This is a genomic window from Lentzea tibetensis, from assembly GCF_007845675.1.
Lineage (GTDB): Bacteria > Actinomycetota > Actinomycetes > Mycobacteriales > Pseudonocardiaceae > Lentzea > Lentzea tibetensis.
This window is the reverse complement of record NZ_VOBR01000005.1, coordinates 229665-286572: the sequence shown is the minus strand read 5'-3', so window position 1 is coordinate 286572 and position 56908 is coordinate 229665. Positions and strand designations below refer to the sequence as shown.

The window sequence follows — 56908 nt, the reverse complement described above, 5'->3', positions numbered from 1 at the left end:
CCGGGCGTGCAGAGGCGCGACGGTTTCCTGCTTGCGCTCGGCGGTGCGGCGGCGACCGCGGCCGTGCTCACCGCGCCGATCCTGCTCGTCCCGCTGTTCGCCGTGTGCGCGCTGCGCTGGCCGTACCTCGCCGTGGCCGCGGTCGGGGCGCAGGTGCTGCTGGCCCGGAGGCTGCCGTCGGACGTCGCGGACGCGCTGACCGTGGAGCAACGGGCGGTGCTGCTGGTGACGGCCGTCGTCGTCGCGCTGGTCGCGTTGCCGCGCAAGGAGATCCGGCCGTTCGCGGTGCTCGCGCTCGTGCTCGCCGCGCAGTGCGCGTGGCTCGGCCAGTCCGGTGACGTGCTGCTGCCCGCGCTGGCCGTGCTGTCGGCGGTGCTGCTCGCCGGACTGCTCGACGCGGTGCACCGGCCGCTGCTGCTCGCGAACGCGATCGTGCTCGCCGTGGTGGTCGCGGTCGCCGGAACGCTGCTCGTGCCGCGCACCGGCCGCTGGCACGACGAGGCGCGCCTCGCCGCGTGGATCACCGCCAACACGACCCCGACCTCGATCCTCACTGCCCCACCGGGGTTGTGGTCGGAGCTGCTGCACGCGGGTCTTGCCCCGGCCCGCGTGCATCGGGCCGGCCCGGCCACCTTCGACGTGGTGGCCGGTGCCGGTGCCGGTGCCGGTGCCGTCGTCGCCCGGTTCGGCGACTACACCGTCCAGTACCGCGACCGGCCGTCCACAGAGGACTCTTTCGTGCGTGCGGACGCCGGGCGCCAGCTCGCCGCCAACCCCAGGCTGCTGGTGTCCGACGAGGTCGGGCGGGCGCTGCGCGACGGCGAGGTCGACCTGCGCGCGATGACGCTGCTCGCCGGGCTGAGCAGCACGCACGAGCTGGTCGTCGCGGACGTCCGCGCCACCGAGGCCGAACGCGGGCTGGGCACGCCGCGCCGCGAGGTCGTGCTGTCCGCTGTGGATGGTCGTGGCGTCGACTACCCGCAGTCCGAGCAGGTCCTGCTCACCTGGCTGAAGGCGCAACAGGCGCCGTACGCCCCGGCGAGCACCCGGATCACTCCGCAGGGAGCGGTCATCACCTGGCTAGTGCAGGAGGGATCATGAGAAATCTCGCTGTCGCCGCTGTGGCCGCGGTCGTCGCCTCGTTGGTGTGGGTGGTACCCGCCGCCGCGGCGACCGGCACCTACCTGAGGCTCGCGCACCTCTCACCGGACACCCCGCAGGTCGACGTCACGGTCAGCTCGTTCGAGCACCCGGAGGCGCCGCTGCGGATTCCCGGTGTGGGCTACGGGGCCCTGTCCGACTACCAGCGCGTCCAGCCCGGCACGTACACGATCGCGATGCGGCCGGCCGGTGCCGACCCGAGCAGTCCGCCGGTCATCTCGGCGACGCTGCCCGCGGCCGACGGCAAGGCCTACACCGTCGCCGGGCTCGGCAAGTTCGCCGCGCTCTCGTTGAAGGTGCTCGACGACGACATCACGCTGCCGCCGTCCGGCCAGGCGAGGATGCGCGTCGTCAACGCGGCACCGGTCACCGGTGACCTGAAGATCGTCCGCGGTGACGCGCCGGTCATCGAGAACGCCGCGTTCGGGTCGGCCACGCCGTACGCGCTCGTACCGGGCGGCACGACCGGGCTCAAGGTGACGCCGAAGACCGGTGCGTCGCTGGACCTGCCGGTGACCGTCGAAGCCGGTGGCGTGTACAGCGTTCTGGTGCTGGAGCACGAGGGCAAGCTGTCGACCGTGGTCCGCACGGACGCCAAGGGTGCCGAGGTCGTCCCGGTCGGCGGCCAGCAGACCGGCGTCGGCGGCATGGGCGTGCCGTGGCAGCCGTTCGCGCTGGGCCTGCTGATCATGGCTGCGTTCTTGGTGCTGCCCAAGAAGGATCGTGCGAACCGAAGGGTCGCATGATCCGTGGACTGCTGAGCGCACTGCTGCCGCTGGTGCTGCTCGCCGGCGACGCGACCGCCATGACGCGTCCGGACGAACCGAAACCGCTGTGGGAGCCGGTGGAGGTGCCGTCCGGGCCGCCGTCGTGGGGGCCGGTCGCCGTGCAGCCGGTCGCGCCACCCCTCGTGGACGGGGCGGTGCCGCGACCGGTCGGTGTGCGCGTGCCGTCGATCGGGGTGGCGAGCCCGCTGGTGGACCTCGCCGTCGACGGCACGGGCGCACTGGTGCCGCCGCAGCGGTTCGACGTGGCCGGGTGGTACGCGGCCGGGCCGGCACCGGGAGGGCGTGGGCCGGCGATGCTGGCCGGGCACGTCGACTCCCGCGCCGGGCCCGGCGTCTTCTACCGGTTGCACGAGCTGCGTCCCGGTGACGAGGTCTTCGTGTCCCGTGTGGACGGAAGCGAGCTGCGGTTCGTCGTCAGCAAGACTTACTCCACGGCCAAGACGACGTTTCCCACCGACCTCGTGTACGCGCCGACGCCCGTGTCCGAGCTGCGGCTCGTCACGTGCGGCGGCGCGTTCGACTCCGCGTCGCGCAACTACTACGACAACGTGATCGTCGAGGCCGTTCTAGAGGTCCCTTAGCGCGGGGCCCGTGTAGTCCGCGAGCAGCGGGCGGGGGATCGGGCCCTTGATGCGCACGCCGGACTGCTGTTCCTCCCACGCGTGCGCCAGGATCCCGACCGACCGGGACAGCACGAACAGCCCCCGGCCCAGCTCGGCGGGGAAGCCCAGCGACGCGTAGATCAACGCGGTCGCGCCGTCGATGTTCATCGGCACCGGGTCGAGCTGGCGCTCGATCTCCATGGCCACCTTCAGGTACCGGTCGGTGATCACGCCCTTCGCCACGGCGTCCTCGACGAGCCCGACCAGCGGGTCGCGGCGCGGGTCGCGCGGGTGGAACCGGTGCCCGAAGCCGGGCAGATACCTGTGCCAGCGGCGGTACTCCGCGACAGCATCGGCGAGCGGGAGGTCGCAGTCGGCGATGTCGGTGTACATCCCCATGGCCTGCTGACCGGCGCCGCCGTGCACGTCGCCGAGCAGGTTCACGCCGGTGGCGACGGCGTTGTTGAGCCCGACCCCGCACGTCGCGGCCATCCGCGCGGCCGCGATCGACGGTGCTTGCGGGCCGTGGTCGACCGCCGCGACGAGTGCCGCTTCGAGCAACGCGGCCTCGTCCGGCGTGGGGAGCTCTCCGCGCAGCAGCAACCAGATCGTCTGCGGGAACGACGCGGACCCGATCAGCTGCTCGATCGGGTAGCCGCGCAACGCGATCTCACCCGGTCTGATCCGCACCAGCGCGGTCTGCCACCACCCCGTCACGGTCTTCTCGTCCATCACAGCACCTCCGCGTTGTGCTCACCCAGCAGCGGCGGCGGCGACTTCGGCACCGACGGCCTGCCGTTGACCCTGATCCCGTTGCCCAGCACGCGGATCGTGCGTTCCGGCGCACCGGGGAACGGCAGCTCGTGCACCAGGTCGCGCGCGGCGAGCTGGTCGAGTCCGAGCGCCTGCGGCACGGTCAGCACCCGCGCGGCCGGGACGCCCGCCTCGGACAGCGTCGTCTCCCAGTCGGCTGCGGAACGGCCGGCCAGCCCGGTTTCCAGCTCGTCGCGCAGCGCCTCGCGGTGCACCTTGCGGTCCTCGCGCAGCGCGAACCTCGGGTCGGCGACCAGCTCGGGGCGGTCCACCAGGCGGCACAGCGTCTCGAACTGCTCCTGCTTGTTGGCCGCGATGTTCAGCTCGCCCTCGAGCGTCCGGAACGTGCCGGACGGCGCGGCGGTCGCGTTCTCGTTGCCCAGCGGTGTCGGCTCCTGGCCCGCGATCAGGTAGTTCGACACGGCCCAGCCCAGCGCGGTGATCGCGGTCTCGAGCATGGACACGTCCAGGTAGGAGCCCTCGCCGGTGCGTTCGCGCTGGACGAGCGCGGCGCAGACCGCGAACGCCGCGGCGAGCCCGCCCATGGTGTCCGCGATCGGGTAGCCGGCCCGCAACGGCGCGGCCTCCGACGTGCCGGTCACGCTCATCATCCCGGCGAGACCCTGGATGACCTGGTCGTACGCCGGCCGGTCGCGCATCGGCCCGGTCTGGCCGAACCCGGAGATCGCGCAGTAGACGAGGCCGGGGTTGATCTCCCGCAACGTCTCCCAGGAGAAGCCGAGCCTGCTGAGCACGCCGGGGCGGAAATTCTCCAGCACCACGTCTGCGGTCGCCACCAGCCGCTGGAAGGCCTCCTTGCCCTCGGCGGACTTGAGATCCACCTCGACGGACCGCTTGCCGCCGTTCTGCGCGAGGAACGACGCGCCGAGCAGGCGGGTGTTCAGCTCGGGGTCGGCACCGAGCTGACGTGCGAGATCACCGGTGCCCGGCACCTCGATCTTCACGACGTCGGCGCCGAACAGCGCCAGCTGGTAGCTCGCGAACGGCCCGGCCAGGACGTTCGTCAGATCCAGCACGCGAATCCCGTCGAGGAGCATGCGGCCGCCTTTCCTGTGAGCCTTGCCACCGCCGAATGGGGGACATATAGTCCCGTGAAACCGCCTGGCGGTTTGAACGTACCACTAGACGGACCGAAAGGAAGACGTGCAATGAGGCCGTCCTTCAGAGCAGGACTCGCTGCCGCCGCAGTTGTGACCGCGTCCGCCTGCGGTCAGTTCACCGACACCGCAGGCGGCGGTGGACCCGCGTTCCCGACGCGGAACCTCGAGATCATGGCTCCGGCGGCGGCCGGTGGCGGGTGGGACCTCACGGCTCGCACGATGCAGTCGACGTTGCGCGACGAAAAGCTGTTCGAGAAGTCCATCGAGGTCAGCAACGTCGTGGGCGCGGGTGGCGCGACCGGACTGCAGCAGCTGCTCAGCAAGGGCAAGGGCGACCCGCACCAGTGGATGGTCACCGGGCTGGTCATGATCGGTGCCGCGGAGCGCGCCAAGAACGGCAGCGACCTCACCCAGGCCACGCCCATCGCGACGCTCACCGCCGAGGCCGAGGCCATCGTCGTGCGCTCGGACTCCAAGTACCAGAACATCAAGCAGCTGGTCGACGACTTCAAGGCCAACCCGGCGTCGGTGAAGTGGGGCGGCGGTTCGGCAGGCGGCAGTGACCACCTGGTGGTCGGGGTGCTCGCCAAGGCGGCCGGTGCGGACGTCAAGAAGATCCAGTACGTCGGCTACTCCGGTGGCGGCGAGGCGAAGGCGGGCATCCTGTCCGGCGACGTGACCGCCGGTGTCTCGGGTGTCAGCGAGTTCAAGGCGAACATCGAGGCGGGCCAGATGCGACTGCTGGCGGTGACCAGTCCGAAGGGCACGGCGGGCGCGCCGTCGCTGAAGGAGTCCGGCTACGACGCGGAGCTGATGAACTGGCGCGCCATCGTTGCGGGTCCCGGACTGAACGACGCCGACCGCACCACGGTCATCGGGATGATCGACAAGATGCACGGCTCGGCCAAGTGGAAGGAAGCGCTGGCCAAGCAGGGCTGGGAGGACTTCTACAAGAAGGACACCGAGGCGCGGAACTTCATCGCCAACGAGACGATGCGGATCTCCGAGCTCATCAAGGAGCTGGGGCTGTCGTGACCGCTCCCGCCACCACGGCGTCGACGCGCGGCGAGCTCGCCTTCGGGCTTGTGCTCGTCGCGCTGGGCGTCGTCGCATTGACCCAGGTGCGGGCGATCGCGGGCAACGAGGGCTGGGCGGTGAGCGGGCCCCGGTTCGTGCCGCTTCTCGTGTGCGCCGCCTGGGTTCTGCTCTCCGTCGTCTACGTGGTGCAGGTGTTCAGGCGGCTCGGCGGATCCGGTGAGTTCGACCGGACCGCCGCGCTGCTGATGGCCACGCTGATCGGCTACGCGTACGTCGTCATCCCGCTCGGCTACGTGCTGTCGACCGCGGTGTCGTTCGTGCTGACCGCGCGAATCCTGGGCAGCCGCAAGGTGGTGCGCGACGTCGTCGCCGGCGTGGTGATGGCGCTGGTCGTGTACTTCGCCTTCACCGAGCTGCTGTCCATCCGACTGCCACGAGGGGTGCTGCCGCTGTGATGGACCTGATCGAGGGCTTCGCCACCGTGCTGCAGCCGCTCAACCTGCTGTTCGCCGCGCTGGGCGTGACGATCGGGACGCTCGTCGGCGTCCTGCCCGGTATCGGGCCCGCGTTGACGATCGCGCTGCTGCTGCCGATCACGTTCAACTTCGACGACCCGACCGGCGCGTTCATCATGTTCGCCGGCATCTACTACGGCGCAATGTACGGCGGCTCCACGACGTCGATTCTCCTGAACACACCAGGAGAGTCGGCGTCCGTGGCCACCGCGATCGAGGGCCATCAGATGGCTCGCAACGGACGTGCCCGTGCCGCTTTGGCCACGGCCGCAATAGGTTCGTTCGTCGCGGGCGTGATCTCGACCGTGCTGCTGGCGTTCGTGGCCGCGCCGATCGGCGCGCTGGCCGTGAAGTTCCAGGCCGCGGACTACTTCGCGCTGGCCGTGCTGGCCATGGTGTCGGTGACCGCGTTGCTCGGCGCGTCGCTCGTGCGCGGGCTGATCTCGTTGGTGCTGGGCCTCTTCCTCGGCCTGGTCGGCCTCGACCAGGTGACCGGCCAGGTGCGGTTCACGTTCGGCGCGCCGGTGCTGACCGAGGGCATCGGCATCACCATCGTGATCGTCGGGCTGTTCGCCATCGGCGAGGTGCTGCACTGCGCCTCGCGGGTGCGTTCGGGCGAGGACACCATCGCACCGCTGGAGAAGGCTTCCCTGCGCACCGGCTACCTGTCGCGGTCCGACTGGGCGCGGTCGTGGCGGCCGTGGTTGCGCGGCGCGGCGATCGGTTTCCCGTTCGGCGCGCTGCCCGCCGGTGGCGCCGAGGTGCCGACCTTCCTGTCGTACACATACGAGAAGCGGCGCGCGGAACGCGCCGGCCGTGAGGACTTCGGCCACGGCGCGATCGAAGGCGTCGCCGGTCCGGAGGCCGCGAACAACGCGTCGTTCTCCGGCGTGCTGGTGCCGCTGCTGACGCTCGGCCTGCCGACGTCGGCGACCGCGGCCGTGATGCTGGCGGCGTTCCAGATCTTCAACCTCCAGCCGGGCCCGCAGCTGTTCCAGACGTCCAGCTCGCTGGTGTGGGCGCTGATCGCGTCGCTGTTCGTCGGCAACGTCCTGCTGCTCGTGCTGAACCTGCCGCTGATCCAGATCTGGGTGAAGGTACTGCTGGTGCCGCGCCCGCTGCTCTACGGCGGCATTCTCGTGCTGGCCACGCTGGGCGTGTACTCGTTGTCCGGCAACGTGTTGCAGGTGTTCCTCGCGTACGGCATCGGCGTGCTCGGCTACTTCATGCGGCGCTACGACTTCCCGATCGCGCCGGTCATCCTCGGCGTCATCCTCGGCCCGATGATGGAGACCCAGCTGCGCCGCGCGCTCGTCGTCTCGGACGGCAGCTTCACCGCCATCGTGACGCGCCCGCTGACGCTGGCGATCCTCCTGCTGGCCGTGGTCGCGCTGGTCCTCCCGTACGCACCCGGTGTGCTCGCACGGGTGCGCGGACGGCGGATCGAGACGCGGAAACTGGTGTTCAGCGACGAGGACTAGGTGCGCGCCTGGCGAGCGCGCACCTCGCCGATCAACACCAGCGCTGGTAGTCGAGGTCGTTGCAGGCGATGACGCGGATGCCGTTGCCGTGGCTGTCGTCCAGACACTCGGCCATGCGCTGGTGCTCCACGCGGCTCGACGGCCGCCTGTCGTGACGCTGGGGAGCCAAGGGCTCGTTGGCACTCCTTTGACCTTGACCGAATAGTCGACCCGACCACGCATGTCGCCTATTGATGCAGGACCGGACGCCAAGCACCCCTTGTGTGCGGGCGAACGCGCGCAGTAGCGTCCGGACCCATGGGGATTCGGTTGACATCGTTGTCGGTGCTCCTCGCACTGGTCGCGGGGTGCACCGGCGGCCCGAGTGGGGTGCCCGGCTCGACGTCGACCGCCGACCAGCTGCTGGCCAAGGCGCCGGTCGCGGGCGAGTTGCCCGCCGGATCCACCATGGACAAGATCAGGAAACGCGGCGAGCTGCTGGTCGGCGGCTCGCTGGACGCGCCGCTGCTCTCGCAGCAGAACCCGGCCACCGGTGAGGTGTCGGGTTTCGACGCGGAGCTGAGCAAGCTCCTGGCGAAGTACATCATCGGGCAGCCGAGGACGAAGCTCGTGACGGCGACGTCCGAGACGCGGGAACCGTTGCTGTCCAACGGAACCGTGGACGTGATCTTCCAGACGTACACGATCACGCCGAAGCGCGCCGAGCAGGTGGCGTTCGCCGGGCCGTACTACGAGTCCGGGCAGTCGATCGCGGTCGTCAAGGGCCACGAGGAGATCAAGAAACCCGAGGACCTCGCGGGCAAGACGGTGATCGCCGGTGCGAACACGCCGTCGATCGCCGCGATCCAGAAGGTCGCGCCGACCGCGAAGATCGTCGAGTTCGGCTCGGACCCCGAATGCCTCGCGGCGCTCAAGCAGGGGCGTGGCGACGCGTACGTGCAGGACCAGGCGTTGCTGATCGCGGACGCGAGCCTCGACCCCGAGCTCCAGCTCGTCGGTGAGCCGTTCACCACCGACCCGTACGGCGTCGGGCTCGAGCACGACGACGCCGAGTTCAAGACGTTCGTCAACGACTGGTTGCGCGAGATCCAGCGGTCCGGCCTGTGGCACGAGGCGTGGCGCGGCTCGATCGGCACCGTGGTCAAGGGCGAGGCGCCGGTGCCTCCAGCGATCGGTTCCGCAGAGGGCTCGTGAGCCTGCTCGCGGAAGGTTTTCTCAGCACGGTGGCGCTCACGTTGCTGTCGTTCGCGGGAGCGTTCTCACTCGGGGTGTGCGTCGTCGTGCTCCGCGTCGTGCCGGTGCCGGTGCTGCGAGCTGTCGGCACCGCGTACGTCGAGACGTTCCAGAACGTGCCGCTGCTGGTGTGGCTGGTGCTGTTCGTCTTCGGCCTCCCGGAGGCCGGGATCACCTTCCCGCTCTTCTGGACGGCCGCGCTGGTGATCTCGCTGTACGAGGCGGCGTACGTCGCCGAGGCGCTGCGGTCCGGCGTGAACTCGGTGGCGCGCGGTCAGGGCGAGGCGGCGCGGGCGCTCGGGCTCACCACGGCCCAGTCGCTGCGGCACGTCGTGGTGCCGCAGGCGCTGCGCCGGGTCGTGCAGCCGGTGGCGAACATCGCGATCGCGTTGACGATGGCGACCTCGCTCGCGGGCGCGGTCGGCGTCGTGGAACTGACGCGCGCGGCGAACCGGATCAACCTCGACCTCGCGCAGCCCGTGCTCGTGTTCGCCGGCGCGGGGCTGTGCTACCTCGGGCTGGCGGCGGGCATCGGCGCGCTGGCCGGTCTGGTGGAACGGAGGGTCGCGCACTGATGTTCGACCCGCCAGGCCCGCGCGCCCGCAGGCGCACCCGCGTCGTCACCGCGGTGTCCCTTGTGGTCGTCGGCGCGCTGGTCGCGCTGGCCGTCCGGCAGTTCGCGGACAACGGCCAGCTGAACCCGGACCGGTGGCGGCCGTACCTGACCTGGCCGATGTGGCGCTACCTGCTGATCGGCCTGCGGGCGACGGTGCTGGCCGCGGTGGCGACCGGCGTGCTCGCGATGGCGGGCGGGTTGCTGCTCGCGGTGACCCGCAGCCGGATCGCGCGGGCGTACGTCGAGGTCATGCGCACGGTCCCGGTGCTGCTGATCATCTACGTGATGCTGTTCGTGCTGCCGTCGTACGGGCTCGACCTGCCGCTGTTCTGGAAGCTCGTGGTGCCGCTGGCGCTGTCGCACGCGGCGTTGTACGCGGGGATCTTCCGCGCCGGTGTCGCGGCGGTCGACCGCGGGCAACGCGAGGCGGGCCTGTCGCTGGGCATGACCGAACGCCAGGCGCTGCGCGCGGTCGTGCTGCCGCAGGCGGTCCGCAACATGGCGCCGTCACTCGTCAGCCAGACCGTCGGCCTGCTCAAGGACACCGCGCTCGGCTACGTCGTGAGCTACACCGAGCTGCTGCACAGCGGCCGGGTGCTGGCGAACTACAACCACCTGCTCATCCAGACCTACATCGTCATCGCCGTCGTCTACCTCGCGGTGAACCTCGCGCTGTCCCAGCTGTCCCGGTACCTGGAGGTCTCCCTTGCACGAACTGCTCGCTGAGGTCACCCGGTCCGGGTTCGTGGAGAGCCTGCACCACGGCAGCGTCGTCGGCATCGCGCCGAACGGCTCGGTCGCCGTGCACCGCGGCCGGGTCGACGACCTGGTGCTGCCGCGGTCGTCGATGAAACCGTTCCAGGCACTGGCATGTCTCGACGCGGGCGCGGCGCTGCACGGACCGGCGCTCGCGATCGCGGCCGGCAGCCACACCGGTGAGCAGCGGCACGTCGACGTCGTGCGCGAGATCCTGGGCGACCTCCCGGCGACCGCGTTGCGGTGCCCCGAGTCGTGGCCGGAGGACGAGCCGACGCGCGCGCGGCTGTCCGTGCCGTCGCGGATCAGGATGAACTGCTCGGGCAAGCACGCGGCGATGCTCGCGGCGTGCGTCGCGCGCGGCTGGCCGACCGAGAGCTACCTCGACTTCTCCCACCCGCTGCAGAAGAGCGTGCGGCACGGCCTGGAGGAGATGGCCGAGGAGCAGTCGGGGCACATGGCGGTCGACGGGTGCGGCACCCCGCTGTTCGCGCTCTCACTCGTCGGCCTGGCGCGCGCGGTGCGGGCGCTGGTGGTGACGCCGGTGGCGCAGGCGATGCGCCTGCACCCGGAGTTCGTCGGCGGCACCGGCCACGTGAACACCGAGGTGATGAGGCTGCTGCCGGGCGTCGTGGCCAAGGGCGGCGCGGAGGGCGTGCTGGTGCTGGGCACCGTGCTCGGGCACGCGGTGGCGGTGAAGGTGATCGACGGCAGCCCCCGCGCGACGACGGCGATCGGGCTGACCGCGTTGTCCGCCATGGGTTTCGACGTGTCGGACGCGGCCGAGCTGCTGAGCGTCCCGGTGACCGGGGGCGGCCGGGTCGTCGGCGAGGTGCGCGTCAGGTGGTGAGCGCGGCAGGGGAGACGCCCAGCTGCGCGAAGATCGTGGCCATGTCGCCGTAGACGCGTTCGCAGACGAGGCGGTCCTTCTCGAACAGGAAGAAGGCCGTCATCCGCACCTTGAACGCGCGCCCGGTCGGCTCCTCGCCGAGCAGGCTGCCGCGGTGCGTGCCCTCGAGCTCGAACTCGACGATGACCGCGTCGTCGGCGTGGTGCAGCTCGATCAGCTTGTTGCGCTGGTCCGGGAAGGCCTTGCGGGTGCGTTCGTAGTAGGCGCCGACCTCTTCCGCGCCGTCGAACACCTGGCCGGTCGCGACGAGCTCGTAGCGCGGGTGGTGGAACGTCCCCAGCGTCGTGTCGAACTCGTGGTCGTTCTCCGAGTCCATGTGCTCCAGGACGATCGCCTCACGCAGCGCACGCAGCGCCTTGGATTCGGTCATGCCGGCAAATCCTCCCCGGAAAAATCCAGCTACGTACGCTGTACGTCGCAGCGAAGCTACTCCACCACGTATCGTTTGCGCCAGTGTCCGAACTTCGTGAACCGTTGACCCGCGCGCGCATCGTGGATGCCGCGGTGCGGCTGATCGAGCACGAGGGCGTTGGCGCCGTTTCGATGCGTCGCGTGGCGGCCGAGCTCGGCGCGGGCACGATGTCGCTCTACAACCACGTGCCCAGCAAGATCGCGCTGCTCGACTACGCGGCCGAGCAGATCATGGCGGACATCGAGCCGTACACCGTCGAGACCGACGACTGGCGCGACCACATGAGAGCGCACGCACGTGCGGTGCGCGACCACGCGCGCAAGCACCCCAGGGCGTTCGTGCTCCTCGCCACCCGCAGGATGAGCGGTGACGTCGGGCTTCGGCCGATCGAGGTGGCGCTGATGAACCTCGAACGCGCCGGGTTCAAAGGCGAGGTCGCGGTGCGGGTGGTCCGGGCGATGGTGTCGTACCTGCTGGGTACGCTCACACGGGAGATGGCGACGACGCCGGAGCTCGGCGGGGTCGCGCTCTCGCCGTACCAGCCGATCGACCCCGAGGCGTTCCCGCGCTCGTCGGCGGTGCTCGACGAACTGGGCCGGTACGACCACGACATGGAGTTCGAGTTCGGGCTGGAACTGATGATCAAGGCGCTGGAGCAGTACTCGGAGGGATGAGACTCGTGCGTTTGGACGAGGACAACCACTCCGTTCGGTAGGACCGTGGGGGCCATGAACCTCCTGCGGGTGCTGCTCGTCGACGACCACCAGATGCTCACCGAGGCGTTGTCGGCGAAGCTCTCCACCGCGCCGGACCTGTGGGTCGTCGGGTGCCGCACGACCGACGACCAGCACCTCGCGGACACCGTCCACCGCTTGCGCCCCAACGTCATCACGATCGAGATCGAGCAGTACGGCCTCGCGATCGCGGACGTGGTCGGCGCGCTGAAGGAGGCGTCGCCCACCACGCGGATGGTGGTGCTCACCGCCAGCCACGACCACCTCCAGGCCGTCGAGGCGGCCCGCGCGGGCGCGGACGGGTGGGTGCACAAGTCCAGCTCGACCGAGCACCTCGTCGACGTGCTGCGCGGTGTGTGCCGCGGCCAGGCCAGCTTTCCGCCCGAGCACCTCGGTGCGGTGCTGAGGGAGCTGCGCGAGGACGTGCGTCGGGTGCGCGACGGCGGCGGCCCGCTCGACGCGTTGAGCGCGCGGGAACGCGAGGTGCTCCAGGCGATGGTCGACGGCCTGCGCGGCGACGAGATCGCGGGGCAGCTCAAGGTGTCCGCGAACACCGTGCGCACCCACACCCACAGCATCTTCACGAAGCTCGACGTGCACAGCAGGCTGGAGGCCGTGTCCGTCGCGCGTGCTGCGGGTGTACGACCGCACGCCCATGCCGACGGCGTAGCACCGCTCACCCCGCGGCGTGATCCGGTGACCGGGACCGGTGCTTAATGTCGATGCGTGGACGTGGAGTCGGTCGCCATCCTGGGCATGGGGTACGTCGGGCTGCCGACCGCGCTCGGGTTGTACGCGAACGGTGTGCGGACGATCGGCATCGACATCAGCGCGCGCAGGCTCGCCGCGATCAGGGACGGTTCGGCGGACCTGCTCGACGACGACCGCCTCCGGTTGATCGAGGCGTTGGGGGACAAGAACTTCCTGCTGACGGCAGACACCTCCCTCGTGAGCGGCGCCGGCGCGGTGATCGTGTGCGTGCCGACGCCGCTCGACCGCTACCTGACGCCGGACCTGGATCCGTTGCGCGCGGCCTGCGCGTCCGTCGTCGAGCACGTCGTGCCCGGCCAGGTGCTGGTGCTCACGTCGACGAGCTTCGTCGGCACGACCCGCGAGCTGCTGGTGGAACCGTTGCTGCGCCGGGGTTTGGTGCCTGGACGCGACGTGTACGTGGCGTTCAGCCCGGAGCGCATCGACCCCGGACGCCCAGATCACCTGCAGCAGCGCACACCGCGCGTCGTCGGTGGCGTGACACCGGAGTGCACCGCGCGGGCGCGCGACGTGCTGCGGCTCATCACACCGATCGTGCACCCGGTGAGCTCGGCGGAGGCGAGCGAGCTGACCAAGCTGTACGAGAACTCGTTCCGCGCCGTGACCCTGGCGCTGGCCAACGAGTTCGCCGAGATCAGCCGCTGCTTCGGGCTCGACCCGATCGAGGTGACGCACGCGGCGGGCACCAAGCCGTACGGGTTCCTCGTGTCGTATCCGGGGCCCGGCGTCGGCGGGCACTGCATCCCGTGCGACCCGCACTACCTGTTGTGGCAGCTCCGAAGATCGCGGAGGGCCGCACCGATCGTCGAGGAGGCGATGCGCTCGATCGCCCAGCGCCCGCGCCAGGTCGCCGAGCACGCGGTGGAGACGCTGTCGTCCGCGGGCCGCGGCATGACCGGCGCGCGGGTGCTGGTGGTCGGGGTCAGCTACAAGCCGGGCGTGCAGGACCTCCGCGAGTCGTCCGCGCTGGAGCTGATCGGCGAGCTCGGCGCCCGCGGCGCGCTGGTGTCGTTCCACGACCCGCTGGTCCCGACGCTCGAGCTGCCGGGCGGCCGCGTGCTGGAGAGCGTGCGGGACCCGCGCGGTGTGGACTGGGACCTCGCGGTCATCCACACGATCCACCCCGGTTTCGACTACCAGTGGGCGCACGAGTGCCCGGTCGTGCTCGACGCCACCTACCGATTCGCGAGGCCACGCCATGAAGATCCTGGTCACCGGCGGCGCCGGGTTCATCGGCTCCCACCTGACCGAGCGCCTGCTGGCTGACGGGCACGAGGTCACGGTCCTCGACCTCATGACGACCGGCAGAGCCGAGAACCTGGCGCCCGTCGCCGACCACCCCGCTCTCTCGGTCATCAAGGGATCGGTCACCAACTCGTCCACTGTGGACCGTTGCGTCTCGTCGGTGGACGCGGTGTACCACCTCGCCGCCGCGGTCGGCCTGTTCACGATCCTCGACAAGACGCTGCTCTCGTTGCGCACCAACATCCGCGGCACGGAGAACGTCGTCGACGCCGCGTACCGGTACGGCACGCGCTTGCTGGTCGCGTCGACGTCCGAGGTGTACGGCAAGAACACCAAGGTCGGGCTGACCGAGGACGACGACCGGATCATCGGGTCGCCGCTGGTCAGCCGCTGGTCGTACGCCGAGGCGAAGGCCGTCGACGAGACGCTGACGCACATCTACGCGCGCGAGCTCGGGCTGCGCGCGGTGATCGTGCGGCTGTTCAACACCGTGGGGCCGCGGCAGAGCGGGCGGTACGGCATGGTCGTGCCGCGGTTCGTCGGGCAGGCGCTCGCCGGTGAGCCGCTGACCGTGTACGGGACGGGGCAGCAGATCCGCTGCTTCTGCCACGTCGCCGACGTGGTGCCCGCGCTGATCGCGTTGCTGGAGGACGACACCGCCACCGCGCAGGTGTTCAACGTCGGCAGCTCCGAGCAGGTGACCATCTCGGACCTGGCGAAGCGGATCATCGCGACGACCGGGTCGCGCAGCGAGATCACCTACGTCCCGTACGGGGAGGCGTACGGCGAGGGGTACGAGGACATGCTGCGGCGGGTGCCGGACTGCTCGCGCGCCGAGCAGCAGATCGGGTTCCGGCCGCGGCGCACGCTCGACGACATCATCGCGTCGGTCGTCGAGGACGTCACAGCACAACCCCTTGGCGCGTGACGACCTTCTTCCACGGGCCGTCCGGAACGGCCTGCTCCGCGACGAACCGCCAGTCCACCTCGTCGGTTTCCCCGTCGAGCTCGGCGAACCCGAGGCAGCCGTTCAGCGCGGGGGAGACGTCCATGCCCGCCCCGTTGAACTCCTTGTTGGCCGGCCGCCGGTCGTCGCGCCCGAACACGTACTCGGCGTCGTCGTACTGGCCGGGCCCGGCGTCCTCGATCTGCCCGTAACAGGTGCGGTCACCCTTGCGCAGCTGCACCCAGCGGTTCTTGAGGTAGGAGAAGCCCTGGTCGGTCTCCTTCCCCTTGAACTCGGCCGCCCACGGCACGACGTTCGCCCGCCGGGCGAACGCGCCGGGGTCGTTGAGGTCGTCGAACGGCAGGTCGAGGTAGAACGGGTTGTGCCGGGGCGTCATGGCGGTGGGGAAGTAGTCGTTCGCTGCCGTGCGCGGCTCGGTCCGGCACTCGTCGCCGTCCTGGATCCCGTCGCAGCCGCCGTAGTTCTCCATCCAGCGCGCGTCGTACGTCGACAGCACCTGGCTGCCGTCGTCGGCCGACGGGTCGAACACCTCGCCGACCCAGAACGTCGTCGCGACGATCCCGGTGTGCCAGGGGAGGTCCGGCGCGGGCACCGGTGTGCACGCGGCCAGCAGGAGGAGGACGAGCAGCGCTCTCATGACGCCCGCGCCCGCGGCCCGGAACCCGTCAGCGTCCACCCGTAGTCGTCGGTGGTGAGCGAGCCGACGGAGATCAGGGCGACGCCGAAGCTCAGCCCCGTCGAGTCCCTCGGCAGGGCAGGCGTCATCCACCGCGCCTCGCTCCACTCCAGCGACGGGCCGACCGGCGGACTGCTCGTCCAGTACACCCAGCCGCCCGTCGCGAGCCTGCGGTACACCGCGAACTGGGTGAAGCCGGTCGACTTGAACCACGCGCTGACCCGGTAGGCACGACCGGGCGTCGCGGACGGAGCGCACGTGCCGAGGTCGAAGTCCGGCAGGATCTTCGCGTCGCCGTTGCGGTGCGAGATGACGTCGAGTCGTTGCGCCCACTGCCCGGTGTGCGCGTCGTTCGTCCGCGTGCGGGTCACCTTGTTCTCGCCCCACCCGGCGGTGGACCAGCAGATCGGCAGCCCGTTGGCGTCCGGCGGCCCGTCCTCGAGGCCGGGGTTGACCAGCGCGGTGCGCGCCGCCGGTGGCACCGCGACGACCGGCCGGACCGGCCCGCCCATCACCTCGTGCACCGTGCGCACCTGCACGCGGCGCGCGACCAGCCACGCCGCGAACGCGTCCATGATCGCCGGGCTGAGCGAGAGGTCCGCGCAGCCGTCGCAGATCTGGTGCAGCACGATCGGCACCCACCCGCTGCTCGCGTTCAGCACCAGCGACTGGAGGTCGGCGAGCGTCCAGTCGCGGGTGACGAGGTCCGGTGCGCGCACGTCGTACGGGTTCTCCGGCGGGATGGTCTCGGCGGTGGAGCAGTCCAGGCAGTCGCGCGGTCCGCGCAGGTCACCGAGCGACCGGGCGCTGGTGTAGCCGCACTCGGCGGCGAAGCGCTGGACGTCGGGGTTGTACGCGGTGAACGGGTAGGCGAACGAGGTGACCTGGTGGCCCCACTCGGTGAGGGTCGCGCGGTCCGCGCAGATCTGCCGCCGCGCCTCGTCCGGGGCGATCTTGGTGAGATCCGGGTGGGAGACGGTGTGCCCGCCGATCTCGTGCCCGGCCGCCTTCAGCTCGTCGAGCTGGGCGCGCGTCAGGTGGGCTGCCGTGCCGACCGATCCGGAGATCACGTAGAAGGTGCCGTGCAGGCCGTACTTGCTCAGGATCCGCGCACCTGCCATCTGGTCGGCCGTGCTGTCGTCGATCGTGAACGTGACGACGGGGCCCGCCTGCTGTGCGGTGGCGGGGAGCGCTGCGATTACTCCGATGGTGAGAACAATCGCGAAGAGTGATTTCATTGAGGATCACTCGCATTTCGCGGGACTGAAATCCACGGTAGATCGAATTTGTCCGTCACGGCTCGTGTTCGCGGGTGAGAGCGCATACGTCATTCGTGGGGTCGGGCATGCATTGTGCCCCGATGCAGGTCATTGGCCTCTGGTTTTGCGCGGTCGCGCCGCTGAGGATGATCACTGCGCAACGGAATCCGTGATCAGGTCGATGGTATTTGAGAACGGACGGAGGTCCGAATGCGAAGTGCCCTGCGCGATGTGCTGCACGATCTCGGCCACGATCTCGCCACGCTTTCCTGCCTCGTCGAAGCGCTGCGCGGTGACCCGATGCTGCCCGCACAGGCGCGTCGCCGGGTCGAGCTGATCGACGAGGAGATGGTCCGGCTGCGCGACCACGTCCGGCACGCGGTGATGCGGTCGGGGGAGCCGGTGTCGCTGTCGGTGCGCGACGTCGCCGAGCGCATCGTGGTGCTCTCGGACGAAGCTGCCGAGACGTCCGTCGTGCTGCGGCCGGGCGCGCAGGCGTGGCTGCGGGTCGACGAGTCGGTGCTGTGGCGGATCCTGCGCAACGTCGTGGACAACGCGGTGCGTGCGGCAGGTTCGTCCGGCCGGGTCGAGGTCGACGTCACCTCCGTGGACGGTCAGATCGCCATCGAGGTGTCCGATGACGGGCTTGGTTTCGGCAACGGCTCACCGGGGTGGGCGACGCGCGGTCTGAACATCGTGACCGGCCTGGTCGCGGCGTGCGGGGGGAGTTTCGACGTGCGGGCCCGGCTGCCGCGCGGAACGTGTGTCCGCATCGTCTTCCAGGGGGAACCGTGATCAACCTCGTGCTCGCCGACGACCACGCCGTCTTCGTCGACGCGCTGAAGACCGTGCTGACCCAGCACGGGTTCGAGGTGGCCGCGGTCGCCGGGTCGGTGGCCGCACTGGTGCAACGCGTGCAGGCCGTGCGGCCGGACGTGTGCGTGGTCGACCGGCACTTCACCGACGGCGACGCCGTCGACCACATCGCGGGCGTGGTCGCCGGGGGCACCAAGGTCGTGGTGCTGACCGCGGACGGCGATGGTGACGCGGTCGTGCGCGCGCTGGACTCCGGTGCCGCGGGGTACGTGCACAAGTCGCGCGGGGTGGCCGCGCTCGCGGCCGCGATCCGGCGCGTGGCGTCGGGCGAGGTGGTCGTGGACCTGCCCGCGTGGCGCGGGCCGAAGCGTTCCGCTGCCGCCGCCGACGCGTACCGGCTCGCCGGGTACCTGACGCGGCGCGAGCGGGAGTGCCTGGAGATGCTGGTGGAAGGGCTCGGGACCACCGCGATGGCCCGCCGGCTCGGGGTGTCCGCGACGACCGTGCGCACGCACGTCCAGTCGTTGCTCACCAAGCTCGGGGTCCACTCACGCCTGGAGGCCGCGTCGCTGGCAGTGCGACACGGCCTCCTGGACCCCGGTCAGTTCGACCGGAGCGGCTGACCCCTACTTGCAGGTGATCTTCAGGTCACCCCAGTTGGCGTGGTCGTAGGACTTGCCGTTGCCGCCGTCGGTGATGATCAGGCGGACGACCGTCGCGCCGGTGACGTCGGCGGTGAGCTGCTTCGCCGCGTCCTGGCCGGTGACCGGGCCGCTGTCGTAGGCCTTCTTGTTGTCGCCCCACACCTCGTAGGTCACGAGGCTCAGCGGGTTGACCTTGTTGTCCTGGATGCCGATGGTCGCGGTGACCTGGGTGCAGTCGCCGCCCGCGTAGTACTCGATGTGCGCGGGGGCGTGCGTGCCGAGGCCCTTCGTGAACTTCTGGCCGCGGATCGAGATCGTCCCGCCGTCACGGGCGCCTGCCTCGCCGTTGGTCGTGTCGATCTCGACGGGGCCGTGGCCGTTGCTGGCGCGCAGCCAGCTGTGGTCACTGAGGAACTTCACGCCCACGGGCGCCGCTCCGGGCACGACCGCCTCGGTCTGGTAGCTCGTGCTGACCGGCGTCGTGCTGCTCGGCGAGGTGTAGGTGAACGTCGCGCCCACCGGGAACCTGCCGGGCTTCGCGGTCGCCGGGACCAGCACCTCCCACGTGGTCTGGAACTGCTTCTCACCGGAGAGGATCAGCTTCGTGGGCGACGACTTCGGCGTGACCGTCCAGCCGTCCGGCACGGTCAGCTTCGCCTGCGTGTGGAAGATCGGCAGGCGTCCGGTGTTGCTGACGGTCGTCGTGTAGGTGACCGGCTTGCCGGGCGTCACGAGCGGCATCGCGCCGGGGTAGAGCACGGCCGCGTCGGCACCGGCGGTGACGGCGGGCGGGTAGCTGTACCAGTCGTTGCTCGCGCTGACGCGGAACATCGCGCTGCCGTGCGGCGGGAGCGCCGCGCTGATCGAGCCGGCGGAGTGCGTCGTGGTCTTCGCCCACAGGTCGCGGACCGTGTACGCGAACGACTTCGGCAGCCCGATCTCCTCGGCGGTGGTGCTGATCTGCGCGCCGCTGTCGTTCTCGTTGAACAGCAGGACGGCCTTGTCGCCGTTCGTCAGCGGCTTCACGAAGACGTACATGCCGCCCTCGGTGCGGATCGCCTTGCCCTGCACGCCGAGCTTGTCCTGGTCGACCGCGATGACGTCCTTGTTGCCCAGGATCTCGAACATCTCGGGCTTGACCTTGCGCAGGTCCGCGCCGATGAGCAGTGGTGCGGCCATGATCGCCCAGAGCCCGAAGTGGCTCTTGTACTCGACGTCCGTCATGCCGCCGTTGCCGACCTCGAGCATGTCCGGGTCGTTCCAGTGGCCGGGGCCCGCGTACTCGGCGAGCACCATGTTGCGCTTGGCGATCGACACCATGCTGTTCCAGTTGTCACCGATGTCGCCGGTGGTGCGCCACAGGTGGCCGACGTCCTTCGCCCACTCCCACGGCTTGTTCTGGCCCCACTCGCACAGAGAGAACACGATGGGCCGTCCCGTGGCCTTCAGCGCGTCGCGCATCTTCGTGTAGCGCATCTTGGCGTCGACGCCCTGGTTGTTGCAGTTGTCGTACTTGAGGTAGTCGATGCCCCAGCTGGCGAACAGCTTCGCGTCCTGCTCCTCGTGCCCGAGCCCGCCGGGGAAACCGCCGTCCTTGTTGCAGGTCTTGGTTCCGGCGCTCGTGTAGATGCCGAACTTGAGGCCCTTGCCGTGCACGTAGTCCGCGACGGCCTTGATGCCGTTGGGGAAGCGCACCGGGTGCGGCACCAGGTTGCCGTCGGCGGCGCGTTCCGGCAGCGCCCAGCAGTCGTCGATGTTGACGTACTGGTAGCCCGCGTCCTTCAGGCCCTTGTCGACGAAGATGTCGGCGATGCCCTTGACCATGGCCTCGTTGAAGTCCGCACGGCAGTGCGTCGAGTTCCAGTTGTTGAAGCCCATCGGGGGCGTCAGCGCCAGGCCGTCGTCGATCTGGGCCGTGGGCTGCGCGGTGGCCTGCGGTGCGGTGATGAGTCCGGCGCCGAGAACGGTCGCGATGAGGGCTGTGCGCCACTTCGATCTGCGTTGATCCACGTGCACGCGCTCCTTGGCAAGGGGACGGTCAGGAGTGGCGGCGGCGGGATCGCGCTCAAGATGCAACAAGGTTGAACACGACCGGACACATCAAAACGTTTTCATCGTTGTCACGTCAAGAGGCGGAGCTGTCTTGAATCGACAGCTCCGCCCTGCTTGTCCGTTGTTTGATCCTGTTGGATCTACGGGCGCATCGCGTACGCGCCCGACAGGCCCTTCACCTGCTCCCACACGTGGTCGAAGCGCTCCTGGTCGGAGTGCGGCTTGCGGACCTGGCCCAGCGCCCACTGCTGCTGCTTCTCGGTCGAGCTCGTCTTGCCGTGCAGCGCGACCGCGTAGCCGCTGAAGTCGCGGACGAGGAAGTCGAAGATCTGGTCGAGGAGCTTCGGGTCGGTGCCCGTGATCTTCGCCTGCTCCAGCACCAGCTGGCCGTACACGACGAGCGTGAACAGGTGGCCGAGGTTGAGCAGGAAGTCGAGGTCCTGCTGCTGCTTCTCGTCCGGCGCCGCGGTGGTCAGCAGCGTCTTGATCGCGTTCGCCTGCTCGTGGAACAGCTGGACGTTCGGGATGTGCGCGTGCTCGGCGTAGACCGGTTCCCAGTCGTGGAACTGGATCTTGCCGAGACCGCGCGCGGGACCCTGCTTGAAGAAGAAGTCGTCGTTCGTGGCGTCGTGCCTGCTCGGGACCTCGTCGTACTGCTTCGGGTTGAACAGGTAGTTCGGCATGAACTTCAGCACCAGCGCGAGGTTGACGTGCACCGTGCCCTCGAGCTTGGGCAGCGCGCGGATGTCCGCGGTGGCGCGGGTGAAGTACGTGTCCTTCTCGAAGCCCTTGGCCGCGATGACGTCCCACAGCAGGTCGATGACCTGCTCGCCCTCGCTCGTCACCTTCATCTTCGTGATGGGGTTGAAGAGGAGGTAGCGGCGGTCGGTGTCGTTGGCGCTGCGGAAGTAGTCGACGCTCCGGTCCGCGAAGAGCTTCATCGCGGTCAGGCGCGCGTACGCGTCGACGAAGTTCTGCTTGACGTGCGGGAAGTCCGTGACCGGGCTGCCGTACAGGATCCGGTTGTGCGCGTGCGTGATCGCCTCGTAGAAGCTGTGCTCGCAGATGCCGATGCTCGCCGTGCACAGGTTGAACTTGCCGACGTTCACCGTGTTCAGCGCGGCGGAGAACGCCTCGGCGCCGGTGTGCAGGATGTCCGCTTCGCTGACCGGGTAGTCCTCGAGGCGGAACTCGCTGACGAACATCTGCGAGTCCACGACGTTCTTGATGAGCTTGAAGTTGTCGCTCTGGCTGTCGACCGCGAAGAACACGTACCCGTCGGTGCCGTCGATGTCCGTGCGGCGGCCGAAGACGCTGACCATGCCCGCGACGTTGCCGTTGCCGATGTAGTACTTGCCGCCGTTGGCCTTGTACCCGTCCTCGGTGGGCGTGAGCAGCATGTCCGTCGAGTAGACGTCCGCGCCGTGCTCCTTCTCGGACAGGCCGAACGCGAACACCGCGCCGCTGTCGAGCAGGTTGGCCGCCTTCTGGCGGGCTTCGGCGTTGGCGCTCATCCAGATCGGGCCGAGGCCGAGGACCGTGACCTGCCAGGCGTACCAGTACTGCAGCCCGTAGAACCCGAGCACCTCGCTGAACGCCGCGTTGCGGGCGCCGTCCCAGCGCTTGTTCGCGTCCTGGCCTGCCTCTGACTGCGGGGTGCAGAAGGTGGCGAAGAGCTTCTCGCGCTTCACGAAGTCCAGGAACTCGCTGTACCAGACCTTGTCCTGGGCGTCCGCGATCAGCTGGCGCTTGCCGCGGTTCTCGAACCAGTCGATGGTCGCGCGCAGCAGCCTCTGGGTCTCGGCGTCCAGGTGCTCGGGCTGGTAGCTGTTGGGGTCGAACAGCACTGGGGACCTCCTCGTCTCGTTTCGGAGGCTACCAGTGAGTAACTTGCGGCACCACGTGGTGTTTCCACAGTGCATAGCGGCGCATTCGACGAGGTCCCGGCCTCGCGACCAGAAATTGTCAGACCCCCGGCGTAGCGTGCTCCACATCACAAACCAGGAGGCGAGATGGCTTCGAAAGTCCTCCTCGCGATCGGCACCCGCAAAGGGCTGTGGGTGGCGACCAGCGACGACCGCTCGACGTGGCAGCTCGACGGACCGCACCACGCGATGACCGGCGTGTACGCGGTCGGCATCGACACGCGCGGCCCAGCGCCACGCCTGCTGGCGGGCGTGACGAGCGAACACTTCGGGCCGTCGGTGGCGACGTCCGACGACCTCGGCGCCACCTGGGACGAACCGGACCACGCGCCCATCTCGTTCCCGGAAGAGGGCGCGCTGGAACGGGTGTGGCAGCTCCAGCCCGGCCCGGCGTCGCAGCCGGGCGTGGTGTGGGCGGGCACCCAGCCGTCCGCCCTGTTCAAGTCCACCGACGGCGGCAGCACCTACGCGCTGGTCGAGGGACTGTGGAAGCACCCGCACCGCGAGGAGTGGGGCGCGGGCTTCGGCGGCCAGGCGATTCACTCGATCGTGCCCGACCCCGCCGACCCCGACCGGATGACCGTGGCGATGTCGACCGGCGGCGTCTACCGCACGTCGGACGGCGGCAGCTCCTGGCAGGCGAGCAACACCGGCATCAAGGCGTACTTCCTGCCGGACCCGTACCCGGAGTTCGGCCAGTGCGTGCACAAGATCGCGCAGCACCCCGCCGAGCCGTCCCGCTTCTACGCGCAGAACCACCACGGCGTGTACCGCAGCGACGACGGCGGCGAGACGTGGAAGTCGATCGCGGACGGCCTGCCGACGGACTTCGGTTTCGCGATGGTCGTGCACCCGCGCCAGCCGGACACGATCTACAACTTCCCGATCAAGGCCGACGGCATGCGCTTCCCGCCGGAGGGCAAGTGCCGCGTGTACCGCAGCCGCGACGCGGGCAACACCTGGGAGTGCCTCGGCGACGGCCTGCCGGACGGCTTCTGGACGGCCGTCATGCGCGACGCGATGTGCGTGGATGACGCCGACCCGGCCGGCATCTACTTCGGCTCGCGCTCCGGCGCCGTCTACGGCAGCTCGGACGAGGGCGACCACTGGCACCTGGTCGCCGAGAACCTGCCGGACGTGCTGTCGATCAGGGCCGCGGTGATCGCGACGTGAAGGTGTCCGTACTGGTGCCCGGCGTCCTGCGCTCGGCAGTGGGCGGCGCCTCTCGTCTCGACGTGGACGTCGCCGACCCAGCCACCCTCGGCGCGGTGCTCGACTCGCTGGCCGAGCGCTACCCGGCACTCGACCGCAAACTCCGCGACGAACGCGCCACCCTGCGCCGCTACGTCAACATCTACGTGGACGGCGAGGAATGTCGCCGCCTCGACGGCCCGGCGACGGCCGTCACCCCAGGCGCGGAAATCCAGATCATCCCGTCCGTAGCGGGAGGCTGACCCTGGCCCCTTCCTCCAACAACTGAATCGCGCAGAGCCGCGCGTGTGGACGGCCTGGCAACGGCTGTCATGCCAGGCGCGGAGATCCAGCTCATCCTGTCGGTGGCATGGGCTGAGCCTGGACGCTTCCTCGGCAGCTGAGTCGCGCAGACCGCGAGCCACGTGTCTGGCCAGCCCGGCGACGGCCGTCACCTCAGGCGATCCGGCTTCCGGACGAGCTGCTCGCGCCACTGCTTCGTCAGCGTGGACGCGCCGTCGGAGTGCTCGGATCGTGCTGTCCGCAGCTCGCTTCGGGACCATCCGTGCGTGGACCAGGCACTACCTGGCGACTCTGTACTCGGAGCGCCAGGGCGGGCGACCTAGCGGCTGGGCGATCGCCGTTGGTGCGGAGCTGCGAAACACGGTGCATGTCTGATCTCGTGCGCACCTCCCGGCGGTTGCGTTCCTACCTAGCTGCACACCGGCCACATCGGATGCCCGCTCCTGCGCCTACTGACGAGCCGTGGCCTTCGTGCGCCGAGCACGAATCGGTGCCGCGCAGCTGTATTTGTGCGTGACTTCCCCGGTGCTGCTGGTCCCGGACGGCGCGGACGTGCTGCAGGTCCCGTCCTGCCCCACCGAACGTGCACCGGGTGGCGCTGGCTCTGTGCCCGCTCCGCGACGCGCCGGTTCCCGCGTCCTTCCGTGCCCAGGTCCCGATCAGCCGTCGGTAGCGGAAGGGTCTTCGATCATCGCCCGGTAGACGGGGCGCAGCAGGTCGACGAAGTTGGTGCGGCGCACGGTGATCGGCACGGCGTCGAGCTGGTCGAGCACCGCGTCGGGACGCACCGTGAGCGGTTCGGCCGGCCCGCCGAGCGCGATCGAGTCCTGCTTGCGCCAGAAGTCGTCGAGGCACTTCGTCAGCGGCGGAGCCTCGTCCTGGGCAGTCGTCCGCACCTTCTTGCCGTCACCCTTGCTGGCACGCAACGTGCGCAGCCGCTCGAGCAGGTCGTCGCGGCTGCGGCCGCGCCAGGCGAGGATCTCGAACGGGTCGGAGTCGAACGACTCGGCGAGCAGGTAGCAGGTCGCCGCGAGGTGCTTGCACGGCACTTCCCAGTCGGGGCACGAGCAGTCCATGGTGAGCTCGCGCATCGACGTCGGGAAGAGCCGCAGGCCGAGCTCGGCGAACAGGTCCTCGATGTCGGGCGGCATCTCACCGGCCAGCAACTTGGCCGCGTACAAGGCCTTGCCCGCCAGCGCGTGCTCGATCCGGCGCCACTCGTCGGCGGTGAAGGCCTTGATGGCGATGCGCGTCCGGTACGGGGTGTCCCGCGAGCCCTGCACGAGCGCGATCACCATGCTCGTTGACAGCGAGAGGCTGAGCACCTGGCCCTGGCGCGCGTAGTTGCGACCGCGCGTCAGGCGTCCGCCCATGCCGAACGACTCGAGCACCTCGATGAACCGGCGCGACCACCACGTCTGGCCGATCTCACCGCGTTTGCTCTGCGCCTTGAGACCGCCCTCGACGCGGATGGGCTTGCGGAACTGGCGCTCGCCGGACCAGTGGTCACTCACCGATGGCCTCCCCGGACAACGCGAGCAGCTCGCGCAGCTGCGTCGTGGACAGCTCGGTCAGCCAGTTCTCACCCGCGCCGATCACGAGCTGGGCGAGCGCGCGCTTCTCCTCGATCATCCGGTCGATGCGCTCCTCGAGCGTGCCGATGCAGACGAACTTGCGCACCTGCACCTTCTGCTGCTGGCCGATCCGGAACGCGCGGTCGGTCGCCTGGTCCTCGACGGCCGGGTTCCACCAGCGGTCGAGGTGGATCACGTGGTTCGCCGCGGTGAGGTTGAGACCGGTGCCGCCCGCCTTGAGCGACAACAGGAAGATCGACGGCCCGCCCGTCGACTGGAACCGCTCGACCATCGCGTCGCGCGCGGCCTTGCTGGTGCCGCCGTGCAGGAACAGCACGTCGGTGTCGAAGCGCGCGCTCAGGTGCGGCACGAGCATGCTGCCGAACTCGGTGAACTGCGTGAAGCACAAGGCCTTGTCGCCTTCGGCGAGCACCTCGTCGAGAATCTCCTCGAGCCGCGTCAGCTTGCCGGACCGGCCCGCGACGCGGGACCCGTCGCTGAGGAAATGCGCCGGGTGGTTGCAGACCTGCTTGAGCTTCGACATCGTCGCGAGCACGAGTCCCTTGCGCTGAATGCCTTCGCTCTCCTCGATGCGCAGCAGCATGTCGTTCACGACGGCCTGGTAGAGCGACGCCTGCTCGGGCGTCAGGTTGCACAGCTGGCGCATCTCGACCTTGTCCGGCAGGTCGGAGATGACCCGAGGGTCGGTCTTGACGCGGCGCAGCACGAACGGGCTCGTGATCTTGCGCAGCCGCGCCGCGGCGCCCTGGTCGTTGTGCCGCTCGACCGGCACGGCGAACCGCGCGCGGAACGTGTTGATCGTGCCCAGCACGCCGGGGTTCGCGAAGTCCATGATGGACCAGAGCTCGGCGAGCCGGTTCTCCACTGGCGTACCGGTCAGCGCGACGCGGTGGCGCGCGGGCAGCTGCCGCACGGCCTGCGACTGCCTCGTGTTGCTGTTCTTGATGTTCTGCGCCTCGTCGAGCACCACGCGGTCCCAGTTGATCTCGCTGAGCACGTCGCCGTCGCGCGCGGCCAGCGAGTACGTCGTGAGCACCAGGTCGTGTTCCTCGACGGCCTCCCGGAACGCGTCGCCGCCGAACCGGTCCGCGCCGTGGTGCACGTGCACCGACAGCTCGGGCGTGAACCGCGCGGCCTCGCGCTGCCAGTTGCCCACCACGGACATCGGGCAGATCAACAGCGTCGGCGGACGCTTGCCTTCAGCGCGGTTGAGCGCCTCCAACGCCAGCAGCTGCACGGTCTTGCCGAGCCCCATGTCGTCCGCGAGGCACGCACCGAGCCCGAGCTTGTCGAGGAACGCGAGCCAGGCGAGCCCGCGCCGCTGGTACGGCCGCAGCGTCGCGCCGAACCCCTCGGGCGGCTCGACGGGTTCCAGGCTCTGCTCCGCCTTGCCGGACAACAGGTCCCCGAGCCAGCCGTCACCGGTCACCGACGTGAGCGGCAGCGGAAGGCTCTCGTCCTCCGGATGCAGTCCACTGTGGAGCATGACCTGCGCGGCCGTCATCTGCCCACCGCCGCGCTTGAGGAACGCGAGCCCAGCGGCGAGCCGCTTCTGGTCGACCTGCACCCACTGCCCGCGCACCTTGACCAGCGGCACCTTCGCCGCCGCCAGTGCGACCAGCTCCGCCTCGGTCAGTGCGTCCTCGCCGAGCGCGAGCTCCCACTTGTAGTCGACGATCGACTTGAGCCCGATCTCGCTCTCCTTGGCGACCGTGCCCGCCGTGCCGCGACTCGACGTCGTCAGCTTCAGCCCGAGCTTCGCCGGCTGCTGCCACCACGACGGCAACAGCACGCCGAACCCGGCCTGCGTCAGCAGCGGCGCCGTCTGCAGGAACCGGTACGCACCCTCGGCGTCGACCTCCAGCTCGGCCGGGTGCGACGTGTGCAGCGCCAGGTCCAGGTCCGGGCACAGCCTGCTCGCGCGCCCGAGGTCCGCGAGCAGGAACTCCTGCGGCGACGGGATCCACCGCCGCAGCACGCTGTCGTCCGCGAACCACACGCGCTCGGCGCCCACGAGCACGCTCGGGTCGTCGACCGACTGCAGCAGGAACTCGACCGCCCACTCGTCCTGCTCCAGCTCGCCCTGACCGGGGGAGCGCAGCCGGAAGCACGTCCGCACCGGACTGCTCTGCGCACCGCTCGCGTGCCACCGCTCGAGCTGCTCGCGCAGTTCGTACAGCTCGACCGGATCCGCCTCGAACGCCGGTTCACCGCTGAGCGCCCCGAGCCACGCCTCGGCCGTGGACACCCGCCCGCGCCGCCGCGGCACGACCTGCAGCGCACCGAGCCGCGCGCGAACCTCCTCGTCCACGGCCGTGGCGAGCGCGGCCCGCACCAGCTCGGCCGGACTGCTGACGATCTCCTCACACCGGCACGCGGGCGGCATCGCCGCCTGCAACGAGGCGAACCGCGCCGTGTCCGCACCCGTCAGCGCGGGCAGCCAGCACGCCACCGCCTGATCGGCTTGCACGGACGGCAGCACCCGCCCGCGCGCGACCAGCTCCCGCGCGAACGCGGCCACCTCGAGCACGAACCGGGCCGAGTCGCTCAGCCGCACGTCCGCGCCGGGCTCGGCGTCCGCTCGCAGCGGGATCGTCGGCACGACCCACTGCCGCAGCTTCACCGCCCCGCGCGGCGCGCGCCCAGCCGTGAGCGGATCGCGCACCAGCTCCGGCGACGCGGCCGGTCCGCTCGCGTACGACGGCAACAGCAACTTGCGCGGCGTCGCCTTCACCTCGTCGTGGCCGAGCGCGGCGGCGAGCACGTCACCCGGCACCGCGAACGGGTGCGGCACCTCGCGGCGCTTGCTGTCCGTGCGCGCGGGCAGCTCGGAGTCCTCCGCCCACAGCACCAGCCGGCCGTCGGCGGCGCACAGCCCCTGCAGCACCAGCACCCCAAGACCCTATGCGGTCGTCAGAATCACTGGTCGGTACCACCTCCATTCGTGTGTTCACATATCCGCATGGCCGAAGACACCCTGGACCTGGGCCCGTCGGACGAGCCGGTCGTCCTCGACGGCAGCTCGCTCGGCGGCGAGGACGTCGTCCGCGTCGCCCGCTTCCACGTCCCCGTCGCCGTGCACGCCGACGGCAAGCAGCGCGTCGTCGCGTCCTGGCACGCCAGCGGACGCCTGGTCGCCAGGCAGCAGGTGTACGGCCGCACCACCGGCGTCGGCGCGAACCGCACCGAGATCATCGACACCGAGGGCTGGGCCGAACACGGCCTGCGCCTGCTGCGCAGCCACGCCGGCGGCCTCGGCGGCATGCTCCCGGAGGAACAGGTCCGCGCGATGCTGGTCGTCCGCCTCAACCAGCTCCTCGCAGGCGGCGCGGGCCTGCGCCCCACCGTCATCGACGCCCTGGCCACAGCACTGAACAGCGGCTGCTACCCCGGCGTCCACGAGTACGGCGCGATCGGCACCGGCGACCTCACCGCACTGGCCGAGACCGGCCTCACCCTGATCGGCGAGCGCTACTGGCTGGGTTCGACGAACACCCCGGACCCGATCGAGCTCGACTCGGGCGACGCACTCGCCTTGATCAGCAGCAACGCACTGACCATCGGCATGGCCGGCCTCGCCTGGCACACCGCCCGGCAACTGCTCCAGGCAACCCACCTCGTCACGGCTCTGTCGTTCCTGGCCGTCAACGGCTCGGCCGAGGCCTACGCGGAACGCGTCCACCAGGGCCGCCCGCACCCCGGCCAGGTCGCGGTCGCCACCGAGATGCGCCGCCTGCTCGGCACGCCCCGCGCAGGCGCCCGCATCCAGGACCCGTTCGGCTACCGCTGCTTCCCGCAGATCCACGGCCCCGCGATCGACGCCACCGCCGACCTGGGCCGGGTGATCGAGATCGAGATCAACGCCGCGGCGGAGAACCCGCTCATCTGGGCCGAGGACGAAGCCGCCTACCACCACGGCGCCTTCCACTGCGCCTACCTCGGCCAGACCCTCGATCGCGTCCGCCTGGCCGTGCTGCACACCGGCCACCTGTCGACCGCACGCCTCGCCACGCTCGTGGAACCGAACTTCACCGGACTCCGCCCGTTCCTGGCGGACGGAACCCGCGGCAGCTCGGGCGTGATGATCCTCGAGTACAGCGCCAACTCCGCACTCGCCGAGGTGCGCACCCTCGCCGAGCCCGCGAGCCTCGGCAACGCCGTCGTGTCGCGCGGCCTGGAGGAACACTCCAGCTTCGCGTTCCAGTCGGCGAACCAGGCGATTCGCTCGCTGTCGGCATTCCGGCTCGTGCTCGCGTGCGAACTGGTCGCCGCGGTGCGCGCCCTGCGCCTGCGCGGTGTCACGCCGGACACCGAGCCGTTGCGGACGGCTTACGAGCTGGCCGAGTCCAAGTTGAACCCGGACATGTCCGATCGGCAGCTCAGTCCCGACGTCGAGGCTGCTTCGGCGCTGCTGGACGAGTTCGCGATCTGCTGACCCCGCCGGCCGCGCCTCCTTCCTTTCGCGGGACGCGCGATGCCGACCCCGGTTGCGCCCGGTGCGCGAGGCCGGCGTGTGAACGGGCCGTTCACACGCCGCGCTTGGCCACGTGCCTCACGCCGGCCTAGCCACTGGCGATGGCCAGGCCGGTGATTGGCACATGGATCGGCCGTGCGGCTCTCGCTCCGCCGCGATCGGCCCATGCGGCTGCCCGCCCCGCCGCGCGTCCTTCCTTTCGCGGGACGCGCGATGCCGACCCCGGTTGCGCCCGGTGCGCGAGGCCGGCGTGTGAACGGGCCGTTCACACACCGGGCACGGCCGCCTTCCTCACAGACCGGGCATAGCTGCTTGCCTGACGCACCGACTTGGCCCGCCCGCCTCACAGCCAGGCCGGGCATAGCCGCCTGCCTGACGCACCGACTTGGGCCGTGCGCCTCACAGACCGGGCACAGCTGCCTGCCTCACGCACCAGCTTGAGCCGCCACCTCAGACCAGGTCTGACCGCCTGCACGCCGACGATCGACTCCCGCCCCACCCCGCGCCCGGTGTCCCCGCGGCAGCGTTGCCGGCACCGCGACACGACGCCCGGCACGCACGGTGCTCTGGCCAGGCACCGCGACGCCCTTGCCCGGCCGCGGCGCCCTACGAGCAACCGTGAGTGACGAGCCTGGCCGCCCCTGCCGCGGCCAGGCTCGTCACTCCGCACCTGGCGCGTGCCGGCTGTCGCACAACACTTCGCGCGTGCCGGACATCGCTCAGGTGGCCGTGGGCGCCAGGCATCGCACACCTCGTGGGTACTGGGCATCGCACAACACTTCATGCGTGCCAGGCATTGCTCCGGCAGCTCTGCGCGCCGGGCGGTGCACAACACGTCATGAGTGCGAGGCATCGCCCGACAGCTGTGCGTGCCAGACAGCGCACAACACTTCGTGTGTGCCTGGCACGCCCGACAGCCGTGTGTGCCAGGTGTCGTTCTGCGGCCGACGCGTGGCTGGTGGACCGCCCTGCCGCGCGTCCTCCTTTTCGCGGGACGCGCGGCCACGCAACGGGTTCCAGGCGAAGTATGAAACCGGTGCGTGAACGGGCCGTTCACGGTGTGCCGCAGGGATCAGCGGTGGAGCTTGGTGCGTGCCCTGCCTGCCAGCGCGGAGACGCCCGCGCCGGCCAGGCCTACCTGGAGGGCGAGTTCGATCCAGTCGATGCCCGAGGTGTCGGCCACGCCTAGGACGGTTGCCGCCGCGGTGCCGAGCAGGGCCGCCACGATGCCGACGAGGATGGTCGCCAGCAGCGAGACGTGCTGCTTGCCCGGAATGGCGAGACGGCCAAGTCCACCGATGATCGCCCCGATGATGAGCGCCGAGATGAGCCCGGTGATCTCCACTGTTGCCCCCTGTGCTGAGCGGACGCTGTTGTGGTTCCAGCGTCCGCCTCGGGAGCGGGGCGGCGAATCAGGCTTCTCCCTGAGATCCCCCTGACTTCACCCCCATCAGCTTCGCGGCGTCAGCGGACAGGGTGCGGCCGGGAACGTCCGGATCGCACCCGACCCGAGGCAGGCGGGCGCGGATCGCCGTCGGCGAGCGTTGCATCGAGCGGGCGATGGCTCGGATGCGCTCGGCCGCCGCGCCGTCGGCGCCGGACAGCCACTCGGCGCGCAGGACCGCGTCCAGTTCGTCGGACCAGCGCTGGTTCGCGTTGGCCGGCTGGCGTTTGCCCCTGCCCAGCCTGCTGTGCGCGTCGAGCACGCGGCCGACCAGGCGGCCGACCGCGATGCCGCCCTCGACGGGGAGTCTCAGGCGGCCGTCCGCGAGCACCGTGCCATCGGGGTCCGCGCCCAGCAGGTCGAGCACCATGCCGGACGGCTCTGTGGTGGCGCGCAACGAGTACGTCACGTCGCCCAGTTTGATCTCGCTCGTGTAGGTCGATGTCATGGGTTCGACGGTAGACCGGACCCCTGACAGAAAATGCTCAGCGCGTTGCGAAGACGTCCGATTTTCCGTTCCGGTCCACAGCGGACAGATTCGAAGCCTGCGACGCGAACACCACGCGGCCGTCGCGCGAGATCGTCGGCGCCACCGAGAAACCGTTGCCCTGCCTGCCGAATCGCGAGCTCAGTCGCTCGACCGAACCCGTGCGCAGGTCCTTGCGGAACACGTCGTCCACGTTGTTCGTGTCACCGCGCACGAGGTTCGCTGCGAGCGAACTGAACACCACGTAGCGGCCATCGGCGGACAGTGCGGGCTGGTAGGGCTGTGCGTCGGACACCGTCCCGTCGGGACGCGTGTTGGCGCGCCGGATCTCCTTGGTGCGCAGGTCCTTCACGAAGATGTCCGGGGTGTCCTCGGTGTCGCCCGGCACCAGGTTGTCGCCCCACGCCACGAACGCGACGAGCCTGCCGTCGGCGGTGATCGACGGCATCAGGGTGTACGAAGTGGACTGCGCGCCGGCGGCCGTCACGTTCACCCGTTCGATCGACCCGGACACGGTGTCCTTCACGAACATGTCCACGCTGCCGTTCGTGTCACCGGGCACCAGGTTCGTGGCCGCGGAAGGGAACACGACCTGACGGCCGTCCGCCGACATCGCGATGCCGTGGTGCACCAGCCGGTCGCCCTGCGTCCCGTCGGCCGCGACGGACACCCGCGTCGTCACGCCGGACGTCATGTCGCGCAGGAACACGTCCGCGACCTTGTTGGTGTCACCGGGAACCACGGTCGTCGCCTCCGACCGGAACGCCACGTACCGCCCGTCCGCGCTGATCGCGGGCGACCCGAACGCCGGGCCGTCGCCACCGCTGACCCGCCGCACCCGGCCGGTCCACAGGTCGGTCAGGAACACGTCGTCGACGCCGTTCGTGTCACCGGCGACGAGGTTCGTGGCGGACGACACGAACGCCACGTACCGTCCGTCCGCCGAGATCGCGGGCGGGTCGAACGAGGCGCCGTCGCCGCCGCGCGACACGATCCGCACGGAACCGGACCGCAGGTCGCGCACGAAGATGTCCGACACGCCGTTGCGGTCGCCCCGCACGAGGTCGGACGCCTCCGACGGGAACGCGACGAACCGGCCGTCCGCGCTGATCACGGGCGTCAGCGAGTCACCGTTGCCGGAGGTCAGCTGTCTGAGCGTCGAGGCGGACGCAGGCGACGCCGAAGCGATCACCACAACGGCAGCCAGCAGGAGAGATGTCCTGAACATGGACGTGCACCACCCAATGTCGCGGGGCGGTGCGGACATCCTAGCCCGACGTCACCGACGATCTGCGCACCTCGATGTCGGCCAGATCCGCCGCCGTGCGCCCCGCGTGCCACCCGGCAGCGCTGCCCACCGACACCCGCATCGCCTTCGTGCGCGTGAACAGCTGGTCGAACAGCTCGTCGACGGCCTTCGCCCGATCCGCGAGCACCGGCAGCAGCCGCGGATCGGCCACCGGCTCGTTCACCTCGGCCATCCGCTCACCGATCCGGTGCGCGTACGACACCAGGAACGACTGCCGGTACGTCCTCGACCGCGAGTCCGACCCAGCACCGGCCGCGACCATCGCGCGCGTCGCCTGCACCAGCAGCGACGTCGACAGCAGCTCGGTGATCTCGAGATCCACGTCGTCACCGACCAGTGCCACGAACCCCACCTTGGGGTAGATCACCGCCCGGCACCTGTTGGCGTCCGCGACGACGGCCACCAGCTGCGCCTTCGCCTTGAAGTAGCTCTTCTCCAGCCACATCCGCCGCGACGCCGCGTGCTGCGGCAGGTCGCTCTCCAGCATCGCCCGCTCCAGCGCGTGCCGGTTCATCAGCTCCTGCGCCTTGGCCGACAACGCCTCGGCCTCCTCGGGGAACTGCGTCGACTCGGCCTTCGCCAGCAGCCCGCGCACCCGGTTCAGCACCTTCGGATCCACGCCGCTGCGCACGACCGAACCCGAGAAGGACCCCGGCAGCGGCAGGATTCGCGGCAGCGCACCCAGCGTTCCCACGAACGAGACCAGCCGCTGCGCGGTCCGCGCGGTGTACTCCGGCGTCTCGATGTGCCGCCCGGCCCACTGACCCAGCACCGGCCGAGAGGTGTCCCACCACACCTCGGCGCCGATCTCGGTCAGCTGCTCGCGCCAGCGCGGGTGGATCGAAGCCTCGGGATGACGCGCGCAGTCCGCCGCGATCGCGTCCACGACGAGCAAGACCGCTGACTCGTCGAGGTTCCGCGTCACGACCTGGTGCACGTCGTACGGCAGCCAGCCACCGCGCCACAGCGCGTCGACGGCGTTGCCGAGAAGCTCTTCCTCCACGCCCGCGAGTATGACGGCGAGGTCTGACAGTTTTTGAGACGGGCGCCATGTGCCAGACCAAGCCCGAGCCTGGTAGACAGCAGTTGTGATCGAGCTCCAGTTCCGCGGCCGGACGGTTGTCCGGGAACGCCCACTGGTGATGGCGATCATCAACCGCACTCCGGACTCGTTCTACGACAAGGGCGCGACCTACGCCGAGGACGTCGCGATGGAGGCCGTCCACCGCCTCGTCGACGAGGGCGCCGACATCGTTGACATCGGCGGCGTCAAGGCGGGGCCCGGTGACCTCGTCGACGCCGACGAGGAGATCCGCCGCGTCATCCCGTTCATCGCACGCGTGCGCGGCGCCTACCCGGACCTGCTGATCAGCAGCGACACCTGGCGTTCCGAGGTGGGCAGGCAGGCCTGCGAAGAGGGCGCCGACCTGCTCAACGACACCTGGGCGGGCGCGGACCCGCGGCTCGCCGAGGTGGCCGCCGAGTTCCAGGCGGGCTACGTCTGCTCGCACACCGGCGGCATCACGCCGCGCACCCGGCCGCATCGCGTCATGTTCCCCGACATCGTCGGATCGGTGCTCGAGGAGACGACGGCGAAGGCCGAGGAGATCGCGAGGCTGGGCGTGCCGCGCCGCGGCATCCTGATCGACCCGACGCACGACTTCGGCAAGAACACCTGGCACGGCCTCGAGCTGCTGCGCCGCGCGGACGAGCTCGTCGCGTCCGGCTGGCCGGTGCTGATGGCCTTGTCCAACAAGGATTTCGTCGGGGAGACCCTCGGCGTCGAGCTGCACGAGCGCGTCGAGGGCACCCTCGTCGCGACGGCGATCGCGGCGGTGGCGGGGGCCGCCGTGTTCCGGGCGCACGAGGTGGCGCGCACCCGGAAAGTGCTCGACACAGTGGCACGGTTGCGGGAGGAATGAGAGAAGTGGGCTTTCCGGCGGATCTCGAACGGGTGGACCCCGCGGAGCGCGCACAGCACAAGGCCGAACTGCGGCGCGAGGCGAAGGACGTCGCCGGCCTGCCGCTGCCGGAACGCATGGCGCTCGCCTACCGGTACCTCAACACGCTCGCGGTGGGCGTCTGGGCGGGTGACGAGAGCTGGCGCGCGGACCTGCGCGACGTGACCACGTCGCTGGTGCCGGGGGAGGACGAGACCAGGGATGACGGCGAGCTCAGCTCGTTGATCGCGGTGTGTCTCGCCCAGCTGCTGCAGGACGCCCGGCTGCGTGGCGGCTCGGAGGCGGACGCGGTCGCCCGCGCCGCGTGGGAACAGGCCCAGGAGTGGGCCGCGTTCGCCGAGGACAAGCACGTCGAACGGTTCCTGCAGGCCTCGACCGAGGCGGGCGCGCGGGTCGTCACGGCGGGCGAGGTGCAGGAGGTCGTCGAGCTGGCCATGGCCGCCGCGGACGACCAGCACGCCGAACTGCTGGCCGCGCTGGAGGCCGAGGGCATCACCGCCGAGCTGATGAACGGCGTGTGGGTGATCGACGGCGACTTCCGCAACCCGTTGCGCGTCGCCGCCCGCGCCTCGACGTTGATCGGCGAGAGCTGCGTGCTGGCGCGCAACACCAAGCAGTCCGTCGTGCTGCTGTGGCACGACGGAACCCTCGCGATGGCGGACTCGAAGATTCCCCGTTGGCGGGTCTACCAGATCAAGGCGCCGGTGACTCCGCAGTCGAAGTTCTCCGGTGGTGAGGGCCTTCCACCCACGCGCGACTCGCATCCTCTGGCACCGGCACCAGAACACGTCCGCCGATTGGCTGACGCCGTTGGTGTCAACCTGTCTCATCTGCTGGCCGCATTGCGGTGACCGGGTGATCTTTGGCTTTCGGTAACCTTTCCTCGCTACGTTGGAGGTATGCCCAGATTTGCTCTGTTCGACGTGGACGGACTTCGAAAATCGAGCACCGTCGAGGATTTTCCCTGGTCGGAGACGACGATCACGTTGATCCGCGTTGATGCCAAGGGAGTTGTCCGGCAAGCCAAATCGTTGACTGAGAAACATTCTCTGCTCGCGGTGGCGTCGGACAAGGATCTTGTTCTCGCGACCGGCCCGGAAGTGTTCGCGGTCGACGACATCCCGGCCGCGCGCGCCGCGCTCAGGGCTTCGGTCGCACGGGAAGTGCTGTCAAGCCGCGGGTGACCGACACCTTCCAGGTGAACTCCTCGGTAGCGAGCTCGATGTCCGGATAGCGCCGGAGCAGCGTCGCGAAGGCGATCTCACCCTCCAGCCTGGCCAGCCACGCGCCGAGGCAGTGGTGGATGCCGTGGCCGAACGCGAGGTGCCGGCCCCGGTCGAAGGACAGCACGTCCGGATTCTTGAACCGGGACGGATCCCGGTTCGCCGAGGCGAGCGAGACCAGCACGAAGTCTCCAGCCGCCATCTCGGCACCACCGATGACAACGTCGTCAACCGCGAGCCGCAGCACGCCGGGGTTGATCGGCCCGTCGAACCGCAGCAGCTCCTCCACCGCGATGGGAACGTCCTCGGGGTTGGCCTTCAGCTCGGCGAACTTCGCCGGATCGCGCAGCAGCGCGAGAATTCCGTTGCCGATGAGCTGCACGGTCGTCTCGTGCCCCGCGACGATCAGCAGGATCAGCATCGAGATCAGCTCGTGCCTGGCGAGCTGCTCGTCGTCGAGCAGCGCGGTGATCAGGTCGTCGCCGGGTTGCTTGCGCACCACCAGCTCGCCGACGTACTCGACCAGTGACGAGTACCCGGTCACCATGTCCTCCGGCCGCATCAAGGCGGAGGTGAGCTCGCGCAGCCAGGGGTGATCTTCGTCCGGAACGCCGAGCAACTCGCCGATCACCCTGATGGGCAACGGGAACGCGAACGTGTCGATGACGTCCACGACCGGCGCGCCCACCCAGTCGTCGAGCAGCTCGTCGGCGATCTGCTGGATGCGCGGCCGCAGCGCTTTGGTCTGCTTCGCGCTGAACCCCCGCATGACGAGCTTGCGCAGCCGCGTGTGGTCCGGCGGGTCGGTGTGGTTCATCATGCCGCTCGGCGTGATCTGGCTGCTCAACGCCGGGTGGTTGAGCGCGGCGACCACGTCGTCGTAGCGGGTGAGCAGCCACGGCGTCGTGCCGTCCGGCATCCCCACCTTCAGCGCCCCGATCTCGCGGCACCGGGCCAGGAACGGGAACGGGTCCTGGTAGAAGGCCTCGTCGATGTGCATGTCCTGAGGCTGTCTCCTCACTCGTTCCAGTGCCTGAGCAACCAACCACCTATTTTCGTCAGACCTCTCACCTAGTCTGACCTCATGGGGTGGCCGTTTGTGGGGAGAACGGAGGAACTGGCCGCGATCAGGAAGGCGTTGAGGGGCGCCGGAGTGGTCGTGGCGGGTCCCGCCGGGGTGGGCAAGACCAAGCTGCTGGAGGCAGCCGGGCTGACGCTGGTGCGCGCGACGTCCGCGTCGCAGGCGATTCCGCTGGGAGCGCTGGCCCCGCTGTTGCCGGAGTCGATCCCCGAGGGGCCGCTCGCGATGCTGACGGCGGCACGGGAGTCGTTGCGCGGCAAGGTCGTCGGCGTCGACGACGCGCACCTGCTCGACGACACCAGCGCGGTCGTGCTGCACCAGCTCGTGCAGCACGGCGAGGCGGTCGTGCTGGCGACGATCCGGTCGGGTGAGCCGGCGCCCGCACCGATCACCGCGCTGTGGAAGGACCAGCTGCTCGACCGGCTGGACCTCGCACCGCTGGATCGCGCCGCCGTCGAGTCGGTGCTGACGGAGGTGCTCGGCGGGCCGGTGGACAGCTGGGCCGTAGACCGGTTCTGGGCGGCGACCTCGGGGAACATGTTGCTGCTGCGGGAGTTGCTGCTCGCGTCGCCTCTCGTGTCGCGTGACGGCCTGTGGCGGCTGGACGGCCCGTTGCCCGTGTCGCCGCGACTGGTGTCGCTGATCGAGGAACGGCTCGGTTCGCTGTCCGCCGACCAGCGGCGCGTGCTGGAACTGCTCGCTTTCGGTGAGCCGCTGGGCTTCGCGCTGTTCTCCGCGGAGCTGCTGGAGTCGCTGGACGGACTGGTGACCGCGTCGTCGGACGGCCTGCGCCTGGCGCATCCGTTGTACGGCGAGGTGTTGCGCGCGCAGTGCTCCTCGCTGCGGGCGCACAACCACCAGCGCTACCTGGCCTCGGTGCTGGACGACCCGCTGCGCGTGGCCGTGCTGCGCCTGGACAGCGGCTCGGCCGATGATCCCGATCTGCTGCTGGTCGCCGCACGTCGGGCCTGCGCCACCCTCGACGTCGTGCTGGCGGAACGGCTCGCGCGCGCCGCCTGGTCGGTGGGCGGCGGTCCGGTCGCCGCGCACCTGCTCGCCCAGATCCTCGTGTACACCGACCGCCCCGCGGAGGCGGAGGAGGTGTTCGCGATGGCCGCCAGCGATGACGATCCGGTGGAGATCGTCGCGATGCGCGCGATGAACCTCGGCTGGGGACTGGGCCGCAGCGAGGAAGCGGCGTCCATGGTGGACATGCCGATCGTGCGGGCGAACCTGCTGTTCGACGCGGGGAAGTACGAGGAGGCCCGCGCGTCGTTACCGGGTGTCGACCCGGAAGAGGCCGTGGTCGAGGCGATGATCGACGCGATCCAGGGCCGTCCGCGGCGCCCGTACCCCGAGGTGTGGGTACGGGAGTCGATGCCGCTGGGCGGCGAGATGCTCACGTCCGCGTCGGTGTTCGTGCGCACGATGTACGGCGACGTGCTCGGTGCGTCGTCCATCGCCGACGAGGCCCATCGGGAGAAGGGCGAGTGGGACGCGATGCGCGCCCACTGGACCGTGGTGCGGGCAGGGCTGGCGCGGTCGTGCGGGCGGCTCGACGACGCACTGCGGTTGCTGCGCGAGGCCCAGCCCGCGCAGCGGTTCGTCCAGCTGTGCGAGCTGGCGCACGTGGAAGCGTTGCGGGGCAACGATGCTCGCGAACTCCTCACGTCCGCTACGGAACTGTTGCCCGCCGGGCAGCGTCCTTACCGCTGCGGGTACTGGCAGGCGCAGATCTGGGCAGGCGGCGTCTCACCGTTCGAGCTCGCTGACGACGCGCGTGCGTTCGGTGAGCACGCGGTCGAGGCCATGTTGCTGCACGAGGCCGTGCGGCTGGGGCACGCCGCTGAGGCCGTTGATCGGCTCGGCGCTCTGGACGTGCACAGCGCGCTCATGCCGTTGTACGTAGATCACGCACTGGGGTTGGTGCGGAGCGATCGCGCCTTGCTGGAGCGCGTCGCTCTCGGCTTCGAGTCGGCCGGCCTGATGCTGCACGCGGCGGAAGCCGCTGCGGCAGCAGGGAATCGCGCTCTGTTCGCGCGGTTGGTCGCCCTGTGCCAGGGGGCCCGCACACCCGCGCTGGCCGCGTTCAGCATGCCGCGGCTGACGAAGCGCGAGCTGGAGGTGGCGTCGCTCGCCGCCCGAGGCCTGACGAACAAGGAGATCGCGTCGTCGCTCGTGACGTCCGTGCGGACGGTCGACAACCACCTGTCGAGCGTCTACTCGAAGCTCGGGATCGGTGCACGGGGGGAGTTGGTCGACTTGCTGAGTCGGCAACACGGTTAGCTGTTTCGCGCCGGGTGTGCGCATGCTGGACTCATGACTGAGGCGTTCTGGGAAGACTTCTACCGCGACCGGGACCAGGTGTGGACCGGCAAGCCCAACGAGCTGCTGGTCCGCGAGGTGGCGGCACTCGAGCCGGGCACCGCGCTGGACCTCGGCTGCGGCGAGGGAGGCGACGCGATCTGGCTGGCCTCACTGGGCTGGCAGGTGACGGCCGTGGACGTGTCGTCGGTCGCTCTGGAGCGCGCTGCTCGTCGCGCCTCGGAAGCCGGTGTGACCGTCGACTGGCAGCAGCACGACCTGTCGGTGTCGTTCCCGTCGGGTTCGTACTCGCTGGTGTCCGCGCAGTTCTTCCACTCGCCGGTCGAGGTCGACGGTGAGCGGGACTCCGTGCTGCGCAAGGCGGCGGCTGTCGTGGCGCCGGGTGGCGTGCTGCTGATCGCCGGGCACGCCGGGTGGGCGTCGCACCAGCACGATCACCCGGCCGACGTGCACTTCCCGACCACGGCGGAGGTGCTCGCCGCGCTCGACCTCGGGCCCGAGTGGGTGGTCGAGGCCGATGAGGTGATCACCCGCGAGGTTCCCGAGCTCGGGACGCGTGCGGACAACGTGCTCAGGATCCGCCGGGGGTGACGCTGTCGCCGTCCCAGGTGAAGCGCACGGTCGTGACCGCGTCGTCGTCGGGTCCGGTGATGAGCTGGTGGATCGCGATACCGGGTAGCTCGCGGTAGGCGCACCACTCGTCGTCCGAGGTCAGCACGGGGTCCACGTCGAACGCGACGAGCAGCTCCAGCAACCGGGCGCGGTTCGCGTGGTCCACCGCGGCGAAGACGTCGTCCAGCGCGATGAGCCGCGGTCCGTCCGGTGCGGCCTGGTAGTGCGCCGCGGTGACGGCGACGTGGGACAGGTGCCGTACCAGAGCCTTCTCGCCGGCCGAGAGCGCGCGGTGCGTCCGCTTCGTGAGCGGCTGCCAGCCGTCGCCGCGGTCGACCTGCACGACGAACCGGTGCCACGCCGGGTAGTCCAGCACGTGCGCGAGCTGCTGCTCCGTGCCCGCGGTGCGGAGCTCGTCCAGGCGTTCGCGGAAGAACCGGTGCAGCACCTCGCGTTCCGCGTCGGTCAGGGGGTCCTTGGTCAGCAGGTCACGCGCCTGCGAGGCCTGGGGATCGACCTGCAACGCGAGCCGGACGCGGAGCTTCGAGGCGGTGCGCACCCGCTCGAGTCGCTGGTTCACGAGGTCGACCAGCTCGTCGGCGGCCTGGATCCGTTCCGCGATCTGGCCGCGGATGTCCGGGGTCAGCGTCCGGTCGGCCAGCTCACGTTCACCGGCCACGACCTGCTCGCTCATCCGATCGCGCTGGTCACGGGAGAACTCGACGAGCGCCGCGAGGCTCAGCGGCTTCCAGTCGAGCGTCGCCGTCAGCACGGTGACGTCCTCGTCGGGCTCCAGCGCCAGCTGGACGCGGCTGGACAGCAGCAGCCGAGCGTCCTGCACCGCGTTGGCCAGCCGCCGTTCCGCGTCGGCGATGGACAGCGGCTCGCGTGGAGTCGCGTCGAGTCGCACGTACTCGGCCAGCGGGCCGCTCATGAGGTGCTGGAGTCGTGCGTCGGCCTCGGCCGCCTCCCGATGGGCCTCCGCGTCGGCCTTGCGCTTCTCCTCCAGGGCGCCGACCACGCGCTCGAGGGTGCTGCGCTGTCCGCGCACGTCCTGGAGCTCGGTCTCGATCTCCTGCTTGCGGGCGCTCAGCTGGTCGCGGTCGATCGCGCTCCCGATCGCGGCGCCGAGCTCCTCTTCCTCCTGCGCGTGCGCCGTCGCGGCCCGCTCGGCGTCGTCGGCGTGCTCGCGACTGGTCGTCGCCCGGCTCCTGGCGGTGGTGGCGGCGAGTTCCGCGACGCCTGCCGCGCGCCGTTCGTCCAGCCACCGGTCCCCGGCCGCGCGGAACGCGCTGACCGCGTCGAGCACGTCGTCGAGCTCGTGTTCGGACACCGCGGTGTCGTGCACCGCTTGGGATGCCGCGTCGTCGCGATGGTGCTCAGCCCTGGAGACGGCGTCGCGGAGGACAGCGCATCGTGCCTGCGCCTCGATCAGGAGTGCGCTTGCCTCGTCCACGGGGCCGCGGCCGGGTTGGTCGGCGAGCTCGCTCGCCAGCGCCTCGCGCCTCGCCGTGATCCGCTGCCGGGACTCGTCGAGCTCGCCGATGTCCTGGTGGAGCTTGTCGATGAACGTCGACAGCTCGGCGACGCGGCGTTGCGCGGCCAGCTCGCGAGCGTCGACACCGATGTAGGTCGGTTCGGCCTTGGCCCAGCGTCCGCGCAGGCTGCCGAGCCGCCAGGTGCCGTCCGCGCCGATCGCGGCGGCGTGGTCGGGTGCGGTCTCACCGAAGGCGATGCCCGCCAGCAGCTGGTGCACCGCGTGGCCCTCCGGCACGAGCACGTCGAGCAGGCTGGCGCCCGGTGCCGGCGAGGCCAGCTCCTGCTCGGCGAACGTGTCGTGGTCGAGCGAGCCGTCCGGCGTGACCCACGCGTCGAGCAGCCCGGACGCCTCCAGCGCGGCCTCGACCGCGGCGCAGAGGTTGAGCGGCATGTGCGGTCGGAACTCGACGAGGTGCCACAGCGGTCCGCCCGTCATCGCGGCGCGGTCCGCCTCGCGCGTGTACGGCGCGGGCGGCGGCACGATCTGCTTGGCCAGCTTCTTGCGCAGCACCGTGTACTGCGCGAGCCGGTCGGCCGCGGCCTGCCTGCTCTCGTCGAGCCGCACCTCCGCGAGGCCGAGCTCCTCGCGTACCCGTGAGACGGCCTCGCTGATCGCGAGCGGCGCGGTGGGCTCGAGGACGACCAGCTCGCGGCAGCGCAGCGCCCACCCGGCGAGGTCGTCGTCCAGCTTCGCGCGAGCCGCCTCGTGTGCTTGCGCCGCCTGGGTTTCCGCGGCCTCGGCCAGTGCGAGGTCCGCGCGCTCCCGGTCGAGCCGGGCCTGTGCCCGGTCACGGGTCTCTTGGAGGATCTCTTGCTGCACAAGCGCTTTCCGCACCTGGGTCAGCTGTTTGACGCGGGCGTCGACGGCCGCGCTGAGCAGCTGTCGGTCATCGTTCTGCTCGAGGTTCTCGAAGACCGATGACATGTCTGCTCGTCGCGCGGTCTCCCGTGCTTGCTCCGCCGCGGTTCCAGCGGCTGCTCGCGCGTTTTCCGCGGCTGTGGCGGCGTTCGCCGCCAGTTCGGCGTCCTCGTCGGCGCGTGCGCGGAGCTGGGCTGCGTGCTTCGCGGCGTTCTCGGTTCGCGTGCGCGCCGCGGCCGCCTGCTCCTTGAGCTCGTCGAGCCGCTGCGTCCCGTTGAGCTGTGCGTCGATCTCGGTCGCCTCGTGGGCGAGCCGTTGTTCCGCGCCGGTGACCTCGACCAGCTGTTCCCGGTGCTGCTGGTCGGTTTCGTCAGCCGGGCCGGCCTGGCGCTCGGTCGCCGTCAGCCTCGCCTGTGCGGCGCTGAGGACGCGCTGGGCGTAGTCGCGCTGCCGATGGACGAGCGTCTCGGTCACCTCGAGCGCGTCCTCCAGTGACCGGAGCTTCTCCCGTTGCCGCGCAAGGCGTTCGAAGCTCTCACCGACGTCGTGGTGATCGACGGGCGGCATGACGCCTGCGAGGACGTTCGGATCGGGGCGACGCGCCTGTCGCAACGCGGTGACCAGCGACTCGTAGTGCTGCTCGCTCATCCCGGCGAACAGGGTGGTGCGCACCGCCGCGCGGTAGCCGGCGGGCGAGCCGTGCACCTCGCCGCGGTCACCGATGGCTCGGGCCAGGTTCACCCGCGTGAGCGGCCGCCGCACGTCGTTCACCAGCAGCAGGTCGCCGATGCGCTGACCGGTCGTGAAGTAGCTCGCCTGGACGTCCGTGGTGTTCGTCGACGCCTGCAGCCGCACGCCGCAGGTGAACCACTCGTCGTCGCGCTGGAACTCCAGCCACGCGTACCCGGCGCGGACGCCGTCACCGCCCTCGCCCATGAGGTTCCAGTGCATCGCGCCCGGCGGCTCCGCGTCGAGCAGGTACGGCACGAGCAGCTCGAGCGCCTTGGACTTCCCCGAGCCGTTCGGCCCCCTCAACAGCAGACGGCCGTCGTGGAACGTGAACGTCTCGTCGTGGAAGCGCCAGACGTTGAGGACTCCGGCGCGGCTCGGTCGCCATCTCGTCATCGTCTGTATCTCGCGGCTGCGGGCAGCGCACGTGCCCTGGTGTCGTCCTGCTCGGCCAGCCCGAAGGCCACCAGCACGTCGAGCCCGTCCTGCGTCAGCTCTCCTGGTTCGGACCGGAGGACCTTGTACTTGGCCCGCAGGTCCTGCGTCGTCGCGTCCAACTCCTCGTGGGTCGCCGGGCCCTGCACGAGCCGGTCCAGGAGTGCGAGCGCCACGATGGTGTCGTCGTGCGGGAACTTCGCGTCCGTGGCGAGGCCGTCGGGGTCGACGAGGAGAAAGCCCTCCTCGCGTTCCTCCAGGACGAATCCCGCCTGCTCGACGCCTCGGCGGACGGCGGGCTGCTTCAGGTAGCTCCGTTGTTCGGGCGTGAGATCTTCTTTGTACACAACGGGTTCGTCCACCAGCCTGCGCATGACTTCGTGCTTCGTTTCTGTCGTTGACGGTTCGATGAGACGTCTGACCAGTGTCCGGTCGACCCGGTACTTGCCCGTGCCGGCGAGCACGCCCCGCTGTTCGAGGAACTCGAGCACGTCCTCGAACGCCGCACGCTCGTCGTTCCGCGCCGGGTCGAACGGCGGGATCCCGTCGACGGGCCGCGTGATGCGTTCGCGCAGCAGCTCGGCGGTCGTCACGGGGGCGGCCAGCAGCTCCGCGCACACCAGGCAGAGCAGCGTGTAGCGCCGCCGGTCGAACGACCCTCGGCTGGTCCGCTGGCCGGCCTTGACCAGCCGCACGTACTCGCGTTCGACGTGCAACGGCCAGCCGCAGTGGTCGTCGAACCACTTGGCGATCGCGTCGCGATGCCTCGTGACCAGGTCGAACCCTTCGTCACGGGCGGTCAGCAGCGGGGTGCCGAGCAGCAGCCGGATGCCGCGGGAGATCACCGTTCACCGCTCCTGCGCACGTCGATCAGGAAGTCGGGCCCGGTGAACGTGCCGCTCGGGGTCTCGATGGTGGCCACCCCACCCGCGACGCGCAGACTGACCTCCACGTGTCCGTGGACTGCCGTTCTCGTACCGGTGTCGTCCGGCTTGTTGCCCAGCGCCCGCCCGATGACGTCGAGCAGCTCGCGGAGCGTGTCGTCGTCGAGCTGCCCCAGCGTGGAGATCCTGATCGGGCCGGAATCGGTCAACTCGCGGCGTTCGTCGGCTTTCCGCTTTCTCCGGAGCGGCTCGACGTCGCGCACCTTGCCGACGGTGCCGAGGTAGTCCTTGTCGATCTTCCGCAGGTGCGGCGGCACTTTCACCGGCGGTGCCTCGGCCCAGCTGCGGGCGCTGGAGATGAGCTCGTCGTCGATGTGCGTGAGGTGGGCGTGCCGGGCCGGTTGGAGGCCGAACGCGGCGCTGAACAGCTCGTGCGCCTGGGCGTCCGTCGCGGCGGCGGCGAACCGGCGGGCGAGGTGCCTGAAGGCGGCCGCAGTGTCCGGCTGCTCGTGTTCGGTCACCTGACCACCTCCTTCGGGCACACCGTAGCTGTCGCGCCGGTCAGTTCAACATGGTGAGCCGTTCGCCCCACCTTCGACGCAGCGAGCGCTACTGGGCCATTGTGCGGAGGTGGTCCTGGGTCTCCGGATCTTCGGAGTACACGCACACCCCGCGCATACCCCGAGTGAGCAGCACCTTGTAGGTGTTGCGGATCAGGCGGGCGAAGTGGAGCTCGTCGGCCTTCTTCACCGCGGGGTCGTGGGAGTGCTCGCGCCGGGCGACCCAGTGGTCACGGCGCCAGACGAAGTCGTTGCCGAAGATGACACCAGCCCAGTCGTACTCGAAGCCCTGGGCGGTGTAGATGCAGCCGACCTGGCCGAACCCGCGATCGTCGCTCGCCCAGAAGTGCGACGCCGGAGCGTCCGGCACCCGTTTCTCCGGCTTGGCGTTCCACGGTCGATGCCATTCGCCGATCCGCACATCCGGGACCAGCACCTTCGTGCCCTCCTCGGTGACCGGATCGCTCCACCGCCAGCAGTACCCGGCCGCGATGCGGGCGGTGCCGTCGTGCTTCGCCTGCTGCGAGAGCAACCACGACTCCATCTCCCGCGGCGACTCGGCACTCCGCACGACGAACTCGTCGTCAGTGCGGGTCACCAGCGCCGACCAAGTGGCCGGTTGCCTCCTCAGTCCGAGCAACCTGGCGACCCAGTCGTCGAAGAACTCCGAGCCGCCGCAGCGGAACTGCCCGCCGAGGTGCACGACCTCGACCTGGCAGCCCGCGGCCGTCGCCGCCTGGCTGATCTCGTCCAACGACCCCATCTCGCCTGGCCGCACGGTCTGGTTCTCGTCCAGCAGGAACACCGGCACGTCGGCGGCGTCGATCAGTTCCTCGATCTGCCTCCTCGCTCGCTCACGCACCTCGCGCTTCGTGTAGCGGTTGAGGCTGGTCTCCCTGATGCGGTGGGCTTCATCGCAGATCAGCACCTTGAGGTCGCGGTGCCCGGCGTCGATGAAGTTGTTGAAGTACTTGAACATCGTCTGCACACGGGGATTCCGCCTACCGGCGTGTTTGCGCATCGTGTTCGTGAACGAGCTGGAACCCGTTGCGTGAAAGACCGGATGTCCGCCACGCGCCAGGTCTCCGAGCAGGCTCAGCGCGATCACGCTCTTGCCTGAGCCCGGACCACCGAGCACGATCACCACTGTCTGCGTGCGCGCCACACGCGCTCGGTGCACGGCCTGTTTGACCAGGCTGTACGCGACCTGCTGCTCGTCCAGCAGAACGAACTGCTCTCGTTCCTGGATTTCCTTCGCCGCGGCGGACAGCAATGGCTTCGTCGGAGCGTGACGCATCGCCAGGAACTCGTCCGCGGCATTCCGCGACTCGTCCCGCTTCGACGGATCGGTGTCGAGGAGCGACCGCAGCCGGTCGACCAGTTGTCCCTTGGTGTCCAGCGTGAACAGCCGTCCGTAGTCGTCCATCGTGTACTGCGAGATGTTCCAGACACCGGCCTCGCGTGCGTTGTGCAGGTACGCGACCCCGTGCACCGATCCGGGCTGTTCAGCGAGCGACGGTGTCGAGTCCACCAGGTACTCGCAGTACCTGCGCACCTGCTCGACCGGGTGCAGCACCGGTTGGGCGTACTGGTCGACTCGCACGAGCCCGTCGCCGAACGACTCGGCCTTCGACCACTGCTTCAGCTCCACCAGCACGTACGTCGGGCGCCGGTGCTTCGGGTGAGTTCCGCACAGAACCACGTCCACGCGCTTCGGACTGTGCGGGAGTTTGTGCTCGAGCAGCACCTCGACGTGGCCGAGACCAGCATCGACGACGTCGTCGAGGAACGCGGGCAGACTGTTCTGCCAGGAGCGCACCTCGCCATCGCCCACACCTGCCTGGTACTGGATCCGCGCCTGTTCGGCGAGCAGGGTGTGCAGCTTGCCCGCGTTGGCGTCAACGAGCAGTGACCGGGCGCTTTGGCGGACGAGAGCCAATGGTGTTCCCCTACTTCGAGCATGCGGAATCCACATGCGGGTGGGGGCAGCGACGAGGTGCCGGATCCGGTCACGCTCGGTGTCCGTCGGGCCGCGTTCCCGAGGTTAGCCGATCTTCTGGCCGATCAACCGGCCATCGCCCGGAGGTGGCTCTGCGTCTCCGGGTCGACCGAGAACATGGTGACTCCGCGCATTCCCCTGGTCAGCAACACCCGGTACGCGTTGCGCACGAGTTCGGGGAACAACCGCGAATCTTCCTTGGCCTTGTAGTCGCGGGACTCGGCTGACTGAGCCACCCACTTGTCCGTGCGCCAGACCAGGTCCGACCCGAAGATCACACCCGCCCAGTCGTACTCGAAACCCTGCGCGGTGTAGACGCACCCGACCTGGCGCGCGCCTCTCGGGTCCGTGGCCCAGTAGGTCGACTCGGGACCGTCCGCCGCTGGCTTGCGGAGGTTCCACCACCGCTTCCAGTCGCCGATCACGATGTCTGGTGTTTCCGAACGGTGGTCGTACGGCCAGTCCCAGCAGAACCCGGCGGACATCCGGGCAGTTCCCGTGTCGCCCCGGTGGGATCCCAGCCATTTCTCCATGTCGCGCGGGTCATTGCCGACGTGCACCTCGAACCTGCCGCCGGAGTCCAGACTGGACCAGGTGACGGGTGGTTCCTCGACGATCCCGAGCAGGCAGTCGACCCACCGGTCGAACGCGTCGCTACCGCCGCAACGGAACTGACCGCGCAGGTTGATCACCTCGACCTCGCAGCCGAGCTCGCCGGCGATCCTGCTGATCTCGGCGACGGACCCGACCTCGTCCGCGCGCACGCGCTGGTTCTCGTCGAGGAGGAAGACTGGCACACGCGCCGCTGTGATCAGCTCCTTGATCTGGGGCTCGGCCTTGGCGTTGCTCCTCTTCGAGCCCGACGGGGTGCTCGACCGGCGCAGCCGATGTGCCTCGTCGCTGATGATGATGTCCACGCCGTGGTTCCGGTTGTCCCGGAAGTCGTTGTTGTACTTGAAGATGTGCCGGACCCCGGTGCGATCCGGGTCGAGGTGGCGCCGCAACGTCTCGGTGAACGACCTGGAGCCGGTTGCGTGGTACCCGCGCATGTCCAGCTCCTCGAGCTCGCTCAGCAGGCTCACCGCGATTGCGCTCTTGCCGGAACCGGGCCCGCCGACGACGATCACGACCGTCTTGCGGGTGCCTTCGTTCGCCGCCTTCAAAGCCTGTTCGATCCGCTTGTAGGCGACTCGCTGCTGGTCCACCAGCGGCAGCAGCTCGCGCTTGCGGAGAGCGTCGTGAGCGATCTCGATGAACTGCGCCGACGGCCTCGCCGGATACTTGAGGAACCGGTCTGCCGCTGCCGCGTTCTCGTCGTGCGTCCTGTTCCGATCGAGCAGCAGGTTCAACTGCTGGAGGAACGCGGGCAGGTCCTCGCCGGTGTAGATCCGGCCCCAGTGGTCGGCCGGGTGGTCCAGGAGCAGCCTCGCGTTCCGCCGGTCCGCGTTGTGCAGGTAGGCGAGACCGCTGACGAGCTTCTCGTCCTCGGCCACCAGCTGGATCGAGTGGCGCACGTAGCGGCAGTAGTCGCGCACCTGGTCCGCCGGGTGAGCCCTCAGCTCGTCACCGCTGTTCAGCCGGACGAGACCTGCCTCGACGGAGTGCAACTCGGTCCACTGCTTCAGTTCGATGAACACGTAGGACGGACGACGGGTTTCCGGGTTGTACCCGCACGCGATGGCGTCGACGCGCAGGGACGAGCGCGGCAGCGAGTGCTCCAGCAGCACTTCGGTGTCACCCAGCCCCGCCTCGTGCAAGGCCTCCAGCAAAGCCCTCAGGCTGTGCCGCCAGGAGCGGAACTCACGCGCGTTGACGGGCCTGAAGTGGGCGGCGCAGTACGCCTGCCCCACACGTGCCTGCAGCTTCTCCTGCCGTGACTCCTGCAGCAGAGTCGCCGCTCTGCCTCGTACGAGTGGCACCAGATCCCCCATGCTTGCCCAATGTGACCGCAGTCACTCGATCAGGTTATACCCAAACGAGTTGCTGAGGTTGGGTGTGCGCGTTGCGCGGCTTCTCCTGTGCGATGTGCAACGTTCCGCTACCGTCTGATGACGGTGGGTGAGAACGACCAGGGGGCAGACGGATGACCGATCCGGACCAGATCCTCAGCCAGTACGAGGGGAAGTTGGCTGAGGCGCAGCGCAAGAGCGAGGCGATCAAGGAGAGCTTGGCGAACCTGCGCGTCACCGAGCGCAGCGCGGACGGGCAGATCACCGTCACGGTCAACGACGCGGGCAACCTCGTCGACCTGAAGCTCGGCAGTGCGTTGCAGCGCAAGGACGGTGACGCCGTCGGGCAGGACGTGTTGCGCGTGGTGCAGGCCGCGCAGAGCCGCGTGGCCAGCGCCGTGCAGGAGGCCATGTCGCCGGTGCTGGGTGGTGACGACTCCGAGGCGATGCACTTCATGATGGACAAGCTGCGCAGCGCTCAGCCGCCGCCTCCGCCGCAGTACGTGCCGGGTGGCGGCGGGTACGGGGCCGGCCCGCAGTTCGGTGCGATCGAGGACGACGTGCCGCCTCCGCCTCCGCGTCCGCAGCGACCAGCGCGGCCGCAGGACGATGACGAGGACTTCGGCAACGGCGGGTTCCTGCGATGAACTATCGAATCGACCTGGTCGAGATGCAGGCCCACGCGATGAAGCTCAACAACGTGGACGAGCAGGTGAACAGGGCTCTGAGTGCCGGGCAGGCCGTCACCAACCTGGATGCGTTCGGCAAGCTCGGATTCCCGCTGGCGGCCATCTGCACCGCCGCGCAGAACACGGCGCTGGACACGATGCGCCAGGCCTCGGACGCCGCGGTGGATCACGTGAAGCGGTTCGACGAGTGGCGCCGGCACGTCGAGGAGCACGAGCAGGCGCAGTCGGACATCTTCGACGGGATGCACGACCAATGACCAACCCCGGGACGAACTACCTGGTCAACACGGGCGAGGAGACAGCGGCCACCGAGGGGGCGGGGATCTTCCACGACGCCACCGAGACGGTGAAGGGCTTCTCGGACGGCAACTGGGCCGAGGGCCTGATCAACGCTGGCGCGACGGTCGCCGGTGCCGCGGGCTTCCTCGCCGATCCGATGGCCGGCCTGCTCAGCGCGGGCTTCGGCTGGCTGATCGAGCACGTCGACTTCCTGCGTGAGCCGCTCGACTGGCTCGTCGGCGACCAGGAGGCCCTGGATGGCATGGCGAAGACCTGGGAGGCCGTGTCCGGCTACCTGAAGGAGACCGCCGACGATCTTCGGAACTGGGTCGAGAACGACAGTTCGGCGTGGTCGGGCAAGGACAGCGAGCAGTACCGGGCGTTCGGCGCCGACCGGGCCGACACCTACGCCGGTGTCGCCACCGCGGCCGGAGGTATCGCGGGCCTGGTCAGGACGTGCAAGATCGTCCTCAAGGTCGTCCGGGACATCGTTCGGGACATCATCGCCGAGGCGATCGGCAAGCTGATCGCGATCTGCCTGCGCTGGGCGCCTGCGGTCGCCGCGTTCGGCGCGGGCATCGCGGGCGCTGTCGCGGAGTGCGTGCCGACCGCGATCAAGTGGGCCAACAAGGCGCTGGAGTTCTGCCGCAAGCTGACCAAGGCGTTCAGCAACGCGAGCAGGTTGTTCAAGAAGCTCGACGACATCCTGGTCAACGCCAAGACCGCGCTGTCCAAGGGCGGCGACAACTTCGTCGATGTCCTCAAGAAGAGCATCGAGGCCGACAACGCCCGTCGCGTGGCCGACTTCTCCTGGAGCGGCATGGCGAAGGACGCGTTGGGCGAGGCGAAGAAGGTGGCCGTCGACGGCATCAAGAGCACGCCAGCCGACTTCCTGCCCAAGCTGGGCATCGAGGCGACCAAGGAGTCCACCAAGTTCCGGGACTGGGAGGACAAGGCCAAGGACGGGGGTGGCTGGCGGACGTGGCGGGACCTGCGGGCGGAGGAAGCGGAGAAGCAGGAGGAGAAGCGGAAGGAAGCACGCGGCGAATGAGGATCGTGCTGCACAGGTTCTTCGCTTTCCTGATCATCCCCGCTCTCGGGTACCTGATCGGTGCGACGATCTTCATCCACTTCTGGGACATCGCCGAGACCGACGACCTGAGCGAAGCGAGCCACGTCATCACGGCGCAGTCCTGCGTGCGGCACGGCCCGGTGGCCCTGCGCGGCTTCGGGTACTGGTACGACTGCCGGGCGACGGTCAAGAACAAGGTGAACGGCAACGTCGTGACCGCGACGGCGCGAGGATTTCTCAAGCCCGAGCTCATCGGCAAGGACGTGGCCGGCACCGGATTCAGACGCGGTGCGCTTGCACCGGAGCGCCCCTATCAGGGCCTCGGTGGGTTCCTGACACTGGTGTTCGCCTGCCTGTGGATATACGTGATGGCACGGGTGGCGAATCCGTTGCTGAAGAAGTACATCCCGGAACCCGGCGAACGAGCCGAGTAGGTGAAGCCGGAACCGCAGGACTAGGACGAACCCAGCCACGCTGAGCCAAACCGCGCGGATCGGCCCGTTCGGCGAACCGGCTGGCGCTAGGCCAAAAGGCTGACCGTCACTACTGTCCGTTAACGCCAGCCCGAGGTCGGAACGACAGGCTGCTCGAACGCCTTCTGCAGTCGCAACCATGCGAGGATTGATGGGCAACGGGTACGCGGTCGTCGACGTGGAAACCACCGGATTGGCACCTGGACTGCATCATCGCGTCGTGGAGGTAGCGGTGGTCCAGCTCGATCACCGCGGCCGGACGATCGCTGAATGGTGCACGCTCGTCAATCCGCGGCGAGATCTCGGACCACAACACATCCACGGCATCAGGGCAGCCGAGGTGCGCAACGCGCCCACGTTCGCCGACATCGCGGGTGATCTCGCCGAACGGCTGGCCGGACGCGTGATCGTCGCGCACAACCTCTCGTTCGACGCCCGGTTCCTCCAGGCGGAGTTCGCCCGAGCGGGCCTGGACGTGCCGCTCGGCGAGGCTCCTGGCCTGTGCACGATGCGCTTGGCGGACAGGTTCCTCCGCGCAGCTGCCCGTTCACTTGCCGCCTGCTGTGCCGCGGCGGGAATCCAGCACGCCGAAGCGCATTCCGCACTCCACGACGCACGGGCGGCCGCAGCGCTGCTGGCGCTCTACCTTTCCAGGGCCGGAAAGCCCGAACCGTGGGGTGACGTGATCGAGAAGGCCGACACCTGGGAGTGGCCGGCGATGTCCGCGGCGAGCAGCCGCACCTTGCAACGACAGCAGGCCTACCCTCAGGAAGAGCACTTCCTCGCGCGGCTGGTGGAACTCCTGCCGCGCGTGGTGCAGCCGCCACAGGCCGATGACTACCTCGACGTCCTGGACCGCGCGCTCCTGGACCGGCATCTCTCCTCGACCGAGCAGGAAGAGCTCGTCGACGTGGCCCGTGACCTCGGCCTGACCCTGCCCGACGTAATTTCCTTGCACCGCAGCTATCTCGTCACATTGGCTCGTGCGGCGTGGTCGGATGGTCTCGTCTCTGGCGCCGAGAGCGCTGACCTGAAACTGGTTGCCGCGTTGCTCGGGCTCGGAGGTGACGACATCGGTCTCGCACTCGAAGAAGGCAAGGGCGCGGCAGGGAATCTCTTCCGGCTCGAACGCGGTGATCTCGTCGTGTTCACCGGTCAGATGCGCGAGCCGCGTGAAGTGTGGGAGGACCGCGCGTTGTCCGCAGGGCTCGCGGTCAACGGGGCAGCGTCAGCAAGAAGACGAAGCTGCTTGTGGCCGCGGATGTGGACTCGTTGTCCGGCAAGGCGAAGAAGGCGCGGAGCTACGGAATTCCCGTCGTGGCGGAGTGCTCGTTCGCGCGGATGCTCGACGAGGTGGCACGCCTTGGCTGACCTGCTCCCCGCTCGTGCGGTCGAGGCACTCCAGCTCTGTCGGCTCGTGTCGTGGACGATCCGCCGCTGGCCGGAGACCACGACCGCGCTCGGCCACAGGGAGTTCCTGCGCATGGAGTTCGGCGAACCCACCGCTCTGCCTCCCGTCAGGGAACGTGTCGTCTCCGATGCGTACACGCACCGGGCAGGGGTGTGAATGGACGCCGTCGCACGGGTCGCCGAGCTGATCAGGCAGCGCAACCTGATCGACGCCGAGCTGGCCGCCTGCATCGGGCGTCCTGCCCTGGTGGGGCATCTCGGCGAGTGGATCGCGTCGCAAGTGTTCGGTGTGGAACTGGAGCATCACGCCACGGCGAAGGGGATCGACGGCAGGTTCGCCGACGGCCGGACCGTCAACGTCAAGTGGTACCTCGAACGCGAAGGCCTCATCGACCTGTGTCCCGTCGACGGTCCGGATCTCTACCTCGTGATGACGGGTCCGAAGGCACCTCCGGTCAGCTCACGTGGATCGACCCGTCCGATGACGGTGAACGCCGTCTACCTGTTCGACGGGGCGACTCTCGTGTCGGACCTGCTCAGTCGCGGCCGCAAGATCGGGGTCGCGTCCAGCGTGCGCACGGCGTTGTGGGACGAGGCGGAGATCTATCCGTGTCGCAGCAACAGGTTCGTGCTCACGTCCGAACAGCTGGAGTGGCTGGCGCTACTTGGCCATGGTGCGTAGGTAGTCCTGAGTTTCCGGGGCCCTGAGTAGGCGCACGCTGGGCCCTACCCGACTGAGTGCCACACAGGGCGCATGTACTGGCGGCGCTCCTCCGTTGCGGCTTCCCGAACGAAGATGCCTTCATCGGTGCGGAAAACGCAGTCGATGCCGAGGCGGTGGAGGTAGCTGATGCCGGCTTCGGCAGGTCGTCGTGGGAACAACGCGCTGAGCCGTGTCACCGGTTGCGGGCTGTGCGCGGAGTAGTCCAGCAGCTGGGCAGCTGCCTCACGGACCTTCTCGTGGGTGGCCAGGCTCTTCGCCTCCACGACTTCGACCTCGTCGTCGACGACGCGGAACAGGTCGGCGCGCATCCCGTTGTGCGTGCGGAAACTGGTGAACACCACGTCCGGATGGAAGCGTTGGTAGTGATCTACCAGCTGGCTCTCCACGCGCGCGTATTCGGCGTTGCGCTCAGCCACGTGCTGCGACACCACGTCGGTGTGGAAGCCCTCCACCGGCACGACGCGCGTACCGGTGTCGAGGGCTTGGCTGATCGCCGCGAGCTCGGCGCCGATCCGTGCTTCGGCCGTGCTGGTCACGATCTGCAGCTCGGTCAGGATCCGCGGAACCCGCTCGTCGACCACCAGTCGCTGGCCCGCGACATTGTCGTCCTCGTTGAATCCCAGGTTGTGCCACACTTCTCGGCGTGGTCGTTCGATCACCTGGATGTTCACGACGCTGTAGACGTTGACGAAGCTGCGCTCGTCCTCGTACTGGTCCCACATCAGGTCCGCGAGCTCCACGTTGCGGAAGAGGAAACCGATCTCGCCCGCCGCCTTGACCTGGCCGCCTCCGACGAACACCACGACGTCACCGGGACGCAGTTTGTCCATGTCGCTGTTGTGCGAGGCGAGCGCACCCCAGAAGTGCGCACTACCCGCCGGGTGGAAGATTCTCAACGCCGCCAGCTGCGATGGTTCCAGGAGGTCCCGGTACGAGGCCGACTCGAAGTTGATCGAGCCCTTGATCGTCTTGTGGTAGCGCTCGCGTGTCTTCGGGTTGCCATAGCACGGTGCCAGCAGGACGTAGGGTTGCGTCCGCACGATGTCAGCCCCACCTTTCGACCACGGTCTGGGTTGCCTTGTCCTTCGGCACCCACCACTGCTTCTTGCCGCCGTCCCACTGCCCGCCGGCGGCCTTGACCTCCTGACGATGCTCGTACTTGGCGCGCGGCAGGTAGACGCGATCCCCGGCACCGCCGTTCCACGCGGGACGGATCGGCCGGGCGTTCTCGAGGATCTTCAGCACGTCCTTGCACGCCTCCGCGCTGACGAAACGCATCATCAGTTCCGTGGACCGTTGGTGCTGCAGGATGTTGAGCGAGCCGTGCCACAGGACGTCGTCGACGACGAGCACCTTCTCGTGCATGTCCACGCGGTGGTGGACCTCGAGCCCGGTGCGCCGCATCTGTTCGACCAGCCGGGTTCCCTCGGGTGTGTTGGGTTCGCGGCAGTGCACGGCGACGGGCACACCGCGACGGCGAACGGCGGCGAGTCTGTTGGCCCAGAAGGTCGCGGTGTTGGCGCTGAGGAACGCCGAGTAGAGCTCGACGCGGCGTTGTGCGTTGTCCAGTTCCCACTCGACCGCGGCGCGGAACTCGTCGGCCGGGAAGAACGCCGGGCGTTCACGCTCGTCGTGGCTGAGCAGTGCGAGTTCGGCCGCTCCGCGGATGGGGACCAGCGACTCGACGGGCAGGCGGGTTCCGCGCCGCTCCACCTGGTCGAGCATGATCCGGAACTCGCTCAGCGGTGGCAGGGTTCGGTGCAGGTAGTCGAGGTTCGCGAGCACTACGACGTGGTGTTGCGCCCGGCTGATCGCGACGTTGGTGAGTCGGCAGGTGCTGGACTGGAAGCCGAGGCCCTTGAAGAACATGCCCAGGTTGCCGCCGACGCCCTCGACGGTGTCCACGACGACGATCGGTCGCTGGCTGCCCTGGAAGCGGTGAACGGTGTCCACGAGGTTGTCGTGAGAGCTGCCGAAGCGCTCCACGAAAACGCGTGACATCAACGACTTCTGGTCGCGGTACGGGGCGATGACCGCGAGTACGTCGCTCGGCGCGGCGCCATCGGCGCGGCGTGCGGGGAGCACTCCGTCGAACTGGAGCCTGCGGGTGAGCTCGCGGATGACGGCCGCGTGCACGGGGTTGCTCTTGCGGTGCCGGTTGCCCGGTGCGACCACAGGGGAGGTGTCGATGAGCACGAGTGGTGCGGGCAGGATCGGCGACACCAGCAGGTCGTTCGGCTTGCGGGAACCGGTGGTCAGCGGCGAGTCGGGGTAGGCGAACGCGTTGATGACACCGCAGATCTCCTCGTGCATGCGGTACTGGGTGCGCAACTGGACGAGTCTCGGGTCGTTGCGGGTGGTACCGCCGTCCGTGAGCAGGCCCGTGGCGCTGAAGACGTCCTGCTCGACGTGGCGCCGGGAGTGCGGCTGCAGCTCGTCCAACTCGCTGGGGAGCACCGGGCCGAGCTGTCGGAAATCTCCCACCGCGACGAAGCGCTCGTGTGCCGCGGCCGCGAGCGAGTACGCCGCCGGGAGCACGACCATGCCCGCCTCGTCGAGGATCACCGCGCCCGGCGGCTTGGGCAAGCGGCCCAGCTTCAGCACGGCCATCGTCACCGTCGTCGCGTACACCCGGCACACGTCGTCAATCTGCTGTTCGAGCAGGCTCCGTTGCTCCTGGATCCGGGTCAGGTTGCCCTGTACGACCTCGGCCTCCGACTCGAGCTGCGCCAGCGAGCCCGTCAACGGGGGCAGCGCGGTCCTCTTC

The 56908-nt window shown here is 69.5% G+C and carries 52 protein-coding genes (2 of these 52 only partly in view); 30 read left to right on the top strand and 22 right to left on the bottom strand.

Annotated elements, in window-relative coordinates; all coding sequences use genetic code 11:
* The 3 genes in view from FKR81_RS44305 to FKR81_RS09700 are tightly spaced (each overlapping or abutting the next) and all read left to right on the top strand, a layout consistent with a single transcriptional unit that may run on beyond the window.
* Window positions 1-1101: the 3' end of a glycosyltransferase family 2 protein gene (locus FKR81_RS44305; protein WP_222598208.1), read on the top strand. It extends 1698 nt beyond the left edge of the window; only the last 1101 of its 2799 coding nucleotides appear in the window; its start codon lies beyond the left edge, outside the window; its stop codon occupies window positions 1099-1101.
* A complete protein-coding gene (locus tag FKR81_RS09705) occupies window positions 1098-1907 on the top strand; it encodes a DUF4397 domain-containing protein (protein ID WP_146350637.1) in 810 nt (269 codons plus the stop codon). The genes FKR81_RS44305 and FKR81_RS09705 overlap by 4 nt, the downstream gene beginning before the upstream one ends.
* Window positions 1904-2530 carry a class F sortase gene (locus FKR81_RS09700; protein ID WP_222598207.1) on the top strand — a complete coding sequence of 209 codons (627 nt, stop codon included), beginning with the start codon at window positions 1904-1906 and terminating at the stop codon, window positions 2528-2530. Before FKR81_RS09705 ends, FKR81_RS09700 begins: the two co-directional genes overlap by 4 nt.
* Here the strand turns inward: FKR81_RS09700 and FKR81_RS09695 are convergent.
* Entirely contained in the window at window positions 2516-3283 is a 768-nt protein-coding gene (locus FKR81_RS09695) for a citryl-CoA lyase (RefSeq protein WP_146350636.1), read from the bottom strand. The genes FKR81_RS09700 and FKR81_RS09695 overlap by 15 nt on opposite strands.
* Window positions 3283-4422, bottom strand: a complete 1140-nt coding sequence (locus FKR81_RS09690; protein ID WP_146350635.1) for a CaiB/BaiF CoA transferase family protein — start codon at window positions 4420-4422, stop codon at window positions 3283-3285. The genes FKR81_RS09695 and FKR81_RS09690 overlap by 1 nt, the downstream gene beginning before the upstream one ends.
* A 111-nt stretch (window positions 4423-4533) precedes the next feature.
* Between FKR81_RS09690 and FKR81_RS09685 the strand changes: the two genes are divergently transcribed.
* Genes FKR81_RS09685 through FKR81_RS09675 form a run of 3 tightly spaced genes read left to right on the top strand, consistent with a single transcriptional unit; the run spans window position 4534 to window position 7519 of the window.
* Entirely contained in the window at window positions 4534-5520 is a 987-nt protein-coding gene (locus FKR81_RS09685; RefSeq protein WP_146350634.1) for a Bug family tripartite tricarboxylate transporter substrate binding protein, read from the top strand.
* A complete protein-coding gene (locus FKR81_RS09680; RefSeq protein ID WP_186762882.1) occupies window positions 5517-5978 on the top strand; it encodes a tripartite tricarboxylate transporter TctB family protein in 462 nt (153 codons plus the stop codon). The genes FKR81_RS09685 and FKR81_RS09680 overlap by 4 nt, the downstream gene beginning before the upstream one ends.
* On the top strand, window positions 5978-7519 hold the full coding sequence (locus tag FKR81_RS09675; protein WP_146350632.1) for a tripartite tricarboxylate transporter permease: 1542 nt from the start codon (window positions 5978-5980) through the stop codon (window positions 7517-7519). Before FKR81_RS09680 ends, FKR81_RS09675 begins: the two co-directional genes overlap by 1 nt.
* A 31-nt stretch (window positions 7520-7550) precedes the next feature.
* Here the strand turns inward: FKR81_RS09675 and FKR81_RS43455 are convergent, their stop codons facing one another.
* Window positions 7551-7688, bottom strand: coding sequence for a hypothetical protein (locus FKR81_RS43455; RefSeq protein WP_186762881.1), 138 nt, complete (start codon window positions 7686-7688; stop codon window positions 7551-7553).
* A gap of 128 nt (window positions 7689-7816) precedes the next feature.
* Here FKR81_RS43455 and FKR81_RS09670 point away from each other — a divergent pair, with 128 nt between their 5' ends.
* The 4 genes from FKR81_RS09670 to FKR81_RS09655 are packed head-to-tail and all read left to right on the top strand — an operon-like array spanning window position 7817 to window position 10974.
* A complete protein-coding gene (locus FKR81_RS09670) occupies window positions 7817-8713 on the top strand; it encodes a glutamate ABC transporter substrate-binding protein (RefSeq protein ID WP_146350631.1) in 897 nt (298 codons plus the stop codon).
* A complete protein-coding gene (locus FKR81_RS09665) occupies window positions 8710-9327 on the top strand; it encodes an amino acid ABC transporter permease (protein WP_146350630.1) in 618 nt (205 codons plus the stop codon). The genes FKR81_RS09670 and FKR81_RS09665 overlap by 4 nt, the downstream gene beginning before the upstream one ends.
* Window positions 9327-10094, top strand: a complete 768-nt coding sequence (locus FKR81_RS09660; protein ID WP_146350629.1) for an amino acid ABC transporter permease — start codon at window positions 9327-9329, stop codon at window positions 10092-10094. The genes FKR81_RS09665 and FKR81_RS09660 overlap by 1 nt, the downstream gene beginning before the upstream one ends.
* The gene (locus tag FKR81_RS09655) at window positions 10075-10974 is read left to right on the top strand and encodes an asparaginase (protein WP_146350628.1); all 900 of its coding nucleotides are present in this window, start codon (window positions 10075-10077) and stop codon (window positions 10972-10974) included. Before FKR81_RS09660 ends, FKR81_RS09655 begins: the two co-directional genes overlap by 20 nt.
* On the opposite strand, the gene FKR81_RS09650 is transcribed toward FKR81_RS09655, so the two are convergent.
* Window positions 10964-11404 carry an ester cyclase gene (locus tag FKR81_RS09650; RefSeq protein WP_146350627.1) on the bottom strand — a complete coding sequence of 147 codons (441 nt, stop codon included), beginning with the start codon at window positions 11402-11404 and terminating at the stop codon, window positions 10964-10966. The genes FKR81_RS09655 and FKR81_RS09650 overlap by 11 nt on opposite strands.
* 83 nt (window positions 11405-11487) lie before the next feature.
* Between FKR81_RS09650 and FKR81_RS09645 the strand changes: the two genes are divergently transcribed.
* The 4 genes from FKR81_RS09645 to FKR81_RS09630 are packed head-to-tail and all read left to right on the top strand — an operon-like array spanning window position 11488 to window position 15124.
* The gene (locus FKR81_RS09645) at window positions 11488-12120 is read left to right on the top strand and encodes a TetR/AcrR family transcriptional regulator (protein WP_222598206.1); all 633 of its coding nucleotides are present in this window, start codon (window positions 11488-11490) and stop codon (window positions 12118-12120) included.
* A 54-nt stretch (window positions 12121-12174) separates the two neighbouring features.
* Window positions 12175-12897, top strand: coding sequence for a LuxR C-terminal-related transcriptional regulator (locus FKR81_RS09640; protein WP_146350626.1), 723 nt, complete (start codon window positions 12175-12177; stop codon window positions 12895-12897).
* A 9-nt stretch (window positions 12898-12906) separates the two neighbouring features.
* Window positions 12907-14217, top strand: a complete 1311-nt coding sequence (locus FKR81_RS09635; RefSeq protein ID WP_235921417.1) for a nucleotide sugar dehydrogenase — start codon at window positions 12907-12909, stop codon at window positions 14215-14217.
* On the top strand, window positions 14150-15124 hold the full coding sequence (locus FKR81_RS09630; protein WP_146350625.1) for an NAD-dependent epimerase/dehydratase family protein: 975 nt from the start codon (window positions 14150-14152) through the stop codon (window positions 15122-15124). The genes FKR81_RS09635 and FKR81_RS09630 overlap by 68 nt, the downstream gene beginning before the upstream one ends.
* Here the strand turns inward: FKR81_RS09630 and FKR81_RS09625 are convergent.
* Both FKR81_RS09625 and FKR81_RS09620 read right to left on the bottom strand, forming a co-directional pair.
* Complete coding sequence (locus tag FKR81_RS09625) at window positions 15099-15839, bottom strand: hypothetical protein (RefSeq protein WP_222598205.1); 741 nt, start codon at window positions 15837-15839, stop codon at window positions 15099-15101. The genes FKR81_RS09630 and FKR81_RS09625 overlap by 26 nt on opposite strands.
* Window positions 15797-17077 (bottom strand): polysaccharide deacetylase family protein, encoded by a 1281-nt coding sequence (locus FKR81_RS09620; RefSeq protein ID WP_146350624.1) that lies wholly within the window; start codon window positions 17075-17077, stop codon window positions 15797-15799. The genes FKR81_RS09625 and FKR81_RS09620 overlap by 43 nt, the downstream gene beginning before the upstream one ends.
* A gap of 231 nt (window positions 17078-17308) precedes the next feature.
* On the opposite strand from FKR81_RS09620, the gene FKR81_RS09615 reads away from it, so the two are divergent.
* On the top strand, window positions 17309-17893 hold the full coding sequence (locus FKR81_RS09615) for a sensor histidine kinase (RefSeq protein ID WP_146350623.1): 585 nt from the start codon (window positions 17309-17311) through the stop codon (window positions 17891-17893).
* Window positions 17890-18537, top strand: a complete 648-nt coding sequence (locus FKR81_RS09610; protein ID WP_146350622.1) for a LuxR C-terminal-related transcriptional regulator — start codon at window positions 17890-17892, stop codon at window positions 18535-18537. The genes FKR81_RS09615 and FKR81_RS09610 overlap by 4 nt, the downstream gene beginning before the upstream one ends.
* Window positions 18538-18540: 3 nt before the next feature.
* Here the strand turns inward: FKR81_RS09610 and FKR81_RS09605 are convergent, their stop codons facing one another.
* The gene (locus FKR81_RS09605) at window positions 18541-20568 is read right to left on the bottom strand and encodes an NPCBM/NEW2 domain-containing protein (RefSeq protein ID WP_235921416.1); all 2028 of its coding nucleotides are present in this window, start codon (window positions 20566-20568) and stop codon (window positions 18541-18543) included.
* Between the two features lie 182 nt (window positions 20569-20750).
* Complete coding sequence (locus FKR81_RS09600) at window positions 20751-22457, bottom strand: acyl-CoA dehydrogenase family protein (RefSeq protein WP_235921415.1); 1707 nt, start codon at window positions 22455-22457, stop codon at window positions 20751-20753.
* Between the two features lie 165 nt (window positions 22458-22622).
* On the opposite strand from FKR81_RS09600, the gene FKR81_RS09595 reads away from it, so the two are divergent.
* Together FKR81_RS09595 and FKR81_RS09590 are read left to right on the top strand one after the other, a co-directional pair.
* Entirely contained in the window at window positions 22623-23708 is a 1086-nt protein-coding gene (locus tag FKR81_RS09595; RefSeq protein WP_146350619.1) for a WD40/YVTN/BNR-like repeat-containing protein, read from the top strand.
* On the top strand, window positions 23705-23989 hold the full coding sequence (locus FKR81_RS09590) for a ubiquitin-like small modifier protein 1 (RefSeq protein WP_146350618.1): 285 nt from the start codon (window positions 23705-23707) through the stop codon (window positions 23987-23989). Before FKR81_RS09595 ends, FKR81_RS09590 begins: the two co-directional genes overlap by 4 nt.
* A gap of 699 nt (window positions 23990-24688) precedes the next feature.
* On the opposite strand, the gene FKR81_RS09585 is transcribed toward FKR81_RS09590, so the two are convergent.
* The gene (locus FKR81_RS09585) at window positions 24689-25543 is read right to left on the bottom strand and encodes an SWIM zinc finger family protein (protein WP_146350617.1); all 855 of its coding nucleotides are present in this window, start codon (window positions 25541-25543) and stop codon (window positions 24689-24691) included.
* A complete protein-coding gene (locus FKR81_RS09580) occupies window positions 25536-28517 on the bottom strand; it encodes a DEAD/DEAH box helicase (RefSeq protein WP_146350616.1) in 2982 nt (993 codons plus the stop codon). The genes FKR81_RS09585 and FKR81_RS09580 overlap by 8 nt, the downstream gene beginning before the upstream one ends.
* Window positions 28518-28586: 69 nt before the next feature.
* On the opposite strand from FKR81_RS09580, the gene FKR81_RS09575 reads away from it, so the two are divergent.
* Window positions 28587-30059, top strand: a complete 1473-nt coding sequence (locus FKR81_RS09575) for an aromatic amino acid ammonia-lyase (RefSeq protein ID WP_146350615.1) — start codon at window positions 28587-28589, stop codon at window positions 30057-30059.
* 1111 nt (window positions 30060-31170) lie between these two features.
* Here FKR81_RS09575 and FKR81_RS09570 read toward each other — a convergent pair.
* From FKR81_RS09570 to FKR81_RS09555, 4 genes are all read right to left on the bottom strand, one after another.
* Window positions 31171-31443: a GlsB/YeaQ/YmgE family stress response membrane protein gene (locus FKR81_RS09570; RefSeq protein WP_146350614.1), complete on the bottom strand. Its 273-nt coding sequence runs from the start codon at window positions 31441-31443 to the stop codon at window positions 31171-31173.
* 67 nt (window positions 31444-31510) lie between these two features.
* A complete protein-coding gene (locus FKR81_RS09565; RefSeq protein ID WP_146350613.1) occupies window positions 31511-31990 on the bottom strand; it encodes a hypothetical protein in 480 nt (159 codons plus the stop codon).
* Window positions 31991-32027: 37 nt separating this feature from the next.
* A complete protein-coding gene (locus tag FKR81_RS09560; RefSeq protein ID WP_186762880.1) occupies window positions 32028-33257 on the bottom strand; it encodes a TolB family protein in 1230 nt (409 codons plus the stop codon).
* A 40-nt stretch (window positions 33258-33297) separates the two neighbouring features.
* Complete coding sequence (locus tag FKR81_RS09555; RefSeq protein WP_186762879.1) at window positions 33298-34341, bottom strand: DUF2786 domain-containing protein; 1044 nt, start codon at window positions 34339-34341, stop codon at window positions 33298-33300.
* Window positions 34342-34426: 85 nt separating this feature from the next.
* On the opposite strand from FKR81_RS09555, the gene folP reads away from it, so the two are divergent.
* From folP to FKR81_RS09540, 3 genes are read left to right on the top strand one after another with little or no spacing between them, the layout of a single operon-like run.
* Entirely contained in the window at window positions 34427-35260 is an 834-nt protein-coding gene (gene folP, locus FKR81_RS09550) for a dihydropteroate synthase (protein ID WP_146350610.1), read from the top strand.
* A 5-nt stretch (window positions 35261-35265) separates the two neighbouring features.
* A complete protein-coding gene (locus FKR81_RS43450) occupies window positions 35266-36150 on the top strand; it encodes a hypothetical protein (RefSeq protein ID WP_186762878.1) in 885 nt (294 codons plus the stop codon).
* Between the two features lie 48 nt (window positions 36151-36198).
* Entirely contained in the window at window positions 36199-36483 is a 285-nt protein-coding gene (locus FKR81_RS09540; RefSeq protein ID WP_146350609.1) for a hypothetical protein, read from the top strand.
* Here FKR81_RS09540 and FKR81_RS09535 read toward each other — a convergent pair.
* A complete protein-coding gene (locus tag FKR81_RS09535) occupies window positions 36440-37522 on the bottom strand; it encodes a cytochrome P450 family protein (RefSeq protein ID WP_146350608.1) in 1083 nt (360 codons plus the stop codon). The two genes, FKR81_RS09540 and FKR81_RS09535, sit on opposite strands and share 44 nt — an antisense overlap.
* Window positions 37523-37606: 84 nt before the next feature.
* Here FKR81_RS09535 and FKR81_RS44930 point away from each other — a divergent pair, with 84 nt between their 5' ends.
* Together FKR81_RS44930 and FKR81_RS09525 are read left to right on the top strand one after the other, a co-directional pair.
* Window positions 37607-39889 carry a LuxR family transcriptional regulator gene (locus FKR81_RS44930; protein ID WP_235921414.1) on the top strand — a complete coding sequence of 761 codons (2283 nt, stop codon included), beginning with the start codon at window positions 37607-37609 and terminating at the stop codon, window positions 39887-39889.
* A gap of 33 nt (window positions 39890-39922) precedes the next feature.
* Window positions 39923-40519, top strand: coding sequence for a class I SAM-dependent methyltransferase (locus FKR81_RS09525; protein ID WP_146350607.1), 597 nt, complete (start codon window positions 39923-39925; stop codon window positions 40517-40519).
* On the opposite strand, the gene FKR81_RS09520 is transcribed toward FKR81_RS09525, so the two are convergent.
* From FKR81_RS09520 to FKR81_RS09500, 5 genes are all read right to left on the bottom strand, one after another.
* Entirely contained in the window at window positions 40500-44063 is a 3564-nt protein-coding gene (locus tag FKR81_RS09520; RefSeq protein ID WP_146350606.1) for an SbcC/MukB-like Walker B domain-containing protein, read from the bottom strand. The genes FKR81_RS09525 and FKR81_RS09520 overlap by 20 nt on opposite strands.
* Window positions 44060-44947: a DUF2398 family protein gene (locus FKR81_RS09515; RefSeq protein WP_146350605.1), complete on the bottom strand. Its 888-nt coding sequence runs from the start codon at window positions 44945-44947 to the stop codon at window positions 44060-44062. The genes FKR81_RS09520 and FKR81_RS09515 overlap by 4 nt, the downstream gene beginning before the upstream one ends.
* The gene (locus tag FKR81_RS09510) at window positions 44944-45507 is read right to left on the bottom strand and encodes a DUF2397 family protein (protein ID WP_186762877.1); all 564 of its coding nucleotides are present in this window, start codon (window positions 45505-45507) and stop codon (window positions 44944-44946) included. The genes FKR81_RS09515 and FKR81_RS09510 overlap by 4 nt, the downstream gene beginning before the upstream one ends.
* 88 nt (window positions 45508-45595) lie before the next feature.
* Window positions 45596-47485: a DUF2075 domain-containing protein gene (locus tag FKR81_RS09505; protein WP_235921413.1), complete on the bottom strand. Its 1890-nt coding sequence runs from the start codon at window positions 47483-47485 to the stop codon at window positions 45596-45598.
* A 125-nt stretch (window positions 47486-47610) separates the two neighbouring features.
* Window positions 47611-49464 (bottom strand): DUF2075 domain-containing protein, encoded by a 1854-nt coding sequence (locus FKR81_RS09500; protein WP_186762876.1) that lies wholly within the window; start codon window positions 49462-49464, stop codon window positions 47611-47613.
* Between the two features lie 164 nt (window positions 49465-49628).
* Here FKR81_RS09500 and FKR81_RS09495 point away from each other — a divergent pair, with 164 nt between their 5' ends.
* The 6 genes from FKR81_RS09495 (at window position 49629) to FKR81_RS09465 (ending at window position 54099) form a co-directional block, all read left to right on the top strand.
* Complete coding sequence (locus tag FKR81_RS09495; protein WP_146350601.1) at window positions 49629-50141, top strand: YbaB/EbfC family nucleoid-associated protein; 513 nt, start codon at window positions 49629-49631, stop codon at window positions 50139-50141.
* On the top strand, window positions 50138-50440 hold the full coding sequence (locus FKR81_RS09490) for a hypothetical protein (RefSeq protein ID WP_146350600.1): 303 nt from the start codon (window positions 50138-50140) through the stop codon (window positions 50438-50440). Before FKR81_RS09495 ends, FKR81_RS09490 begins: the two co-directional genes overlap by 4 nt.
* Window positions 50437-51513 (top strand): WXG100-like domain-containing protein, encoded by a 1077-nt coding sequence (locus FKR81_RS09485; RefSeq protein WP_146350599.1) that lies wholly within the window; start codon window positions 50437-50439, stop codon window positions 51511-51513. The genes FKR81_RS09490 and FKR81_RS09485 overlap by 4 nt, the downstream gene beginning before the upstream one ends.
* The gene (locus tag FKR81_RS09480) at window positions 51510-51968 is read left to right on the top strand and encodes a DUF6346 domain-containing protein (protein WP_146350598.1); all 459 of its coding nucleotides are present in this window, start codon (window positions 51510-51512) and stop codon (window positions 51966-51968) included. Before FKR81_RS09485 ends, FKR81_RS09480 begins: the two co-directional genes overlap by 4 nt.
* Window positions 51969-52146: 178 nt before the next feature.
* On the top strand, window positions 52147-53574 hold the full coding sequence (locus FKR81_RS09475; protein ID WP_235921412.1) for a DUF6218 family protein: 1428 nt from the start codon (window positions 52147-52149) through the stop codon (window positions 53572-53574).
* The gene (locus tag FKR81_RS09465) at window positions 53575-54099 is read left to right on the top strand and encodes a DUF6998 domain-containing protein (RefSeq protein ID WP_146350596.1); all 525 of its coding nucleotides are present in this window, start codon (window positions 53575-53577) and stop codon (window positions 54097-54099) included.
* A 44-nt stretch (window positions 54100-54143) separates the two neighbouring features.
* On the opposite strand, the gene FKR81_RS09460 is transcribed toward FKR81_RS09465, so the two are convergent.
* Window positions 54144-55181, bottom strand: a complete 1038-nt coding sequence (locus FKR81_RS09460) for a hypothetical protein (protein ID WP_146350595.1) — start codon at window positions 55179-55181, stop codon at window positions 54144-54146.
* Between the two features lie 4 nt (window positions 55182-55185).
* Window positions 55186-56908: the 3' portion of an AAA domain-containing protein gene (locus FKR81_RS09455; protein WP_235921435.1), read on the bottom strand. It continues 1205 nt past the right edge of the window; 1723 of the gene's 2928 nt are visible here — the last part of the coding sequence; its start codon lies off the right edge, out of view; the stop codon is at window positions 55186-55188.

What these genes read in the sequence shown, in the direction of transcription:
- FKR81_RS09695 (WP_146350636.1), bottom strand. Translation starts at nt 3,283, where the DNA reads ATGGACGAGAAGACCGTGACGGGGTGGTGGCAGACCGCGCTGGTGCGG.
- FKR81_RS09675 (WP_146350632.1), top strand. Translation starts at nt 5,978, where the DNA reads ATGGACCTGATCGAGGGCTTCGCCACCGTGCTGCAGCCGCTCAACCTG.
- FKR81_RS09615 (WP_146350623.1), top strand. Translation starts at nt 17,309, where the DNA reads ATGCGAAGTGCCCTGCGCGATGTGCTGCACGATCTCGGCCACGATCTC.
- FKR81_RS09480 (WP_146350598.1), top strand. Translation starts at nt 51,510, where the DNA reads ATGAGGATCGTGCTGCACAGGTTCTTCGCTTTCCTGATCATCCCCGCT.
- FKR81_RS09485 (WP_146350599.1), top strand. Translation starts at nt 50,437, where the DNA reads ATGACCAACCCCGGGACGAACTACCTGGTCAACACGGGCGAGGAGACA.
- FKR81_RS09670 (WP_146350631.1), top strand. Translation starts at nt 7,817, where the DNA reads ATGGGGATTCGGTTGACATCGTTGTCGGTGCTCCTCGCACTGGTCGCG.
- FKR81_RS09620 (WP_146350624.1), bottom strand. Translation starts at nt 17,077, where the DNA reads ATGAAATCACTCTTCGCGATTGTTCTCACCATCGGAGTAATCGCAGCG.
- FKR81_RS09630 (WP_146350625.1), top strand. Translation starts at nt 14,150, where the DNA reads ATGAAGATCCTGGTCACCGGCGGCGCCGGGTTCATCGGCTCCCACCTG.
- FKR81_RS09540 (WP_146350609.1), top strand. Translation starts at nt 36,199, where the DNA reads ATGCCCAGATTTGCTCTGTTCGACGTGGACGGACTTCGAAAATCGAGC.
- FKR81_RS09490 (WP_146350600.1), top strand. Translation starts at nt 50,138, where the DNA reads ATGAACTATCGAATCGACCTGGTCGAGATGCAGGCCCACGCGATGAAG.
- FKR81_RS09475 (WP_235921412.1), top strand. Translation starts at nt 52,147, where the DNA reads ATGCGAGGATTGATGGGCAACGGGTACGCGGTCGTCGACGTGGAAACC.
- FKR81_RS09495 (WP_146350601.1), top strand. Translation starts at nt 49,629, where the DNA reads ATGACCGATCCGGACCAGATCCTCAGCCAGTACGAGGGGAAGTTGGCT.
- FKR81_RS09465 (WP_146350596.1), top strand. Translation starts at nt 53,575, where the DNA reads ATGGACGCCGTCGCACGGGTCGCCGAGCTGATCAGGCAGCGCAACCTG.
- FKR81_RS09650 (WP_146350627.1), bottom strand. Translation starts at nt 11,404, where the DNA reads ATGACCGAATCCAAGGCGCTGCGTGCGCTGCGTGAGGCGATCGTCCTG.
- FKR81_RS09520 (WP_146350606.1), bottom strand. Translation starts at nt 44,063, where the DNA reads ATGACGAGATGGCGACCGAGCCGCGCCGGAGTCCTCAACGTCTGGCGC.
- FKR81_RS09700 (WP_222598207.1), top strand. Translation starts at nt 1,904, where the DNA reads ATGATCCGTGGACTGCTGAGCGCACTGCTGCCGCTGGTGCTGCTCGCC.
- FKR81_RS09685 (WP_146350634.1), top strand. Translation starts at nt 4,534, where the DNA reads ATGAGGCCGTCCTTCAGAGCAGGACTCGCTGCCGCCGCAGTTGTGACC.
- FKR81_RS09595 (WP_146350619.1), top strand. Translation starts at nt 22,623, where the DNA reads ATGGCTTCGAAAGTCCTCCTCGCGATCGGCACCCGCAAAGGGCTGTGG.
- FKR81_RS44930 (WP_235921414.1), top strand. Translation starts at nt 37,607, where the DNA reads ATGGGGTGGCCGTTTGTGGGGAGAACGGAGGAACTGGCCGCGATCAGG.
- FKR81_RS09660 (WP_146350629.1), top strand. Translation starts at nt 9,327, where the DNA reads ATGTTCGACCCGCCAGGCCCGCGCGCCCGCAGGCGCACCCGCGTCGTC.
- FKR81_RS09705 (WP_146350637.1), top strand. Translation starts at nt 1,098, where the DNA reads ATGAGAAATCTCGCTGTCGCCGCTGTGGCCGCGGTCGTCGCCTCGTTG.
- FKR81_RS09560 (WP_186762880.1), bottom strand. Translation starts at nt 33,257, where the DNA reads ATGTTCAGGACATCTCTCCTGCTGGCTGCCGTTGTGGTGATCGCTTCG.
- FKR81_RS09690 (WP_146350635.1), bottom strand. Translation starts at nt 4,422, where the DNA reads ATGCTCCTCGACGGGATTCGCGTGCTGGATCTGACGAACGTCCTGGCC.
- FKR81_RS09565 (WP_146350613.1), bottom strand. Translation starts at nt 31,990, where the DNA reads ATGACATCGACCTACACGAGCGAGATCAAACTGGGCGACGTGACGTAC.
- FKR81_RS09525 (WP_146350607.1), top strand. Translation starts at nt 39,923, where the DNA reads ATGACTGAGGCGTTCTGGGAAGACTTCTACCGCGACCGGGACCAGGTG.
- FKR81_RS09535 (WP_146350608.1), bottom strand. Translation starts at nt 37,522, where the DNA reads ATGCACATCGACGAGGCCTTCTACCAGGACCCGTTCCCGTTCCTGGCC.
- FKR81_RS09575 (WP_146350615.1), top strand. Translation starts at nt 28,587, where the DNA reads ATGGCCGAAGACACCCTGGACCTGGGCCCGTCGGACGAGCCGGTCGTC.
- FKR81_RS09640 (WP_146350626.1), top strand. Translation starts at nt 12,175, where the DNA reads ATGAACCTCCTGCGGGTGCTGCTCGTCGACGACCACCAGATGCTCACC.